At 67.5% G+C, this 54,634-nt stretch carries 54 protein-coding genes and 1 tRNA gene (1 of these 55 cut by a window edge); 23 read left to right on the forward strand and 32 right to left on the reverse strand.

Going from position 1 to position 54,634, the window contains the following annotated elements; translation table 11 throughout:
- Positions 1-20: 20 nt before the first annotated feature.
- The 3 genes from DBY63_RS21400 to DBY63_RS21410 are packed head-to-tail and all read right to left on the reverse strand — an operon-like array spanning position 21 to position 1,971.
- A complete protein-coding gene (locus DBY63_RS21400; protein WP_027597250.1) occupies positions 21-992 on the reverse strand; it encodes an aldo/keto reductase in 972 nt (323 codons plus the stop codon).
- A gap of 59 nt (positions 993-1,051) precedes the next feature.
- Positions 1,052-1,756: a pseudouridine synthase gene (locus tag DBY63_RS21405; RefSeq protein WP_108582808.1), complete on the reverse strand. Its 705-nt coding sequence runs from the start codon at positions 1,754-1,756 to the stop codon at positions 1,052-1,054.
- Positions 1,756-1,971, reverse strand: a complete 216-nt coding sequence (locus DBY63_RS21410; RefSeq protein ID WP_108582809.1) for a cysteine-rich CWC family protein — start codon at positions 1,969-1,971, stop codon at positions 1,756-1,758. Before DBY63_RS21410 ends, DBY63_RS21405 begins: the two co-directional genes overlap by 1 nt.
- Positions 1,972-2,114: 143 nt before the next feature.
- Here DBY63_RS21410 and DBY63_RS21415 point away from each other — a divergent pair, with 143 nt between their 5' ends.
- The 4 genes from DBY63_RS21415 to ung all read left to right on the forward strand — a co-directional run bounded on the left by DBY63_RS21415 (position 2,115) and on the right by ung (position 4,886).
- On the forward strand, positions 2,115-3,236 hold the full coding sequence (locus DBY63_RS21415; RefSeq protein WP_007163045.1) for a glycerophosphodiester phosphodiesterase: 1,122 nt from the start codon (positions 2,115-2,117) through the stop codon (positions 3,234-3,236).
- Between the two features lie 52 nt (positions 3,237-3,288).
- Positions 3,289-3,741 carry an NUDIX hydrolase gene (locus DBY63_RS21420; protein ID WP_077171771.1) on the forward strand — a complete coding sequence of 151 codons (453 nt, stop codon included), beginning with the start codon at positions 3,289-3,291 and terminating at the stop codon, positions 3,739-3,741.
- Between the two features lie 85 nt (positions 3,742-3,826).
- Positions 3,827-4,126: a hypothetical protein gene (locus DBY63_RS21425; RefSeq protein ID WP_007163043.1), complete on the forward strand. Its 300-nt coding sequence runs from the start codon at positions 3,827-3,829 to the stop codon at positions 4,124-4,126.
- Positions 4,127-4,190: 64 nt separating this feature from the next.
- Complete coding sequence (gene ung, locus DBY63_RS21430; RefSeq protein WP_085982659.1) at positions 4,191-4,886, forward strand: uracil-DNA glycosylase; 696 nt, start codon at positions 4,191-4,193, stop codon at positions 4,884-4,886.
- A gap of 29 nt (positions 4,887-4,915) precedes the next feature.
- On the opposite strand, the gene DBY63_RS21435 is transcribed toward ung, so the two are convergent.
- From DBY63_RS21435 to plsB, 4 genes are all read right to left on the reverse strand, one after another.
- Positions 4,916-5,860 (reverse strand): DMT family transporter, encoded by a 945-nt coding sequence (locus tag DBY63_RS21435; protein ID WP_108582810.1) that lies wholly within the window; start codon positions 5,858-5,860, stop codon positions 4,916-4,918.
- A gap of 103 nt (positions 5,861-5,963) precedes the next feature.
- Positions 5,964-6,689 (reverse strand): AraC family transcriptional regulator, encoded by a 726-nt coding sequence (locus DBY63_RS21440; RefSeq protein WP_108582811.1) that lies wholly within the window; start codon positions 6,687-6,689, stop codon positions 5,964-5,966.
- A 71-nt stretch (positions 6,690-6,760) separates the two neighbouring features.
- Entirely contained in the window at positions 6,761-7,243 is a 483-nt protein-coding gene (locus DBY63_RS21445) for a YbaY family lipoprotein (RefSeq protein ID WP_108582812.1), read from the reverse strand.
- A gap of 48 nt (positions 7,244-7,291) precedes the next feature.
- Positions 7,292-9,802 carry a glycerol-3-phosphate 1-O-acyltransferase PlsB gene (gene plsB, locus DBY63_RS21450; RefSeq protein WP_042138519.1) on the reverse strand — a complete coding sequence of 837 codons (2,511 nt, stop codon included), beginning with the start codon at positions 9,800-9,802 and terminating at the stop codon, positions 7,292-7,294.
- A gap of 371 nt (positions 9,803-10,173) precedes the next feature.
- On the opposite strand from plsB, the gene DBY63_RS21455 reads away from it, so the two are divergent.
- Positions 10,174-10,386: a cold-shock protein gene (locus DBY63_RS21455; protein ID WP_027597241.1), complete on the forward strand. Its 213-nt coding sequence runs from the start codon at positions 10,174-10,176 to the stop codon at positions 10,384-10,386.
- Positions 10,387-10,427: 41 nt separating this feature from the next.
- Here the strand turns inward: DBY63_RS21455 and DBY63_RS21460 are convergent, their stop codons facing one another.
- The 3 genes from DBY63_RS21460 to dapE are packed head-to-tail and all read right to left on the reverse strand — an operon-like array spanning position 10,428 to position 12,768.
- On the reverse strand, positions 10,428-10,811 hold the full coding sequence (locus tag DBY63_RS21460) for a hypothetical protein (RefSeq protein WP_007163036.1): 384 nt from the start codon (positions 10,809-10,811) through the stop codon (positions 10,428-10,430).
- Between the two features lie 5 nt (positions 10,812-10,816).
- Positions 10,817-11,629: a putative RNA methyltransferase gene (locus tag DBY63_RS21465; RefSeq protein WP_108582813.1), complete on the reverse strand. Its 813-nt coding sequence runs from the start codon at positions 11,627-11,629 to the stop codon at positions 10,817-10,819.
- Positions 11,626-12,768, reverse strand: a complete 1,143-nt coding sequence (gene dapE / locus DBY63_RS21470; protein ID WP_007163034.1) for a succinyl-diaminopimelate desuccinylase — start codon at positions 12,766-12,768, stop codon at positions 11,626-11,628. The genes DBY63_RS21465 and dapE overlap by 4 nt, the downstream gene beginning before the upstream one ends.
- Before the next feature lie 84 nt (positions 12,769-12,852).
- Between dapE and tcdA the strand changes: the two genes are divergently transcribed.
- Positions 12,853-13,638, forward strand: coding sequence for a tRNA cyclic N6-threonylcarbamoyladenosine(37) synthase TcdA (gene tcdA / locus DBY63_RS21475; RefSeq protein WP_007163033.1), 786 nt, complete (start codon positions 12,853-12,855; stop codon positions 13,636-13,638).
- 265 nt (positions 13,639-13,903) lie between these two features.
- Here tcdA and mltF read toward each other — a convergent pair whose 3' ends face one another.
- Positions 13,904-15,388: a membrane-bound lytic murein transglycosylase MltF gene (gene mltF, locus DBY63_RS21480; protein WP_074583883.1), complete on the reverse strand. Its 1,485-nt coding sequence runs from the start codon at positions 15,386-15,388 to the stop codon at positions 13,904-13,906.
- A 316-nt stretch (positions 15,389-15,704) separates the two neighbouring features.
- Here mltF and purL point away from each other — a divergent pair, with 316 nt between their 5' ends.
- Positions 15,705-19,604: a phosphoribosylformylglycinamidine synthase gene (purL, locus tag DBY63_RS21485; protein WP_108582814.1), complete on the forward strand. Its 3,900-nt coding sequence runs from the start codon at positions 15,705-15,707 to the stop codon at positions 19,602-19,604.
- Between the two features lie 169 nt (positions 19,605-19,773).
- Positions 19,774-20,088, forward strand: a complete 315-nt coding sequence (locus DBY63_RS21490) for an NGG1p interacting factor NIF3 (RefSeq protein WP_108582815.1) — start codon at positions 19,774-19,776, stop codon at positions 20,086-20,088.
- A 3-nt stretch (positions 20,089-20,091) separates the two neighbouring features.
- On the opposite strand, the gene DBY63_RS21495 is transcribed toward DBY63_RS21490, so the two are convergent.
- The 5 genes from DBY63_RS21495 to DBY63_RS21515 form a co-directional block, all read right to left on the reverse strand.
- Positions 20,092-20,388 carry a winged helix-turn-helix domain-containing protein gene (locus DBY63_RS21495; protein WP_042136335.1) on the reverse strand — a complete coding sequence of 99 codons (297 nt, stop codon included), beginning with the start codon at positions 20,386-20,388 and terminating at the stop codon, positions 20,092-20,094.
- 52 nt (positions 20,389-20,440) lie between these two features.
- Complete coding sequence (locus DBY63_RS21500; RefSeq protein WP_108582816.1) at positions 20,441-23,272, reverse strand: valine--tRNA ligase; 2,832 nt, start codon at positions 23,270-23,272, stop codon at positions 20,441-20,443.
- 87 nt (positions 23,273-23,359) lie between these two features.
- A complete protein-coding gene (locus DBY63_RS21505) occupies positions 23,360-23,722 on the reverse strand; it encodes a hypothetical protein (protein ID WP_027597233.1) in 363 nt (120 codons plus the stop codon).
- A 4-nt stretch (positions 23,723-23,726) separates the two neighbouring features.
- The gene (locus tag DBY63_RS21510) at positions 23,727-24,155 is read right to left on the reverse strand and encodes a DNA polymerase III subunit chi (protein WP_027597232.1); all 429 of its coding nucleotides are present in this window, start codon (positions 24,153-24,155) and stop codon (positions 23,727-23,729) included.
- A gap of 212 nt (positions 24,156-24,367) precedes the next feature.
- Entirely contained in the window at positions 24,368-25,867 is a 1,500-nt protein-coding gene (locus DBY63_RS21515) for a leucyl aminopeptidase (RefSeq protein ID WP_027602456.1), read from the reverse strand.
- 171 nt (positions 25,868-26,038) lie between these two features.
- On the opposite strand from DBY63_RS21515, the gene lptF reads away from it, so the two are divergent.
- Positions 26,039-27,151 (forward strand): LPS export ABC transporter permease LptF, encoded by a 1,113-nt coding sequence (gene lptF, locus DBY63_RS21520; RefSeq protein WP_027602457.1) that lies wholly within the window; start codon positions 26,039-26,041, stop codon positions 27,149-27,151.
- A complete protein-coding gene (gene lptG, locus DBY63_RS21525; protein WP_007162971.1) occupies positions 27,148-28,209 on the forward strand; it encodes an LPS export ABC transporter permease LptG in 1,062 nt (353 codons plus the stop codon). The genes lptF and lptG overlap by 4 nt, the downstream gene beginning before the upstream one ends.
- Before the next feature lie 19 nt (positions 28,210-28,228).
- Here the strand turns inward: lptG and DBY63_RS21530 are convergent, their stop codons facing one another.
- Genes DBY63_RS21530 through DBY63_RS24915 form a run of 3 tightly spaced genes read right to left on the reverse strand, consistent with a single transcriptional unit; the run spans position 28,229 to position 29,328 of the window.
- The gene (locus tag DBY63_RS21530) at positions 28,229-28,549 is read right to left on the reverse strand and encodes a hypothetical protein (RefSeq protein WP_007162970.1); all 321 of its coding nucleotides are present in this window, start codon (positions 28,547-28,549) and stop codon (positions 28,229-28,231) included.
- A 57-nt stretch (positions 28,550-28,606) separates the two neighbouring features.
- Positions 28,607-29,116: a hypothetical protein gene (locus tag DBY63_RS21535; RefSeq protein WP_108582817.1), complete on the reverse strand. Its 510-nt coding sequence runs from the start codon at positions 29,114-29,116 to the stop codon at positions 28,607-28,609.
- 35 nt (positions 29,117-29,151) lie between these two features.
- Positions 29,152-29,328 (reverse strand): hypothetical protein, encoded by a 177-nt coding sequence (locus tag DBY63_RS24915; protein ID WP_158541740.1) that lies wholly within the window; start codon positions 29,326-29,328, stop codon positions 29,152-29,154.
- 204 nt (positions 29,329-29,532) lie between these two features.
- Between DBY63_RS24915 and DBY63_RS21540 the strand changes: the two genes are divergently transcribed.
- Positions 29,533-29,862, forward strand: a complete 330-nt coding sequence (locus DBY63_RS21540) for a DHCW motif cupin fold protein (protein ID WP_027602459.1) — start codon at positions 29,533-29,535, stop codon at positions 29,860-29,862.
- A gap of 108 nt (positions 29,863-29,970) precedes the next feature.
- Here DBY63_RS21540 and DBY63_RS21545 read toward each other — a convergent pair.
- Positions 29,971-30,055 (reverse strand) — tRNA-Leu (locus DBY63_RS21545).
- A 106-nt stretch (positions 30,056-30,161) separates the two neighbouring features.
- On the opposite strand from DBY63_RS21545, the gene queA reads away from it, so the two are divergent.
- From queA to DBY63_RS21575, 6 genes are all read left to right on the forward strand, one after another.
- The gene (queA, locus tag DBY63_RS21550; RefSeq protein ID WP_108582818.1) at positions 30,162-31,205 is read left to right on the forward strand and encodes a tRNA preQ1(34) S-adenosylmethionine ribosyltransferase-isomerase QueA; all 1,044 of its coding nucleotides are present in this window, start codon (positions 30,162-30,164) and stop codon (positions 31,203-31,205) included.
- Positions 31,206-31,215: 10 nt separating this feature from the next.
- Positions 31,216-32,334, forward strand: coding sequence for a tRNA guanosine(34) transglycosylase Tgt (gene tgt / locus DBY63_RS21555; protein WP_007162952.1), 1,119 nt, complete (start codon positions 31,216-31,218; stop codon positions 32,332-32,334).
- Positions 32,335-32,481: 147 nt separating this feature from the next.
- Complete coding sequence (yajC, locus tag DBY63_RS21560; protein ID WP_007162951.1) at positions 32,482-32,826, forward strand: preprotein translocase subunit YajC; 345 nt, start codon at positions 32,482-32,484, stop codon at positions 32,824-32,826.
- 64 nt (positions 32,827-32,890) lie between these two features.
- A complete protein-coding gene (gene secD, locus DBY63_RS21565) occupies positions 32,891-34,759 on the forward strand; it encodes a protein translocase subunit SecD (protein WP_027597225.1) in 1,869 nt (622 codons plus the stop codon).
- 10 nt (positions 34,760-34,769) lie between these two features.
- Positions 34,770-35,675 (forward strand): protein translocase subunit SecF, encoded by a 906-nt coding sequence (gene secF / locus DBY63_RS21570; RefSeq protein WP_027597224.1) that lies wholly within the window; start codon positions 34,770-34,772, stop codon positions 35,673-35,675.
- Between the two features lie 59 nt (positions 35,676-35,734).
- Positions 35,735-36,262 carry a glycine zipper 2TM domain-containing protein gene (locus DBY63_RS21575; protein WP_007162948.1) on the forward strand — a complete coding sequence of 176 codons (528 nt, stop codon included), beginning with the start codon at positions 35,735-35,737 and terminating at the stop codon, positions 36,260-36,262.
- Between the two features lie 153 nt (positions 36,263-36,415).
- Here DBY63_RS21575 and DBY63_RS21580 read toward each other — a convergent pair whose 3' ends face one another.
- From DBY63_RS21580 to DBY63_RS21605, 7 genes are all read right to left on the reverse strand, one after another.
- The gene (locus tag DBY63_RS21580) at positions 36,416-37,456 is read right to left on the reverse strand and encodes an acyltransferase (protein ID WP_027602462.1); all 1,041 of its coding nucleotides are present in this window, start codon (positions 37,454-37,456) and stop codon (positions 36,416-36,418) included.
- A 286-nt stretch (positions 37,457-37,742) separates the two neighbouring features.
- Positions 37,743-38,288: a hypothetical protein gene (locus DBY63_RS21585; protein ID WP_044342753.1), complete on the reverse strand. Its 546-nt coding sequence runs from the start codon at positions 38,286-38,288 to the stop codon at positions 37,743-37,745.
- A gap of 120 nt (positions 38,289-38,408) precedes the next feature.
- Complete coding sequence (locus DBY63_RS25055; protein ID WP_007159685.1) at positions 38,409-38,546, reverse strand: hypothetical protein; 138 nt, start codon at positions 38,544-38,546, stop codon at positions 38,409-38,411.
- Between the two features lie 64 nt (positions 38,547-38,610).
- Positions 38,611-39,963 (reverse strand): MATE family efflux transporter, encoded by a 1,353-nt coding sequence (locus DBY63_RS21590; RefSeq protein WP_108582819.1) that lies wholly within the window; start codon positions 39,961-39,963, stop codon positions 38,611-38,613.
- A gap of 79 nt (positions 39,964-40,042) precedes the next feature.
- Positions 40,043-40,681: a pyroglutamyl-peptidase I gene (gene pcp / locus DBY63_RS21595; RefSeq protein WP_108582820.1), complete on the reverse strand. Its 639-nt coding sequence runs from the start codon at positions 40,679-40,681 to the stop codon at positions 40,043-40,045.
- An 8-nt stretch (positions 40,682-40,689) separates the two neighbouring features.
- Complete coding sequence (locus tag DBY63_RS21600) at positions 40,690-41,640, reverse strand: DUF979 domain-containing protein (protein WP_027597219.1); 951 nt, start codon at positions 41,638-41,640, stop codon at positions 40,690-40,692.
- Positions 41,637-42,344: a DUF969 family protein gene (locus tag DBY63_RS21605; protein WP_027597218.1), complete on the reverse strand. Its 708-nt coding sequence runs from the start codon at positions 42,342-42,344 to the stop codon at positions 41,637-41,639. The genes DBY63_RS21600 and DBY63_RS21605 overlap by 4 nt, the downstream gene beginning before the upstream one ends.
- A gap of 272 nt (positions 42,345-42,616) precedes the next feature.
- On the opposite strand from DBY63_RS21605, the gene DBY63_RS21610 reads away from it, so the two are divergent.
- The 6 genes from DBY63_RS21610 (at position 42,617) to bfr (ending at position 47,651) form a co-directional block, all read left to right on the forward strand.
- On the forward strand, positions 42,617-43,537 hold the full coding sequence (locus DBY63_RS21610; protein WP_112298122.1) for a LysR family transcriptional regulator: 921 nt from the start codon (positions 42,617-42,619) through the stop codon (positions 43,535-43,537).
- Between the two features lie 105 nt (positions 43,538-43,642).
- Positions 43,643-44,389, forward strand: coding sequence for a 5-oxoprolinase subunit PxpA (locus DBY63_RS21615; protein WP_027597216.1), 747 nt, complete (start codon positions 43,643-43,645; stop codon positions 44,387-44,389).
- Positions 44,386-45,063, forward strand: a complete 678-nt coding sequence (pxpB, locus tag DBY63_RS21620; protein WP_108582821.1) for a 5-oxoprolinase subunit PxpB — start codon at positions 44,386-44,388, stop codon at positions 45,061-45,063. The genes DBY63_RS21615 and pxpB overlap by 4 nt, the downstream gene beginning before the upstream one ends.
- Positions 45,060-45,992, forward strand: a complete 933-nt coding sequence (locus DBY63_RS21625) for a biotin-dependent carboxyltransferase family protein (RefSeq protein WP_074583873.1) — start codon at positions 45,060-45,062, stop codon at positions 45,990-45,992. Before pxpB ends, DBY63_RS21625 begins: the two co-directional genes overlap by 4 nt.
- A gap of 150 nt (positions 45,993-46,142) precedes the next feature.
- Positions 46,143-47,033 (forward strand): PA4780 family RIO1-like protein kinase, encoded by an 891-nt coding sequence (locus tag DBY63_RS21630; RefSeq protein WP_027597213.1) that lies wholly within the window; start codon positions 46,143-46,145, stop codon positions 47,031-47,033.
- Positions 47,034-47,153: 120 nt separating this feature from the next.
- Complete coding sequence (gene bfr / locus DBY63_RS21635; protein ID WP_007159675.1) at positions 47,154-47,651, forward strand: bacterioferritin; 498 nt, start codon at positions 47,154-47,156, stop codon at positions 47,649-47,651.
- A 30-nt stretch (positions 47,652-47,681) separates the two neighbouring features.
- Here the strand turns inward: bfr and DBY63_RS21640 are convergent, their stop codons facing one another.
- The 5 genes from DBY63_RS21640 to DBY63_RS21660 all read right to left on the reverse strand — a co-directional run.
- Entirely contained in the window at positions 47,682-50,246 is a 2,565-nt protein-coding gene (locus DBY63_RS21640; protein ID WP_108582822.1) for an ATP-binding protein, read from the reverse strand.
- 97 nt (positions 50,247-50,343) lie between these two features.
- The gene (locus DBY63_RS21645; protein ID WP_042136303.1) at positions 50,344-51,672 is read right to left on the reverse strand and encodes a bifunctional DedA family/phosphatase PAP2 family protein; all 1,329 of its coding nucleotides are present in this window, start codon (positions 51,670-51,672) and stop codon (positions 50,344-50,346) included.
- A 62-nt stretch (positions 51,673-51,734) separates the two neighbouring features.
- Complete coding sequence (locus DBY63_RS21650) at positions 51,735-52,880, reverse strand: cell division protein FtsQ (protein ID WP_108582823.1); 1,146 nt, start codon at positions 52,878-52,880, stop codon at positions 51,735-51,737.
- A 10-nt stretch (positions 52,881-52,890) separates the two neighbouring features.
- Positions 52,891-54,306 carry an MBOAT family O-acyltransferase gene (locus DBY63_RS21655; RefSeq protein ID WP_108582824.1) on the reverse strand — a complete coding sequence of 472 codons (1,416 nt, stop codon included), beginning with the start codon at positions 54,304-54,306 and terminating at the stop codon, positions 52,891-52,893.
- Between the two features lie 13 nt (positions 54,307-54,319).
- A protein-coding gene (locus DBY63_RS21660) for an alginate O-acetyltransferase AlgF (RefSeq protein WP_077171791.1) crosses the window boundary here: on the reverse strand, positions 54,320-54,634 show its final stretch. Its footprint extends 336 nt past the window's final position; 315 of the gene's 651 nt are visible here — the last part of the coding sequence; its start codon lies off the right edge, out of view; the stop codon is at positions 54,320-54,322.

The raw sequence follows: 54,634 nt of genomic DNA on the forward strand, positions 1-54,634 counted from the left end.
AGCACAGCCGCCCTTTTCACTCACGCGGGTGTCGGGGCGTCCTCCGGCAGCACGCCGATCTCGCGCAGGTTGCGCCAGAAGGCGGCGGGGATGGGCGCCCGCAGCAGCTCGGCGTTCTGTCGGGCCCGCTCCGGGGTGCTGCTGCCGGGAATGGTAGCGGCCACCGTGGGATGGGCCAGGCAGAACTGCAGGGCCGCGGCGCGGATGTCCACCCCATGATCCTGGCAGACGCCCTCGATCAACTCGACCTTGCGGCGCAGTGCCGGCTCGGCTTCGGCATAGTTGTAGTGCTTGCCGCCCGCCAGCAGACCGGAGTTGTAGGGCCCACCCACCACGATGCCCACGCCGCGGCGTTCGCATTCGGGAAAGAGGGTGTCCAGGGCTTCGCGGTGGTCCAGCAGGGAATAGCGACCGGCCAGCAGGAAGGCGTCGGGATCGCTCTGCTCCAGCGCCAGGCGGCAGGGCTCCACCAGGTTGACGCCCAGGCCCCAGCCCATGATCAGGCCCTCTTCGCGCATCTCGGTAAGGGCCTTGGCCGCACCCTGCATGGCCTGGGCGAAGTAGTCGCGCCAGGCCGGGCCGTGCTGGTCCTCGGACAGGTCGTGGATCCAGACCAGGTCGAGGCGGTCGGTCTTGAGGCGTTCCAGGCTGGCCTCGATGGAGCGGCGGGCGCCGTCGGCGGAATAGTCGAGCACCCGCTTGAAGGGCAGTTCGTTGACGAACGGCGGCGCGTTTTCCGGCTGATCGGCCGGTTCCAGCAGGCGGCCGACCTTGCTGCAGAGGACGAAATCGTCGCGCGGCTTGTCGGCCAGCACCTCGGCGAAACGTCGCTCCGACAGCCCGGCGCCATAGTGGGGCGAGGTGTCATAGAGGCGGATGCCCGCGTCCCAGGCGGCTTCGAGGGTCGCCCGGGCCTCGGCGTCGCCTACCTCGCGGAACATGTTGCCCAGCGGGGCACCGCCAAAGCCGAGGGAGGGGATATCGATACGCATGAGAGGTCTCCAGGGTGACGTGTCTGCATCCCGACCGGTGCCCCGCCGCTCCTGTTCCCCTAATCCGCCGGACGTAGCAGCGCCACCTCTGCGGGCGTGAGTGGACGACAGTCGCCCTCGGCCAGTGCCGGATCCAGTACCAGGCTGCCGATGCGATCGCGGTGCAGGGCGATGACCTCGATGCCGAAGCGACCGAACATGCGCTTGACCTGGTGATAGCGACCTTCGACCAGGGTCAGGTAGGCGGTGTGCTCGTCCAGCAGCTCCAGCCGCGCCGGTTGGGTGGTGAGGTCTTCGTAGGCGAAGTAGAGGCCCTCGGCAAAGGCCGCGACCAGGTGCTGGGGGATGACCTCGGCGGTGGTGACCCGGTAGCGCTTGGTCTGCTTGTGGCGCGGATGACTCAGGCCGCGCGACCACTGGCCGTCGTTGGTGAGCAGCAGCAGGCCGGTGGTGTTGAAGTCCAGCCGTCCGGCCAGGTGCAGATCGGCACGCTGGTCCGGCGCGAGACAGTCCAGCACCGTGGCATGGCGGGCGTCGACGGTGGCGCTCACGCAGCCGCGCGGCTTGTGCAGCATCAGGTAGCGGCCGCCGGGACCGTCCTGCAGCAGGCGCTCGTCGGCCTCGATGCGATCGAAGGCGAACACCTCCTGGGCGGCCTGCAGGGTGGTGGCGCCGTTGACCCTTACCCGACCTTCCGCGAGCAGGCGTCGGGCGAGTTGGCGGCCCAGCTCGGGTCGGTTGCCCAGCCAGCGGTCCAGGCGCATCAGCGAGGCTCGCTCGCGACGCCGGCCGCGCAGGCCGGGCAGAGGCAGCGTCGATCACGCTCTTCCGCGGGCAGGCGTTCCAGGGCGGCGGGATCCATCGGCGTCTGCAGGCACCAGCAGTCGCGGAGCTCGCCACCGGCCGCCAGGGCGCAGCTGTTGGCCTGGCCGCACAGCGGGCAGCGGGTGGGATCGAAGGGTGTGGGCGATGCAGCCATGGTGATCTCGTCGGGCGAAGCGGGCGGCAGAGTACCGGAAATTGCGACCTGGATAACGTCCGCTACGCTGGGGGTCTGCGTACTGTCGCATCCGGGGTGCAAGCTGCATCCTAGCTCCGATCGTCGGACCACCCGAGGAACCCATGACAATAACTGCTCTGCGCACCCTGATCCGTACCCTCATTCCCGGCACCCTGCTGGTCAGCCAGCTGGCGCTGGCCACCGAAGCCGATGTCGGCCAGACCCTGGCCCGGCAGGCCGGCATTCCCTGGCCGGCGGTGATCGCCCATCGCGGCGCCTCCTTCGACGCCCCCGAATCCACCGCCCCGGCCTACCTGGTGGCGCGGGAGCTGGGCGCCGACTACCTGGAACTCGACCTGCAGCGCACCAAGGACGGCCAGCTCATCGCCCTGCACGACGACACCCTGGAGCGCACCACCGACGTCGCCAAGCGTTTCCCCGAGCGCGCCAAGGCGCCGGTCAGCCAGTTCACCCTGGCCGAACTCAAGTCGCTGGACGCCGGCAGCTGGTTCAACCAGGCCCATCCCGACCGTGCCCGGCCAAAGTTCGCCGGACTCAGGATCCTCACCCTCGACGAGGTCATCGACATCGCCGAGGGCGGTCGCAACAAGCCCGGGCTGTACATCGAGACCAAGCAGCCCAAGCTGTTTCCCGGCATCGAGCGCGATCTCAAGGCCAAGCTGACCCAGCGCGGTTGGCTCGGCAAGCCCAAGGCCGGCGCCACCGGCGTCGCCGCCATGCCCGGGCGGGTGATCCTGCAGACCTTCGAGAAAGGCAGCCTGGAGCTCCTTCAGAAGGAGATGCCCGACACGCCGAAGATCCTGCTGCTGTGGCTGGGTGACGACTACATCCCGGCCAAGCCCGGGCCCACCTACGCCGAATCGGGCGAGGCCAGCAAGGCGGCCTACTATGCCAAGCAGCAGGTGCGCTCCGAGGGCGATTTCACCGCCTGGATCGAGTGGGCCAAGGCCCATGGCGCCATCGGCATCGGCCCCTCGGCGGCCCTTGAGGAGGGCGGCGACCAGAGCTATGCGGACCTGGTGAAGCCCTGGATGAACGACGTCGCCCACGAGCGGGGTCTGCTGGTGCATGCCTATACGGTGGACTCGGCGGTGGACTACGCCCGTCTCGCGCCGCGTGGGGTGGATGGCTTCTTCAGCAATCGCGCCGCCGAATTGCTGAAGTTCTATGAGCGTCCGGCCAAGCAGGCACCCGCGGCCCTGCTCAAGCAGCTGGGTTACTGAGTCCAGACGGGGAGGCCTGGCGGTCTCCCCCATCGCCACCGGAGGCCTCCGCATGTCCCGCCATGCCTTCAACGGCGCCAAGCTGGCGCTGCTCTGCGCCGAGCAGATCCTGGTCTATCAGCGCGATGACAAGCCCGACATCCCCTGGCCGGCTCTCTGGGACCTGCCGGGCGGCGGGCGCGAAGACGACGAAACGCCCGAGCGCTGCGCCCTGCGCGAGCTGGAAGAGGAATTCGGCCTGGTGCTGGACGAGGCGCGGTTGACCTGGGGACGTTGCTATCCACCGCGTCAGCCCGGTTATCTGCCCAGCTGGCTGTTCGCCGGGCAGTTGCATCCCGCCGAGATCGCCGCCATCCGCTTCGGTGACGAAGGCCAGCACTGGCAACTGATGAGCATCGTCGACTTTCTCGCCCATCCCCAGGCCGTGCCCCATCTGCAGGCGCGGCTGCGGGACTACCTGGGCGAGCGGGAGGAGAGCGGACCAACGTCTCTTAATCCCGGCTGAATGAACGCGCGATAATCGAGCGCGAGCGGCGGGCGCAGCTTAAGCTTCCTCCAGGCCCATCCGGGCCGTTCTGGAGATCTCCCCCATGCGCCATTTCCTCTTGGCGTCGCTCTGTGCCCTGACCTTCACCGGCTGCACCGTCTACGACACGTCCCCGCGCTATTACAGCCGTCCGGCACCCCCTGCGGCGGTCTTCTACGGCACGCCAGCCTATCCGCCGCCCGCGGTCATCGTGCGGCCCTATGGCTACGGCTACTACTATCGACCGGCCCCGCCACCACCGCCCCACTGGGGGCCGGGTCCCGGTTGGGGACCGCCGGGCTGGGGGCCGCGCCCAGGTTATGGTCCGCCCGGCTGGGGCCCGCGCTACGGTCCGCGCTGGTAGCGGGTTTGACAGGGGCAGCCGGCTTTTCTAGGGTGCTGCCCTTGTCTTGACCAGGAAGCCTCGAATCGTGGACGACGATCGCATCAAGCTCGACCCCCAATGGAAAGCCGCGCTGCGCGACGAATTCGAGCAGCCCTACATGCGTCAGCTGAGCGAGTTCTTGAGGCGCGAGAAGGCGGCGGGCAAGGTCATCTATCCGCCCGGTCCGCTGATCTTCAATGCTCTCAATACCACCCCTCTGGATCAGGTCAGGGTGGTCATTCTCGGTCAGGATCCCTACCACGGTCCGGGCCAGGCCCATGGCCTGAGCTTCTCGGTGCAACCCGGGGTGCCGGCGCCACCGTCGCTGCAGAACATCTTCAAGGAACTCAAGCGCGACCTGAACCTGCCCATTCCCAACCATGGCTATCTGCAGCACTGGGCGGAGCAGGGCGTGCTGCTGCTCAACACCTCGCTGACCGTGGAGCAGGCCAACGCCGGCTCCCATGCGAAGGCCGGCTGGCAGCGATTCACCGATCGCGTCATCGAGGTGGTCAGCGCCGAGCGCGAGAATCTGGTGTTCCTGCTCTGGGGCAGCCATGCCCAGAGCAAGCAGGCGCTCATCGATCCCCAGAAGCACCTGATCCTCAAGTCGGCGCATCCCTCGCCACTGTCGGCCCACCGCGGCTTCATCGGCAACGGCCACTTCGGTCGCACCAACGAATTCCTGCGCAACGCCGGGCTCACCCCCATCGACTGGGCCTTGCCGCCGCTGGCGTAGGAGAGGCGCAGCCGGCCGGATACTCAGGGTCAGGTCGCCGCCGCCGCTACCGTCCGGGCCGGGCGCCGGTGGCACTGCAGGCACCAGCTCGTCCCGAGCAGGAGCAGGAGGATCGCCAGGGCTTCCAGGCGAGTCGGCCAGCGCCCGTTCCAGAGAAAGCCATAGGTCAGCGCGGCCAGGGTCTCGATGACGATGGCCTGGCCACTCAGGGTCAGGGGTAGCCGGCGGCTGGCCTGGTTCCAGCAGGCGCCACCGATCACCGAGGCGAGCAATGCCACGCCGGCAGCCACCAGCAGTGGCTGCAGCCAGTCCGCCGGTGCTCGCAACGCCAGCTCCTCGCCGAGCAACCAGGGCGCGGCCAGCAGGGCCTGGGCGCCGGTCATCCCGCCCAGCAGCAGGCCCCAATCGTGGGCGCCGATCGGCGTCCTGGCCAGGAAGCGCGTGTTGACCACCGCGAACCAGCTCCAGGCCAGCAGGGCGCCACAGGCGCACAGCAGTCCCAGGGCGGGCTGCTCGCCGACGGCGGTGGTGGTCAGCGTCTCGTAGCTGATCAGGGCAACGCCGAGCAGCGCGCAGCAGAGCGACGGCCAGAGGCGCCCGAAGCTCACGGCGCCCGCGTCGCGCTGCCCGGCCAGGGCCACCAGCAGCGGGATCAGGCCGACGATCAGGGTGGTCGCCGCGATACCGGCCTGCTTCACGCCCACGCCGACCAGGGTGTAGTAGCCCAGGTTGCCGATCAGGCTGAGCCAGAACAGGCGCCTGCCATCGGCCCAGCTCAGTTGCGAGCGCAGTCGGCGCCAGCAGCGCAGCAGCAGCCCGAGAGACACCAGGCCGTAGCATAGAAAGCGCAGCACGGCGAACTGGGCGCCGCTCAGGTCGGGGACCAGCGCTGGCGCCAGAAAGATCACGCCCCAGCACAGGCCTGCCGCCAGCCCATAGCCGATACCCACCGCCGATAGTTCTCGTTCCTGCATCGCACCGTCTCCACCCATTCGCCACCAGTGTGGCGACGGCGAGGGGAACCGGTCTTGCGCGAGGCTGCGCGGCTTTTTACCTGGACTGCTTACCTGGACTGCGTTACCCGGGCAGTCGCTGGCCGCGCCGCCAGGCGGCCGGGCTGATGCCCTGGCGGCGGGTCATGGCGCGGGTCAGGGCGGCCTGATCGGAAAAGCCGACGCGCAGGGCGATGTCGGCAATCGGCAGGCGGCTGTCGCCCAGCCAGCGCTGCGCCTGGCGCAGCCGCAGATCGGTCAGCCAGGCCTGGGGCGTCTGGCTGAAACGCTGGTGGAACAGCAGGTGCAGCCGCGTCAGCCCCAGGCCCGCCAGACGGGCCATGGCCGCATTGTTCCAGTCACCCGCGGGCTGGGCCTCCACCTGGGCCAGCAAACGGTCGAAGGCCGAGCCGGCGGCAGTGGCGTCGAGCGAGGCGAGCAGCAGGCGGGTGAGTTCGGGCGCGTGTTGATCGAGGGCATCAGGCGAAGTCAGCTCGGCGAAGGCGATCAGCTGCCGCGTCGCAGGCGGAATCGCCAGCTCCGGCTGCCGTAGCGCGCGATCCAGAATGGGGGCAGGCAACCAGTCGGCGGCGCAATCGATCACCAGAAAGCGGCTGCCTGGCTCCGATTGCTGGGCATGACCGCAGTCGGGCGCCACCAGGGCCGCGAGCCCGGTATGCAGCCGCGTCCCGCTACGCCCGGCGAGCTCCAGCTCCATGCCGCCCTGGATGGGCAGCACCAGCTGCGCGAAGGCATGGGCATGGGGCTGGTGGTCGCCCTGATAGCGCTTGATGGCGAGGCGAGGAGTCAAGGCGCACCTCGGTGGAGAAGCGGGAGGTCGAGAGCCTTGATCCTAGCATGCCCCGCCGAGTCTCTTGGAGTTCAGCGCACCGGCTGCAGCGGCAATTCCACCTCGCCACCGCTGTTCAGTTCCACGGTCACCGGCTCCTGGGTCAGGTACAGCGGACGACCGCCGAGCAGGATGCGGCCGCTGAGCAGATAGCGCTCGCCGCTCTTGACCTTGGCCGGGGCGTAGTCGAGGCGGAAGGGCACCTGGCCGGGTTGCTTGACGAACAGGGTGCGCTGGGCCAGACGACCGGCAGGGGTATCGCCGGCGCTGGCGCTGTAGAGGCTGACGGTGAGCTTGGCGGTGGGCGGTACCGGCTCGTTGGCGGTAAAGGTGGCCTGGCCGCTGAGGCTGGTCATGCTCGGCTGGGCCGGCACGCCAGGGGTGGTGGTCTGCGGCTGCTGGGTGGGCGGCAGCGGCTGGCCGGCCGGCGGCGGTGGCGTCGCGGGGCCGGGGCGCAGCCCGCTACAGGCGCTGAGCAGCAGCGAGGTGGCGAGCAGGGTGGCGATTCTTTTCATGGGTAGATCCTGGACTGAAATCGACTGCTGTGACCCATGGATGCCGGCTTAGTTGCCGGCGGGCACAGGGGATTCGGCTTCCGGCAGGTCCGGGGCCTCGGGCCGATCCAGGGCCACCTGGCGGATCGACAAGCGAATCTCCGCCGGCAGCACCCGCTTGCCCGCACCCTCGGCCAGTTCACCAAGCAGTTCGTGATGGCCCAGGGTGCCGTCATCGGCCTTGCGCAGCACCCCTTCCGCCAGCAGCGTCTGGATGAAGTGGCGGAACAGCGACTTGTCGAAGAATTCCGGCGCATTGAGGCCATGCAGCACCGACAGCCGCTGGGCCATCACCGTGCAGAGTTCTTCCAGCTGCGGCGCGGTCAGGCTGTTCTGCCCGTGGTTGAGGATCAGCGCGGTGGTCATGTAGTAGCGCTGTAGGGTCTGCAGGATGGCCCGCGCCAGCAGGGTGAGGCGGACGAATTGCCGCGAGCTCGGCGCCGCGCGCACGAAGACGTCGTCCTCGATGCGCAGCAGACCGCGCTCCACCATAGCCTCCAGCCAGCCGTCCAGCACCAGCGGCAGCTCCTCGCGCTCCCAGTGGATGAACAGTTCGGCCTGCAGATAGGGATAGAGCGCCAGGGCGAATCTATGGATCAGCTCGCGGGTCATGCGCCCGGTGTTCTGGAAGAAACTGGCGATCAGCGCCGGGATGGCGAAGAGGTGCAGGACGTTGTTGCGGTAGTAGGTCATCAGGACCGCGTTCTGCTCGTCCAGGTAGAGGATGCGCCCCAGGGCGTCCTGCTGCTCGGAGAGGAAGCCGAGGGCGCGCACCTCTTCGATGATCGCCTGGCCGTCGCCCTCGGGCAGGGTGACGCTGGTGGAGTAGGGGACCCGTTTCAGCAGATCCAGATAGAGGTCTATGGCACGCACCAGGGCGCCTTCGTCGAGGGCCTGGCGATGGGTCGAGAGCAGCGCCAGGGCCACCAGGTTGACCGGGGTGACGGCCGCCGCGGCATTGATGCGGCGCACCACCCGCTCGCCCAGTTCGTGGGTGACCGAATTGAACCAGGCGGGCTTCAGGTCTTCGCCCAGGGGTTCGTCACGCCAGCCTGGACGGCGGGCATCGAGAAAGCTCTGCAGCGGGATGGGCTCGCCGAAGTTGACCCAGACCCGGCCGAAGCGCTGGCGCAGGGCGCCGAAGACCTTGACCAGGTCGAAGATGGATTCCTTCTTCTTGGCCGCGCCGCGCAGTTCGCCAAGGTAGGTGCGACCCTCGAAGACCTTTTCGTAGCCGATGTACACCGGCACGAAGACGATGGGCCGCCGGGAGTCGCGCAGAAAGCTGCGCAGGGTCATGGCCAGCATGCCGGTGCGTGGCTGCAGGGTGCGGCCGGTCCGCGAGCGACCGCCCTCGACGAAGTACTCGGTGGAGAAGCCGCGGCTGAACAGGCTGTGCAGATACTCGTTGAACACCGCGGCATAGAGGGCGTTGCCCTTGAAGCTGCGCCTCATGAAGAAGGCGCCGCCGCGTCTCAGGATGTTGCCTACCACCGGCATGTCCAGGTTGATGCCGGCGGCGATGTGCGGCGGGGTCAGGCCGTTCTGGAACAGCAGGTAGGAGAGCAGCAGGTAGTCGATGTGGCTGCGGTGGCAGGGGACGTAGACCACGGTATGACCGGGCGCCATCTCCTGGATCCGCTCGATGTGGCTGACCGTGACGCCATCGTAGATGCTGTTCCAGAACCAGCGCAGACCGACGTCCAGGCAGCGCACCACCGGATAGGAGAAGTCCGAGGCGATCTCCCGCGCATAGTGCGCCGCCTCGTCTTCGATGCGCCCGGGAGTGGCCTTGCGCTGGGCGATCTCGTGGGCGATGGTCGCCCGCACCTGGGGTGCCCGCAGCAGGCCGCGCAGCAGGGTGCGCCGGTGCGACAGGTCCGGACCGATCACCGCCTGGCGCACGTTGCGGAAGTGGATGCGCAGCCGGCGCATCACCAGACGCTCCAGGCGTTGCGGATCGGGGCGCTGGCTGGCCAATTCGCCCAGGGACAGTGGCTTGGAGAATTGCACCCGGGTCAGCCGGCCCAGCACCAGGATGCGCGCCAGCTTGCGCAGCCGGCCGGTCACCACCCAGTTGTCCGCCCAGAGCAGTTTCCAGGGACTGGTCTCGCGATCCGGCGACTGACCCCAGAAGACGCTGACCGGCACCAGCTGGACGTCCGCCAGCTGCTGCTCGGTTACCGCGGTGACCACCCGGCGCAGGGTAGGGGGCACCGAGCGCCGCGCCGGGCGCCCGCGCCAGTTGGCCTTGCCGGTGGCGTTGAAGTAGGCCAGTGGCTCGGTCTTGCTGCCCAGCACCAGCGGGCGCAGTGGTCGCGGCAGCCCGGCCTTGCGGCACTCCCGGTCGAGCACCGCCAGATCGCTCAGCGAGGCTTCGGGGAGGACATAGAGCACCGGCTTGGCGGGATCGATGCGGCTGAGCAGACTGGCCGCCTGGGTGGTCTCGGAGCGAACCCAGAGATAGAGCAGGCGCTTGAGCAGCGAGAAGGCCAGAAGGCGCAGCGGCGAACGGGTCATGGAGGGCTACCGGAATGACGGGGCGGCAGTGTGCCGGATGGCCTGGCGGGCGTAAAACCGCCCGTGTTGTTCTGACTTCGACCCGGCAGTCGGCGCCTTGTCCCCGCTGTCGAAAAAATGCCGCTTAAATCGTCGAAAACCCGGCGCTGGCGCGGCTTCCAGCCGTGATGGCACTTTGCGTAAAGAACGTTGCTTTTGCCGGGAAAGCCATGCTTCATAAGGTGTCGGCAAGTTGTTGCCAGTGGTCGGACCCGGGCTGCCAGCCTGGCGACCGATCCGATGCGCGATCCGTACCGATACCAAAAGGCAACCCGGTCGCCCAGGCTGTGGCGAGCGGGGATAGGAAATCCAGAAAGCTTCGGAGAGATGTGATGGGTGAGCAACGCGAAACCGGGACCGTCAAGTGGTTCAATGACGCCAAGGGATATGGATTCATTCAACGCGAGGGCGGTGCCGACGTGTTCGTTCACTACCGCGCCATCCGTGGTGAGGGCCACCGCTCCCTGACCGAAGGCCAGCAGGTGGAGTTCTCGGTGGTCGAGGGCCAGAAGGGCCTGCAAGCCGAAGACGTGGCCCGGGTCTAGGCCCGCTGTGCGAGGAGCGCAAGGCTCCTCGCACCTTCAGTTCACTCGGTGCGCCAGACGATCTCTTCGACGCCCGCCTCCGTCACCTTCAGCCAGCGATCGGCGGCTTCTTCCTCTTCTTCCTCGCTCCAGCCACTTGGCGCGCAGCGCACCTGCACCTGCAGGGCCGCATGGGCATCGCGGGCACAGGCCAGATCGTCCACCCAGGGCGATACATCGCTTTCCAGCAGCAGGCTGTGCCATTTGCCCACCGCCTTCGGCAGCCAGGTGACCGGAATGGACTCGCCGCCATAGCGCAGGGTGCACTTGAAGGTCTGCCCGCGCGCCTGCCAGGCGCAGGGCATGGCGAACACCTGTTCGAGCCAGGCCGAGACGGCGTCCTGGTCGACGTCCTTGAGATAGATTTCGATATCGGGCTGGCGCATGGGGCTTAGGCTCCGGATTTGACGATCCAATCGTAACGTACTGCCACCCGCACCTCGAAGGGCTCGGCGAGGACCCGCTCCCGGCGTTCGGCGTTGACGCGCCAACCGTGGGGGGTCATGGCCAGCAGGTCTTCACGGGTCTGGCGTTCGGCCAGCGGCAGCACGAATTCGAGCCCCTCGCTGTGGGCCAGTTCCAGGCCCTCCGGCAGATCCTGCAGATGCTTGTCTTCGGCATAGTCGCGCACCTCGTCATAGAGCCGCTGGCGCAGCTCCAGCAGGTGGGCACTGGCCGGGCCCAGGCGCAGGATGCCGCCGCCGGGTGCCAGCACGCGCTGGGCTTCGGCCCAGTCGATGGGGCTGAAGACACTGGCCAGCAGCTGGCAGCTGGCGTCCGGCAGCGGCAGGCGCGCCATGCTCGCCACCAGCCAGCTCAGGGCCGGGGTACGCCGGCAGGCGCGGCGCACCGCCTCGCGGGAGATGTCCAGGGCATAGCCGTCGGCCGCGGGCAGCGCCTGGGCCAGGCGCGCGGTATAGAAGCCTTCGCCGCAGCCCACGTCGATCCAGCGCTGGGGCGCGCGTTCGGCGGCCAGGTGCGCCAGGCGCTCGGCCAGGGGCGCATAGTGACCGGCATCGAGAAAGCGTCGGCGGGCCTCGACCATGGCGGCGTTGTCGCCCGGGTCCAGACTCTTCTTGTGCTGCACCGGCAGGAGGTTCAGATAGCCCTGGCGGGCACGGTCGAATCTATGACCGGCGGCGCACCCGACGCCACCCTCGAGTTCGGCCAGCGGGGCCTGGCAGAGCGGACAGATCAGCTTCATGCCAGCAACCGCACCAGGGTGCCGTAGTACACCTCGGTCAGCAGATCCAGGTCGCTGGCCAGCACGTGCTCGTCCACCTGGTGGATGGTGGCGTTGACCGGACCCAGTTCCACCACCTGGGCGCCCAGGGTGGCGATGAAGCGACCGTCCGAGGTGCCGCCGCTGGTGGAGGCTTCGGGGCGGTAGCCGGTGACGGCTTCCACGCTGGCCGAGACGGCGTCGAGCAGGTCGCCCGGCTCGGTGAGGAAGGGCAGGCCGGACAGCGACCAGTCGATGTGCCAGTCCAGGCCGTGGCGATCGAGGATGGCCTCGACCCGGGCCTGCAGGCCCTCCACGGTGGATTCGGTGGAGAAGCGGAAGTTGAACAGCGCCTGCAACTCGCCCGGCACCACGTTGCCGGCGCCGGTGCCGGAATTGACGTTGGAGATCTGGAAACTGGTGGGCGGGAAGAAGGCGTTGCCGGCGTCCCACTGTTCGGCGGCCAGATCCGCCAGCGCCTGGGCGGCCAGATGAATGGGGTTGCGCGCCAGGTGCGGATAGGCCACATGGCCCTGTTTGCCGCGCACGGTCAGGCGGCCGTTGAGCGAGCCGCGACGCCCGTTCTTGACCACGTCGCCTAGCAGCCGGGTGCTGGAGGGTTCGCCGACGATGCACCAGTCCAGTCGTTCGCCGCGCTCGCGGAGGCGCTCGACCACGGCACGGGTGCCGTGCAGGGCGGGGCCTTCCTCGTCACTGGTGATGAGGAAGGCGATGGCGCCGCGATGGTCCGGGTGGTCGGCGACGAAGCGCTCCACGGCGATGATCATGCTCGCCAGGCTGCCCTTCATGTCGGCGGCGCCGCGACCGCGAAGCATGCCGTCGGCATCCACGTGGGCATTGAAGGGGGCCTGCTGCCAGGCCTCCAGGGGGCCGGTGGGCACCACGTCGGTGTGCCCGGCGAAGCACAGCACCGGACCCGCGCCGCCACGCCGCGCCCAGAAGTTGTCCACCTCTTCGATGCGCAGGGGTTCGAGGGCGAAGCCCAGGCGCTCCAGGCGCTGCATCATCAGGGCCTGGCAGCCTTCGTCCAGCGGCGTGACCGAGGCCCGGCCGATGAGGTCGCAGGCGAGTTCCAGGGTGGGGGTGAGGGCGGTGGTCATGGCGGGTCCCGGGAGGCGGCTAGGGTTCAGGGGGAGCGGTATGGTAAAGGAAAACCTATACTGTGGCTTTTGTGGAAAGCCTTCATGACGTTCGATGAACAACGCTTCGGCGGGATCGCCCGGCTCTATGGGCAGGAGGCCGTCGAGCGCCTGGCCGCCAGTCATGTCGCCGTGGTCGGCATCGGCGGGGTGGGCTCCTGGGCCGCCGAGGCCCTGGCCCGCAGCGGCGTCGGCCGCATAAGCCTGTTCGATCTGGACGACGTCTGCGTCAGCAACACCAATCGCCAGGTGCATGCGCTGGAAGGCCAGGTGGGGCGGCCCAAGGTCACGGTGATGGCCGAACGCATCCAGGCCATCAATCCGGCCTGCCAGGTTAAGGCGGTGGCAGACTTCGTCACCCGCGAGACCATGGCCGACTACATCACTGAAGAGCTCGACCTGGTGCTGGACTGCATCGACAGCGTGGCCTCCAAGGCGGCGCTGATCGCCTGGTGCAAGAGGCGCAAGATCGCCATCGTCACCACCGGCGGCGCCGGCGGCCAGATCGACCCCACCCAGATCCAGGTGGTCGACCTCAATCGCACCTACAACGACCCCCTGGCCTCGCGGGTCCGCTCGCTGCTGCGCCGCGACTACGGCTTCTCGCGCAATCCCAGTCGCCACTACAGCGTGCCCTGCGTCTTTTCCACCGAGCAACTGCGCTATCCCAAGCCGGACGGCAGCGTCTGCCAGCAGAAGAGTTTCGTCGGCGAAGGCGTCCGCCTGGACTGCGCCGGCGGCTTCGGCGCGGTGATGATGGTGACCGCCACCTTCGGCATGGTCGCCGCCGCCCGCGCCGTGGACAAGCTGATCCAGAAGCCGAAGAAATAGCGCTTTTCGTCGGTTGGGTTGAGCGCAGCGAAGCCCAACGGTGCCCCGATCGAGCCGGCCATGTCGGGCGTGAAGGCGCCCGCGGGCGCGTAGGGTGGACAACGGCGCAGCCTTGTCCACGCGGGAGGTGCCGGGGTGCCAGTGGAAAACGCTGAGCGGTTTTCCACGCTACGAGGTTTCGAGCGAGTCAGCCCTCACCCCAGCCCTCTCCCCGAGGGAGAGGGGGCGGTAATGGCGCATCGGACGGACGACGGTACGTCTCTCTTTACATATCCTGCGGCGTTTCCCGGGCGGGGCGGTCGTCGGCGATGGCGGGGACGTGGAGGCCGGTCTTGGCCAGTTGCTGGCCTTCCATCTGCGGCTGGGTGGTCCAGGTGAGGATGTCGTAGTAACGGCGCACGTTCTGCACGAATTCCACCGTTTCGCCGCCGCGGGCGTAGCCGTAGCGGGTCTTGCTGTACCACTGCTTCTGCGCCAGGCGCGGCAGCATCTTCTTCACGTCCAGCCAGCGATCCGGATCCAGGCCCTGGGATTCGGCCAGGCGGCGGGCGTCGAGGATGTGGGCGATGCCGATGTTGTAGGTGGCCAGGGCGAACCAGGTGCGATCCGGTTCGTTGATGCTGTCGGGCAACTCGTCGCGGATCTGGTCGAAGTACTTGGCACCGCCGGTGATGCTCTGCTCGGGATCCAGGCGATTGGACACGCCCATGGCCTGGGCGGTGTTGTTGGTCAGCATCATCAGGCCGCGCACCCCGGTCTTGGAGGTGGCGTCCGGCGTCCACAGCGATTCCTGGTAGCCCATGGCGGCGAGCAGGCGCCAGTCCAGCTGATGCTTCTGCGCCACCTTGCGAAAGTGCTTCTCGTACTTGGGCAGGCGTTCCTGCAGGTGCTGGGCGAAGGTGTAGGCGCCCACGTAGCCGAGCACGTCGACGTGGCCGTAGTAGCGTTCCTTGAGCTGCTGCAGGGTGCCGTCGCGGCGGACCTTGTCGAGGTAGGCGTTGACCGCGTCGAGCAGGCTGTTGTCCTCGCCGGGTTGCAGCGCCCAGGCCTGGCCCTGGTTGTCGCCGAGGTCGAAGGCCACCCGCACGTTGGGGAAATAGACCTGGTTCATGGCCAGTTCGTTGGAGTCCACCAGGGTCAGGTCGATCTGGCCTTCGTCGACCATGCGCAAGAGGTCGCTGACCTCCACCTGATCGGACTCGTCGAAGGTGAGCTCCGGCACCTGGGCCTGCAGCGCCCTGAGTTGCTGGGCCTGGCTGCTGCCCTTGAGCACCAGGATGCGCTTGCCGACCATGTCCTTGGGGGTGCTGGGGCGGACGGTGCCGTTGCGGTAGATGACCTGGGGCACCACGTCCAGATAGCTGCGGGAGAATTTCAGATTCTGGCGATTGACCGAGGGCGTGAGGCCGGCGGCGGCGATCACCGGGCCGTCCGGCGCGGTCAGGCGATTGAAGAGGTCGTCGAGGTTGTCGGCGGTGCTGATTTCCAAGCGCACCTTGAGCGATTCGGCGAAGCCCTTGACCAGTTCGTATTCGAAGCCGGTCTCGCCGTTACGGTCCTGGAAATAGGTCGCCGGACTGTTGCGCGTCACCACGCGCAGGACGCCGGCCTGCTGCACCTGCTCCAGCGTGGTCGGCTTGGGCGGCGCAGGCACGTCCGCTTCCCCGCAGCTCATGAGCAAGGCGAGAAAGGGCAGGGTAAGCCAGGCGAATCGCTTGAAGGCTTTATTCAAATGGGCTAGCTCGGCCATACGGCATCAAAACGGCACTGGCGCCTTGCTGACGCGCCTCATCGGTCGGCCCCTCCGGGCACTCGTTATAGTCGGGACGCTCCGCGCCACCGGTCCGGCCAAAGGCTCTATCCTGAGCCCAATGTGGAGCCGCGTCCATGGGGCGCGGCAGGCCGTATCGGCGGGCAGTATACGCGAGAAGTGGCAAAGCGCCCATTTTATACATACAAGGGTGGTGGTAAGGCTGGATGAACCCTCGTCGCCGGAAGGTGTCCCCGGCGCGCCTTTAGGCTAGAATGCACGGCCCCAAAGTGACTTGGCCCCGAGGCTGTCCCCGATGCTGATCCTGCGCGGCGCTCCCGCTCTTTCTTCGTTCCGTCACGGCAAACTTCTCGACCAGCTGACTCGCCTGGTTCCCGGTGTCTCCGGGCTCTATGCCGAGTTCGTTCATTTCGCCGAAGTCGCCGGCACCCTGAGCGCGGAGGAAGAGGGCATCCTCGGCCGACTGCTGCAATACGGCCCCAGCGTCCCCCAGCAGGAACCCAGCGGCGCGCTGTTCCTCATCGTGCCCCGCCTGGGCACCATCTCGCCCTGGTCGAGCAAGGCCACCGACATCGCCCACAACTGTGGCCTGGCGCAGATCGAGCGCCTGGAGCGCGGCGTGGCCTACTACGTTGCCGGCGAGCTGGACGCCGCCGCCCATGCGCAACTGGCCGCGGCCCTGCATGACCGCATGACCCAGCGCGTGCTGCCGACCCTGGACGCCGCCGCCGACATCTTCAGCCATGCCACGCCCAAGCCGCTCACCGCGGTGGACGTGCTCGGCGGCGGTCGCGCGGCCCTGGAGCAGGCCAACCTGGAGCTGGGCCTGGCCCTGGCCGAAGACGAGATCGACTACCTGGTCAAGAGTTTCACCGCCCTGGGGCGCAATCCCCACGACGTCGAACTCATGATGTTCGCCCAGGCCAACTCCGAGCACTGCCGGCACAAGATCTTCAACGCCAGTTGGGACATCGACGGCGAGAGCCAGGAGAAGTCCCTGTTCGGCATGATCAAGAACACCTACGAGATGAACCGCACCGGCGTGCTGTCCGCCTACAAGGACAACGCCGCGGTCATGGAAGGCTTCACCGCCGGGCGCTTCTACCCCGACGCCGAGTCCCGCGAGTACGGCGCGCACAGCCAACCCGTGCACATCCTGATGAAGGTGGAGACCCACAACCACCCGACCGCCATCGCTCCCTTCCCCGGCGCCTCGACCGGCTCCGGCGGCGAGATCCGCGACGAAGGCGCCACCGGTCGCGGCTCCAAGCCCAAGGCGGGCCTGACCGGCTTCACCGTCTCCAACCTGAACATCCCCGGTTTCGAGCAGCCCTGGGAACAGCCCTACGGCAAGCCCGAGCGCATCGTCACCCCGCTGGACATCATGATCGAAGGCCCGCTCGGCGGCGCCGCCTTCAACAACGAATTCGGGCGTCCGGCCCTGGCCGGCTACTTCCGTACTTTCGAACAGCAGGTCGAGACCCCCCGCGGTCCCGAGGTGCGTGGCTATCACAAGCCGATCATGCTCGCCGGCGGCCTGGGCAACATCCGCGCCGACCACGTGCAGAAGGGCGACATCTCGGTGGGCGGCAAGCTCATCGTGCTGGGCGGCCCGGCCATGCTGATCGGCCTGGGCGGTGGCGCGGCCTCGTCCATGTCCACCGGCGCCAGCTCCGCCGACCTGGATTTCGCCTCGGTGCAGCGCGAGAACCCGGAAATGGAGCGCCGCTGCCAGGAGGTCATCGACCGCTGCTGGCAGCTGGGTGAAAACAACCCCATCACCTTCATCCACGACGTGGGTGCGGGCGGTCTGTCCAACGCCTTCCCCGAGCTGGTCAACGATGCCGGTCGCGGCGGTCGTTTCGAGCTACGCAACGTGCCCAACGACGAGCCGGGCATGAGCCCGCTGGAGATCTGGTGCAACGAGTCCCAGGAGCGCTATGTGCTATCCGTGGACGCCGAGAACTTCGAGACCTTCAAGGCCATCTGCGAACGCGAGCGCTGCCCCTTCGCCGTGGTCGGCGAGGCCACCGAGGAGCGCCAGCTGACCGTGGCCGACAGCCACTTCGGCAACAACGCCGTGGACATGCCGCTGGACGTCCTGCTCGGCAAGCCGCCGCGCATGCACCGCAGCGCGACCCGTGAAGCCGAACTGGGCGACGCCTTCGACGGCGCCGGCTTGGACCTGACCGAGTCGGTGGAGCGCGTCCTGCGTCACCCGGCCGTGGCCAGCAAGAGCTTCCTGATCACCATCGGCGACCGCACCATCACCGGCCTGGTCGCCCGCGACCAGATGGTCGGCCCCTGGCAGGTGCCGGTGGCCGACTGCGCCGTGACCGCCACCAGCTTCGACGTCCACACCGGCGAAGCCATGGCCATGGGCGAGCGCACCCCGCTGGCGCTGCTCGACGCCCCTGCCTCGGGCCGCATGGCCATCGGCGAGACGGTCACCAACCTGGCCGCCGCGCGGATCGAGAAGCTCGGCGACATCAAGCTCTCCGCCAACTGGATGGCCGCTGCCGGCCACCCGGGCGAAGACGCGCGCCTCTATGAAACCGTCAAGGCGGTGGGCATGGAGCTGTGCCCGCAGCTGGGCATCACCATCCCGGTCGGCAAGGACTCCATGTCCATGAAGACCCGCTGGCAGGACGGCGGCGAAGACAAGAGCGTCACCGCGCCGCTGTCGCTGGTGATCACCGGCTTCGCCCCGGTGCAGGACATCCGCCGCACCCTGACCCCGCAGCTGCGCCTGGACAAGGGCCAGACCGACCTGATCCTGATCGACCTGGGTCGCGGCCAGAATCGCCTGGGCGGCTCCATCCTCGCCCAGACCCACGGCAAGCTCGGCCAGCAGGCTCCCGACGTCGACGAAGCCGAAGACCTCAAGGCCTTCTTCGCCGTGATCCAGGGCCTCAACCAGGACGGCCTGCTGCTGGCCTACCACGACCGTTCCGACGGCGGCCTCATCACCACCCTGGTGGAAATGGCCTTCGCCGGTCACTGCGGCCTGGCCCTGCGCCTGGATGCCCTGGCCGCCGACCGTGACGAGCTGACCCGTGCGCTGTTCGCCGAAGAACTGGGCGCCGTCATCCAGGTGCCCCAGGACTTCACCCATGAAGTGCTGGCCCAGTTCAGCGCGGCCGGTCTGGAAGACTGCGTGGCGGTCATCGGCAACCCGGTCAACGGCTACGAGATCAACATCCACTACCACGACGAGCACCTCTACCGGGCCGAGCGGCGCATGCTGCAGCGCGTCTGGAGCGAGACCAGCTTCCAGATCCAGCGCCTGCGCGACAACGCCGAGTGCGCCCAGCAGGAATTCGATGCCCTGCTGGAAGAGGATCATCCGGGGCTGTCGGCCAAGCTGGCCTATGACCCCAACGAAGACATCTGCGCCCCCTACATCAAGAAGGGCGTGCGGCCGCAGGTCGCCATCCTGCGCGAGCAGGGCGTCAACGGTCAGGTGGAGATGGGTGCGGCCTTCGATCGCGCCGGTTTCGCCGCCATCGACGTGCACATGAGCGACATCCTCTCCGGGCGCATCGACCTGGCGGACTTCAAGGGTGTGGTGGCCTGTGGCGGCTTCTCCTATGGCGACGTCCTCGGCGCCGGCGGTGGCTGGGCCAAGTCCATCCTGTTCAACGCCCGCGCCCGTGACGGCTTCCAGCAGTTCTTCGAGCGCACCGATACCTTCACCCTGGGCGTGTGCAACGGCTGCCAGATGGTCGCCAACCTGCGCGAGCTGGTGCCCGGCAGCGAATTCTGGCCGCGCTTCGTGCGCAACCGCTCCGAGCAGTTCGAGGCGCGGGTGGCCATGGTCCAGGTGCAGGATTCGCCGTCGCTGTTCCTCGCCGGCATGGCCGGGTCGCGGCTGCCCATCGCCATCGCCCACGGCGAAGGCTTCGCCGAGTACCCCAATCAGCAGGCGCTGGTCGCCGCCGACGTCTCCGGTACCGTGGCGCTGCGCTATGTCGATGGTCACAGCAAGGTCACCGAGACCTATCCGGCCAATCCCAACGGCTCGCCGCTGGGTATCACCGGTCTGTCCAGCCAGGACGGTCGCGTGCTCTTGATGATGCCGCACCCCGAGCGCTGCTTCCGGGCCGTGCAGAACTCCTGGATCCCGGCCGACTGGCAGGGCGAGGACGGCGGCTGGATGCGCCTGTTCCGCAATGCGCGGGTCTGGGTGGACTGAGGGTTCGGCGCCTGGCCAGGCTTGCTCGACCTGCGGTCGGGTGAGCCTGGCTCATACGCTCTTCTTCCAAACCGACGGCGAGCCACCAGGCGTCCGCCGCTGCGCTCTTACCCCCTCTCCCTCAGGGAGAGGGTTGGGGTGAGGGCCGCCCAGCCCGAGAGCGACTTCCATGCTCAAACTCTGCTTCTACGTCCCCGACTCCCACCTGGAAACCGTCAAGCAGGCGATCTTCGCCGTGGGCGGCGGTCGCATCGGCCGCTATGACAGCTGCTGCTGGCAGGTCCGGGGCCTCGGCCAATTCCGTCCGCTAGCGGGCAGCCAGCCGCATCTGGGCGAGCAGGGCAGTCTCGAACGGGTGGAGGAATGGCGGGTGGAGCTGGTGCTGGCCGACGAACAGCTCGCCCGTCAGGCCGTGGCGGCGCTCAAGACGGCGCATCCCTATGAGACGCCGGCCTATGACGTGATGCAGGTGCTGGATGTCTAGGGTTCAGGGATAGCCCAGGACCGTCTTGATCCGCGCCAGCTCACGCTCGATCCAGCGCGGATCCACCGCGCCCCAGTCGCGAATCTCATAGCCGCCGGCATTGTTGCGGGCGCCTTCGCCCTGCACGAACTGGCAGTCGATATCCAGATCGGCCAGCGCCACCAGGGTGTCCTGGGCGGTGCGCCGCGGCATGCCGGTGGCGGCCATCAGGGCCGGCACGCTGGTGGCGGTACCGCTGGCCACCAGCCAGGCTACATAGAGACGGCGATAGAAGCTGGTCTTGGTCTTGCTCACGTCCATGAGAATCGTCCTGGCAATAAAAAGCCCACCGCGAGGGTGGGCTTCAGGGGCATCAGAGGGTGGCGATGCGCTGCCGCTGGTCCACCAGCTTGGCCAAGGCCTGTTCGGCCTCGGCCAGTTTGGCGCGTTCCTTTTCCAGGACCTCGGCGGGCGCCTTGGCGACGAAGCCTTCGTTGCCCAGCTTGCCGCCGACGCGCTTGACCTCGCCTTCCAGGCGGCCGATCTCCTTGTCCAGGCGCGTCAGTTCCGCGTCCTTGTCGATCAGGCCGGCCATGGGCACCAGCACTTCCATCTCGCCGACCAGGGTGGTGGCGGACATCGGCGCTTCTTCACCGGCGGCCAGCACGCGGACCGATTCCAGCTTGGCCAGCTTGTTCAGCAGCGGCTCGAAATCGGCCAGGCGGCGCTGGTCCTCGGCACTGGCGTTGGCGACGATGATGTCGATGCGCTTGGCCATGGAGATCTTCATCTCGCCACGGATCTGCCGCACGCCCAGCATCAGCGCCTTGACCCACTCGATGTCGCCTTCGGCGGCGACGTCGATGCGCGCCTCGTTTGCCACCGGCCAGGGTTGCAGCATCAGGGTCTCGCCCTGGACGCCGGCCGGCGCCTTGAGGCGCTGCCAGATTTCCTCGGTGATGAAGGGCATGAAGGGGTGCGCCAGGCGCAGCACCACTTCCAGCACCCGCGCCAGGGTGCGGCGGGTGCCGCGCTGGCGTTCGAGGGAGGCGTTCTCGTCCCACAGCACCGGCTTGACCAGCTCTAGGTACCAGGCGCAGTACTCGTCCCAGACGAATTCGTAGAGCGCCTGGGTGGCCAGGTCGAAGCGGAAGGCGTCGAGCTGACGGGTCACCTCCGCCTCAGTGCGCTGCAGCTGGGAGATGATCCAGCGATCCACCGAGGACAGTTCGACGGGTTCGTCGTTGACGCCGGTGTCCTGGCCCTCGACGTTCTCCATGACGAAGTTCGCCGCGTTCCACAGCTTGTTGCAGAAGTTGCGATAGCCCTCGACGCGACCCATGTCGAACTTGATGTCGCGGCCGGTGGTGGCTAGGGAGCAGAAGGTGAATCTCAGGGCGTCGGTGCCGTAGCTGGCGATGCCGTCCGGGAATTCGGCGCGGGTCTGCTTGGCGATCTTCTCGGCCAGCTTGGGCTGCATCAGGCCGCTGGTGCGCTTCTGCAGCAGGGTGTCCAGGTCGATGCCGTCGACGATGTCCAGCGGATCGAGCACGTTGCCCTTGGACTTGGACATCTTCTGGCCCTGGCCGTCGCGCACCAGGCCGTGGACGTAGACGGTCTTGAACGGGATCTGCCCGGTCAGGTGGGTGGACAGCATGATCATCCGGGCGACCCAGAAGAAGATGATGTCGAAGCCGGTGACCAGCACGTCGGTGGGGTGGAAGGTCTTCAGCGCCTCGGTCTGCTCGGGCCAGCCGAGGGTGGAGAAGGTCCACAGGCCGGAACTGAACCAGGTGTCCAGGACGTCGTCGTCCTGGCGCAGGGCGATGTCACCCAGGTCGTGCTTGGCACGCACCTCGGCCTCGTCGCGACCGACGTAGACGTTGCCGGCCTGGTCGTACCAGGCGGGAATGCGGTGGCCCCACCAGAGCTGGCGGCTGATGCACCAGTCCTGGATGTCGCGCATCCAGCTGAAGTACATGTTCTCGTACTGCTTGGGCACGAATTGCACCTCGCCGCTCTCGACCACGGCGATGGCCTTGTCGGCCAGGGGCTTGGTGGAGACGTACCACTGGTCGGTCAGCCAGGGCTCGATCACGGTGCCGGAGCGGTCGCCCTTGGGCACCTTGAGCGCGTGGTCCTCGATCTTTTCCAGGCGCCCGGCGGCGTCCAGGTCGGCGACGATGCGCTTGCGCGCCTCGAAGCGGTCCAAACCGGCGTAGGCGGCGGGGAGGGTGGCGTCGAACATACCGTTGACGCTGCCGTCCAGATTGAACACCTGGGCGCCGGGCAGCACTGCCGCATCGGCGTCGAAGACGTTGATCAGCGGCAGGTTGTGTCGCTTGCCGACTTCATAGTCGTTGAAGTCGTGGGCCGGGGTGATCTTGACGCAACCGGTGCCGAATTCGGGGTCGCAGTAGTCGTCGCCGACGATGGGGATGCGACGGCCCACCAGGGGCAGCTCGACGTACTGGCCGATCAGGTCCTTGTAGCGCGGATCTTCCGGGTGCACGGCCACGGCGGCGTCACCCAGCAGGGTCTCGGGACGGGTGGTGGCGACCACCAGATGGTCCATGCCCTCGGCGGTACGGGCGCCATCGGCCAGCGGATAGCGCAGGTGCCAGAGGTGGCCCTTCTCGTCATGGCTTTCCACTTCCAGGTCGGAAATGGCGGTGTGCAGCTTGGTGTCCCAGTTGACCAGGCGCTTGCCGCGGTAGATCAGGCCGTCCTCGTGCAGGCGTACGAAGGCTTCCTTGACCGCCTCGGAGAGGCCGTCGTCCATGGTGAAGCGCTCGCGCGACCAGTCCACCGAGGAACCCAGGCGGCGGATCTGCCGGCTGATGTTGCCGCCGGATTCGTTCTTCCATTCCCAGACCTTCTCCAGGAATTTCTCCCGGCCCAGGTCATGGCGCGACAGGCCCTCGGCGCCGATGCGGCGCTCCACCAGCATCTGGGTGGCGATGCCGGCGTGGTCGGTGCCCGGCTGCCAGAGGGTGTTGCGACCCTGCATGCGGCGGAAGCGGATCAGGGCGTCCATGATGGCGTTGTTGAAGCCATGGCCCATGTGCAGGCTGCCGGTCACGTTCGGCGGCGGGATCATGATGGTGTAGGGCTCGCCCGACCCCTGGGGCGCGAAATAGCCCTGGCGTTCCCAGGTCTGGTACCAGGAGGTTTCGATGGCGTGCGGCTGGTAGGTCTTGTCCATGGAGGGGGCTTTTGTCGCTGGAAGAGGAAAGCCTCCGAGTATAGCGACTCCGGCCCGCCGACGGCAGGGCGCCTTGGCGCCCCGGGCTCAGGGACGCTGCAGCAATTCTTCCAGGCGCTGCTGCAGGCGGCGCTGCAGTTCGGCTTCCAGGCGCGGCAACTGTTCGTCGAGCAGTTCCTGGAGGATGGCCGGCGCCTCCTGGCGCAGACGCACCTGGGCCAGGTCTTCGTGGGGCGCGCTGGGCGTCACCTCTTCGATGACGTCCGGCACGATCTGGTCGAGCAGCGGTGGGATGGCCTTGAGCCGCTCGGCGCTGGGGGCGATGACGTCGGAGAGGATGGGGATGCCATCGACGCTGCTCGGATGGACCGCGCTACGGCTCTTGTCGAGCACCTGGCGGATGGCTTCGAGGTCTTGCAGGACGTGCGCGGGAGGCTTGGTGCTGGTCATGAAATCAGACACGTGACAGCTGATGGTCCTGTAGAGCATAGCCAAGCTTGCGGTAGAAGCGAAAACCTTCGCGCATCGCCTGGCGCACTTCGGGGGCTTCGACGACCACTTCGGCGATGCGGGCGAAACCCGCATGGCAGGGCGGCGGGGCCAGGCTGAGGTTGATCAGCAGCTCGCCTTGTTGCTCGGCGGGCGTGGTCAGACCCAGCACCACGGGGCTGTCGCTGGCGTTCTCCGCCAGATCGTGGGGAACGAAGCTGTCGGGACGGAACGCCCACAGCTGCTCGTCCAGGCGCTGGCGCTGCTCGGCGTCGGCGCAATGTACATAGACCGGCATGCCCTGCTTCCAGGCCTTGTCCACCAGCCGGCAGGCGAAGGCCAGCCGCGCCGCGGGATCGGTGGAAGGCAGAACGTAGAAGTCGACACGGGTCATGGCGGATCACGAAGAAGGGGAGGGAAGCGGCAAGGCCGCGACGCAGTGGCGTCGCGGCCTCTATAGGCGTTAGCACGTGTTCAAAGTCTCGCGAGCTAGAGCCAAACAAGGCGAAAAGACCTGAGGAAGCGGAGTTTACAAAACGTAAATGAGCATTCCGAAGGTCTTTTCAACGCCGTTTGGCCGACGCGCAGCAGACTTTGAACAGGTGCTTAGGCCTCGGCGGTGCGGTCGAGCAGATACTGCACCAGCAGCGGGACCGGGCGACCGGTGGCGGCCTTGTCCTTGCCGCCGCTGATCCAGGCGGTACCGGCCACGTCCAGGTGGACCCAGGGATAGGCCTTGGCATAGCGCGCCAGGAAGCAGCCGGCGGTGATGGTGCCGGCCTTGGGGCCGCCGATGTTGGCCATGTCGGCGAAGGGGCTGTCCAGCTGCTCCTGGTACTCGTCGTGCAACGGCAGTTGCCAGACGCGGTCGTCGGCGCGATCGCCGGCCTGCTTGACCTGGTCGATCAGGGCGTCGTCGTTGCCCATCAGGCCCGAGACCAGCGAACCCAGGGCGGTGATGCAGGCCCCGGTGAGGGTGGCGATGTCGATCACCGCCTTGGGCTGGAAGCGCTCGGCGTAGGTGAGGGTGTCGCACAGCACCAGGCGGCCTTCGGCGTCGGTGTTGAGGATCTCGATGGTCTGGCCGCTCATGCTGGTGACGATGTCACCCGGACGGGTGGCGGTGCCGCTGGGCATGTTCTCGGCCAGGGCCAGGAGGCCTACCACGTTGATCGCCGGCTTGAGTTCCATGAGGGCGCGGAAGGTGCCCAGGACGCTGGCGGCGCCGCACATGTCGTACTTCATCTCGTCCATGCCGGCGCTGGGCTTGATGCTGATGCCGCCGGTGTCGAAGGTGATGCCCTTGCCGACCAGGGTGTAGGGCTGGGCATTCTTGGCGCCGCCCTTGTACTGCAGCACCACCAGGCGCGGCGGCTGGGCGCTGCCCTGGGCCACGGCGAGGAAGGAGCCCATGCCCAGTTCGCGCATCTTCTTCTCGTCGAGCACCTCGACGGAGAGCCCGGCGTCCTTGAACTGCTTGCCCAGGGCCTTGGCCTGATCGGCCACATAGACCGGGTTGCAGACGTTCGGCGGCAGGTTGCCGAAGTCCTTGGCGTAGGCGGTGCCGTGGGTGATCGCCAGGGCATGGGCCAGGGCGCGCTCGGCTTCCGGCTGGGAGGCCTTGGTGGTGACCAGGGTCAGCTTCTTCAGCGGCCGCGGCTCGGCCTTCTTGCTCTTGAAGCGATCGAAGACGTAGTCGCCATCGGCCAGGGTCTCGGCCAGCAGGCGCAGACGGGCATAGCCGTCGCGATTCTTGACCGGCACATCGCCCAGGGCGATGGCGGCGTCGCTGCCGCCCAGGCTCTTGAGCACGCCCAGGGCGCCGCTGGCCAGCTTGCGGTACTGGCGGTCGGAAAGCCCTTCACTGGCGCCGCTACCCACCAGCAGCACGCGCTCGGCCTTGATGCCGGGCAGATTGGTCAGCAGCAGGGTCTGGCCGGCCTTGCCGGCGATGTCGCCGCGCTTGACCGCCGCGCTCAGGGCGCCGGAGGTGGCGGCGTCCACGGCGCTGGCCGCTGCGTCGAGCGCACCGCCTTCACCGACGGCCACGACCAGCGTGGCGGTTTTCAGGGTTTCCGGACGAGCGTTTTTGACGACGAATTCCATTAGGAGAAGCTCCCCAAGACAAACACATGAGTTCGCAGGATATAATGCGGGGCTTTCGCCAGGGCCTTTCCCGGCGATCGGCCTTCAACGGGTGGGCCTTGCAACGCAAGCCATGCAGCCGAGCTAGTGTGAGCGTTCGCGCCAGAGCCTGACAACCCTGGAGAATCCTGTTTGATCGTCTTCCGCTATCTGTCTCGAGAAGTTCTCACCACCCTCGGTGCGGTCAGTGCCGTGCTGCTGGTGATCATCATGAGCGGCCGCTTCATCAAGTACCTGGCCCAGGCGGCCCAGGGCCTGCTGGATCCGGGCGTGCTCCTGCTCATCATGGCCTATCGCATCCCCGGCTTCCTGCAGCTGATCCTGCCGCTGGGCCTGTTTCTCGGCTTCCTGCTGGCCTATGGTCGGCTGTACCTGGACAGCGAGATGACCGTGCTGACCGCCACCGGCATGAGTCCGCGCCGCCTGCTGGCCTACAGCATGGCCCCGGCCGCGGTGGTCGCCCTGATCGTCGCCTGGCTGAGTCTGTCGCTGGCGCCCCTGGGCGTGCAGAAGGTCACCACCATCCTCAACCAGCAGGATGCCATGACCGAGTTCGATACCCTCGAACCGGGTCGCTTCCAGTCCCTGAGGGACAACTCTCGCGTCACCTACACCGAGCGCCTGTCGGCGGATCGCAGCCAGCTGGGCGGGGTCTTCATTTCCGAGCGCAACACCTCCACCGCCGGCGGCAAGGACCGTGGCGTGGGCGTGCTGGTGGCCGACACCGGCCGGCAGGAAATCCACCCGGACGGCAGTCGCTACCTGATCCTGCAGAACGGCTTCCGCTACGACGGCGTGCCGGGCCAGGCCGACTACCGCGCGGTGCAGTACGACACCTACGGTGTGCTCCTGCCCAAGCCCGCGGTCAGCGAGGACATCAGCGAGCGTGATGCCGTGACCACCGGCGAGCTGATGCGCAGCAACGACCTGCAGTACCGCGGCGAGCTGCAGTGGCGGCTGTCGCTGCCGATCCTGGTCTTCATCGTCACCCTCATCGCCGTGCCCCTGGCCAAGGTCAATCCGCGCCAGGGCCGCTTCCTCAAGCTGCTGCCAGCGATCCTGCTGTACATGGCCTATCTGTCGCTGCTGATCGCCGCCCGTGGCGCCCTGGACAAGGGCCGCCTGCCGCCGGCCATCGGGCTGTGGGGCGTGCACCTGCTGTTCCTGGTACTCGGCCTGCTGTTGGCCTTCTGGGAACCGCTCAAGGCGCGTCTGCGCGGTCACAAGCCGGAGGTAGCGGCATGAACAAGCTCGATTGGTACATAGGTCGCACCGTCTTCGTCAGCATCCTCGCGGTACTGGGGGTGATCGTCGGTCTGGCCCTGCTGTTCGCCTTCATCGACCAGCTCGGCGACTTCGACGACAACTACGGCGTCGCCGAGGCGCTCAAGTTCGTCCTGCTCACCACGCCGCGCCGGGCCTACGAGATGCTGCCCATGGCCGCGCTGATCGGCTGCCTGATCGGCCTGGGCACCCTGGCCAGCAGCAGCGAGCTGATCGTGATGCGCGCCGCTGGCGTCTCCCTGGGGCGCATCGTCTGGGCGGTGATGAAGCCGATGTTCGTGCTGCTCATCGCCGGCATCCTGATCGGCGAGTACGTGGCGCCCTGGTCGGAGAACCTGGCGCAGAGCGGTCGGGCCCTGGCCCAGAGCGCCGGCAAGGCACAGAGTTCGCGCCACGGTCTCTGGCATCGTCAGGGGCACGAATACACCCACGTCAACGCGGTGCAGCCCAATGGCCTGCTCCTGGGCGTGACGCGCTACGAATTCGACGATAATCGCCACCTGCTGCAATCCAGCTTCGCCCAGCGCGGCATCTATCGTGGCGATCACTGGGAGCTGGAAAACGTCAGCATCACCGACTTCGGCAATCGCCAGACCAGTGTGCGCCAGGAACCCAAGGTCACCTGGAACGTCGAGCTGACCCCGCAGGTGCTCGACACCGTGATCATGGAGCCGGATGCGCTGTCGATCTCCGGGCTGTGGTGGTACATCCACTACCTGGCCGATCAGGGCCTGAGCAACAAGAGCTACTGGCTGGCGTTCTGGTCGAAGATCTTCCAGCCGCTGGTGACCGCCGCCCTGGTGCTGATGGCGATCTCCTTCATCTTCGGCCCGCTGCGCTCGGTGACCCTGGGACAGCGGATCTTCACCGGGGTGATCATCGGCTTCGCCCTGCGGATCTTCCAGGATCTGCTGGGGCCGTCCAGCCTGGTGTTCGGCTTCTCGCCGCTGCTGGCCGTGCTGGCACCGGCGCTGCTCTGCGCCGTGGCCGGGGTGCTCTTGCTGCGCCGGGCCGGCTAGGGCCCGGCGGCGCCGTCCGCTAGGCGGCGCCCTTGCTCACGACCGGTTGCGGCTGCAGCCAGCCGGCGTGGGCTTCGCAGAAGCTCAGGATTCGCTGCACGCGGCGGATCTGATCCCGATGGCGGCATTCGCCCACCACGGTACGCACCAGCAGATCGACGTTCTGCATGTGGATCAGGCGCAGATCCGCGCTCATGTCGGGGCAGGCTTCCATCTCGTCCATGCGCGTCTCGCAACGCGAGAGCAGGCGCTCGATGAAGGCGGTGGAGAAGCGAGCGGGGGTCTGGGCCGTTTCCAGGTCCTTGACCGCCACCTGGGAGAGAGGGGAGAGCGTTTCCATGCGCAAGATCTCGCGTCCGTATCGATGTCTTACTATTGCATGCTTTGCCCTCGGGTTTCAGCTGCCGGTTGTCAGCTGGCTATCCGGTCGTTTGCCGGGCTCAGCGCGGATGTCCCGGCGTTTTGACGCCACCTCGAGCAGCGCTGACCGCGCCTTAAGATAAGACTGCTTCTGCTGCAGATCGGCCGGATGATCGATGGTGAGTCCGGCCAGATAGCGCTGCCAGGCGATCAGGTAGGCCTTCTGCGCATTGCGCAGCAGGCGATCCTGGCCGGTGGGTAACTGGCCCGTAGCCTGCTTTTCTTCGGCAGCGGCCTGGGTCTGGCAGCTGTTCAGCCGCTGGCGAAAGTCCGCCAAGCGCCCCAGCTCGCCCGCCAGGCGGGCATTGTTGCCGTGCAGCACCAGCAATTCGCAGCCATAGAGCGCACTGTGCAACCGTGCCTGCAGGGTCCAGCTGGGCGAGCGATCCAGGTCGACAGCTGCACCGGCTGGCTGGGCCGGTTGCTGTACGGCGCAGCCTTGCAGTCCAAGCAACAGGACGATCAGCAGTGGTGCGGTTCGCCTCATACCTAGCCCTCGCTAAACAGATCGAGAATGCGAGCCTACTGGTAGCGTTCCCATTCGTGATACTTGTCCATCAGGTAATTCCCGACCGGCTGCCGCTTCTGGCAGTCCTCACCGCTCAGCGGACTCGGCTCGCAGATCGGGCCGGCATCGCTGTAGTGACTGCAGCCGGACAGTAGCAGTGCGAGGCCAAGCAATATCCATTTCAACTTCAACAGGCATCCTTCCTCATGATGAAAGCGGGAGTGGGGTGATCAAGAGCGTGCCTGATCAACGGGGCGGCGCATTCGTAAAGGTACAGAAGGCGCAGCGAGTGGAGACCCTCCAAGGCTGCGTATCTCGCAAATTCGGCCAATCTGTATGAATTGACCGTCTTGCTGCCCGGGTACCATACCCCTCCTGTCCTGATAGAGGCCGTCATGCAACTGAGCGACATTCCATTCGGAATCACTGATTGGTCGACAATCGAACCTGTAGTCCATGCGGGAACGACCGGCTCGGCTGTTTGGCGTACCTGCCAGTTTGGGGCAATACGAGTCCGCATGGTCGAGTACAGTGAGAGTTACCTTGCCGATCACTGGTGCAGCAAGGGGCACATCCTGCTGTGCCTGGACGGTCGATTGGATACCGAGCTGGTCGATGGTCGCGTCTTCACCTTGACCGCTGGCATGAGCTACCAAGTGGCCGACAATGCCGAGGCCCACAGATCCTCTACCGCGATTGGCGCCAGATTGTTCATCGTGGACTGAGGCTCGTCTCGAGGCCGCAACCCGGGCGCCCCAGGCACAAAAAAACCGCCTCAAGGGGCGGTTTCTTCGGCCTCCAGCCAACACGGAGAAGGCCTGGAAGGTACAGCTTGGTGCCCCGGGGGAGACTCGAACTCCCACTCCTTTCGGAAACGGATTTTGAATCCGCCGCGTCTACCGGTTCCGCCACCGGGGCAATGGCGGCGGAGTATAGGGACGCGGGCAGGCCCGGTCAATCCAAAGTGCGTTGGTGAAAAAGGCCGCTTCCGGTAAGCTGTGCGGCCTTTCGAGATCTACCTGCCATGCACGTCGCCGACTTCCATTTCGACCTCCCCGAATCCCTCATCGCCCGTCATCCGCTGGCCGAGCGCCGCGGCAGTCGATTACTGGTGCTCGACGGCCCCAGCGGTGAGCTCAGCCATCGTCACTTCGCCGATCTGCTGGGCTATCTGCGGCCCGGCGACCTGATGGTGTTCAACGACACCCGGGTGATACCCGCGCGGCTGTTCGGCCAGAAGGCCAGTGGCGGCAAGCTGGAGATCCTGGTGGAGCGGGTGCTGGACGAGGAGCGGGTGCTGGCCCATGTGCGGTCCAGCAAGTCGCCCAAACCGGGCGGCCGCATCCTCATCGACGGCGGCGCCGAGGCCGAGATGGTGGCGCGCCACGAGGCGCTGTTCGAGCTGAAATTCGCCGAGCCGGTGCTGCCGCTGCTGGAGCGGGTCGGCCACATGCCGCTGCCGCCCTATATCGACCGGCCTGACGAAGCCGAGGATCGCGAGCGCTACCAGACCGTCTATGCGCGCAATGCCGGCGCCGTGGCCGCGCCCACTGCCGGACTGCACTTCGACGAGCCGCTGCTGGAGGCCATCCGCGCCAAGGGCGTGGCGACCGCCTTCGTCACCCTGCACGTCGGTGCCGGCACCTTCCAGCCGGTGCGGGTGGAACGGATCGAAGACCACCACATGCACCGCGAGTGGCTGCAGGTCGACCAGGCCGTGGTGGATGCCGTGGCCGCCTGCCGCGCCCGGGGTGGCCGGGTGATCGCCGTTGGCACCACCAGCGTGCGTTCGCTGGAAAGCGCCGCCCGTGACGGCGAGCTCAAGGCCTTCGCCGGCGAGACGGACATCTTTCTCTATCCCGGTCGGCCCTTCCACGTGGTCGATGCGCTGGTGACCAACTTCCACCTGCCCGAGTCGACCCTGCTGATGCTGGTGTCGGCCTTTGCCGGTTACCGCGAGACCATGGCCGCCTATGCCACGGCCGTGGCCGAGGGCTATCGCTTCTTCAGTTATGGCGACGCCATGTTCATCACCCGCAATCCCGGGGCCCAGGGCCCGGAGAGCTGATATGAGTTTCATGAATTTCGAATTGCTGGCCACCGAGGGCAAGGCCCGTCGCGGTCGCCTGACCTTTCCCCGCGGCGTGGTCGAGACCCCGGCCTTCATGCCGGTCGGTACCTACGGCACGGTCAAGGGCATGCTGCCCGACAGCGTCGCCGACATCGGCGCCCAGATCATCCTCGGCAACACCTTCCACCTCTGGCTGCGCCCAGGGACCGAGGTGATCCAGCGCCATGGCGACCTGCACGACTTCATGCAGTGGCAGGGGCCGATCCTCACCGATTCGGGCGGCTTCCAGGTGTTCAGCCTGGGCGCGCTGCGCAAGATCAAGGAGGAGGGCGTCTACTTCGCCTCGCCGGTGGACGGTGCCAAGGTCTTCATGGGGCCCGAGGAGTCCATGGCGGTGCAACGCGCCCTGGGCTCGGACATCGTGATGATCTTCGACGAGTGCACCCCTTATCCTGCCGACTTCGACACCGCGCGCCGCTCCATGGAGCTGTCGCTGCGCTGGGCCAAGCGCTCCCGCGAAGCCCATGGCGACAACCCCTCGGCGCTGTTCGGCATCGTCCAGGGTGGCATGCACGAAGAGCTGCGCCTGAGGTCCCTGGAGGGCCTGGAAGGCATCGGCTTCGACGGTTACGCCATCGGCGGCCTGTCGGTGGGCGAGCCCAAGGAAGAGATGATCCGGGTGCTGGACTTCCTGCCGCCGCACCTGCCGGCGGACAAGCCGCGCTACCTGATGGGCGTGGGCAAGCCGGAAGACCTGGTGGAAGGCGTGCGCCGTGGCGTCGACATGTTCGATTGCGTGATGCCCACCCGCAACGCGCGCAACGGCCATCTGTTCATCGACACCGGTGTCCTCAAGCTGCGCAATGCCGTGCACCGTCACGACGAGACGCCACTGGATCCTACCTGCGACTGTTACACCTGCAAACATTTCTCCCGGGCCTATCTGCACCATCTGGATAAATGCGGGGAAATGCTGGGGAGTATGCTGAATACGATCCACAACCTGCGGTATTACCAGCGCGTGATGGCCGGTTTGCGCCAGGCTATCCAAGAGGGTAAATTGGCCGACTTTGTGGACGCCTTCTATGCTCGGCGCGGCCTGCCTACGCCGCCGCTCGACAGCTGAAAGCCCCTGTCCGATCGCCCTGGCGAAACGGCGCTCGCGCGTCCTTCGTCAGGGGCGTGAGCAGGGTCTCGAGGCGGTCGGAACGGCGGCGAGCGACCCCCGGCATCTCTTCTTTTTCCGTCATCCAACTCTGCAAGGAGTAGTGCAATGAGTTTTCTGATTTCCACGGCCCAGGCCCAGGAAGCTGCCGCGCCGGCCGCCAACGCTGCACCGGGAGGTGAATACATTCAGTTCATCTTCCTGATCGGCTTCGTGGTGATCTTCTATTTCCTGATCTGGCGTCCCCAGGCCAAGCGCACCAAGGATCACAAGAACCTGATCGGCGGCCTGCAGAAGGGTGACGAAGTGGTGACCACCGGTGGCATCGCCGGTCGCATCAACAAGGTCACCGACGAGTTCGTGGTGCTGGAAGTGTCCGACAACGTCGAGCTCAAGTTCCAGAAGGGCGCCATTGCCGCGACCCTGCCGAAGGGCACCCTGAAGGCCCTCTGAGTCTTCCTCAATCTAGCTAATATCGGGGCGCGCAAGGCGCCCCGCCTTTATCTCGGGCGGTGTCATGCTCAACAAATATCCCCTCTGGAAGTACCTGCTGATCCTGGCCGTACTGGTCGTGGGCGTCATCTATTCGGTTCCTAATCTGTACCCCGACGATCCGGCCCTGCAGATCAGCGCTTCCAGCACCGAACGCACGGTGACCCCTGCCGATGTGCAGCGGGTGAACGCGGCTCTGGCGCAGGCGCAACTCGCCGTGAAATCCAGCGACGTCAACGAGAGCGGCAGCCGGGTGCTGATCCGCCTGATGCGCGCCGACGATCAGCTGCCGGCCCAGGAAGTGGTCCGCCGCACCCTTGGCGACGACTTCGTGGTCGCCCTGAACCTGGCGCCCACCACCCCGCAGTGGCTGCGCAAGCTCGGTGCCAGCCCCATGAAGCTGGGCCTGGACCTGTCCGGTGGTGTGCACTTCCTGCTGGCTGTGGACATGGACAAGGCCGTGGACGCGCGCCTGAAGGTCTATGACAACGAGGTCAAGACCCTGCTGCGTCGCGAGAAGGTGCGCTATCGCAGCATGCCCGACCAGAACGGCGCCCTGCAGCTGGGCTTCACCGATGCCGCCGATCTGCAGCAGGCGCAGAGCCTGATCCGCAAGAACTACACCGATTTCGAGCTGACCACCGACACCCGTGGTGACCTGCAGGTGCTGCGTCTGCAGCTGACCGAGGCCAAGCTGCGCGAGATCCGCAACTATGCCGTCACCCAGAACCTGACCACGGTGCGCAACCGGGTCAACGAACTGGGCGTGGCCGAGCCGCTGGTGCAGCGCCAGGGCGCCGACCGCATCGTGGTCGAGCTGCCGGGCGTGCAGGACACCGCCGAAGCCAAACGCATCCTCGGCAAGACCGCCAACCTGGAATTCCGCCTGGCCGCCACCGCGGACACCCCGCGCGCCTCCACCGAGAGCTTCGAATTCCGCGAGCCTGGTCGTCCGGCGGTACCGCTGGAGCGTAACGTCATCATCACCGGTGACCAGGTCACCGACGCCTCGGCCAGCTTCGACGAGAACGGCCGGCCCCAGGTCAACATCCGCCTGGATGGCCATGGCGGCGACCTGATCAACCGCGCCACCCGCAGCAACGTCGGCCGCAGCATGGCCGTGGTGTTCATCGAGCAGCGTCCGGTCACCCGCTACACCACCCAGACCGTCGACGGCGTACAGAAGGAAGTGGCGGTGCCCGGCTTCGAGGAGGAGCGGCGCATCATCAGCCTGGCGACCATTCAGTCGGCCCTGGGCAACAGCTTCCGCATCACCGGCCTGAACGGCTCGGGCGAGGCTTCGGAACTGGCGCTGCTGCTGCGTGCCGGTGGCCTGGCCGCACCCATGTACTTCGCCGAGGAGCGCACCCTCGGCCCAAGCCTGGGTGCCGACAACATCGAGAAGGGTATCGATGCCTCGCTGTGGGGCATGGTCTTCGTCTCGCTGTTCCTGATCGCCATCTACCGCTTCTTCGGCCTGCTGGCGACCATCGCCCTGGGCTTCAACATGGTGCTGCTGATGGCTCTGATGTCCATCCTGCATGCCACCCTGACCCTGCCGGGCATCGCCGGTATCGTCCTGACCATGGGTCAGGCGGTGGACGCCAACGTGCTGATCTTCTCGCGGATCCGCGAAGAGATCGCCAACGGCATGCCGATCCAGCGCGCCATCCATGAGGGCTTCAGTCGCGCCTTCACGGCGATCCTGGACTCCAACCTGACGACCCTGCTGGTGGGCGCCATCCTGTTCGCCATGGGCACCGGGCCGGTCAAGGGCTTCGCCGTGACCATGTCGCTGGGTATCTTCACCTCCCTGTTCACCGCCATCTTCGTGACCCGTGCCATGGTCAACCTGATTTATGGCGGCCGGAACGTCAAGAAGCTGTGGATTTGAGGACGCGGCGATGAAAAAGACCATCAACTTCATGGGCGTACGCAACATCGCGTTCGCCATCACCGCGCTCCTGACCGTTCTGGCGCTGTTCAGCTGGTTCTACAAGGGGCTGAACTTCGGCCTGGACTTCACCGGCGGTACCCTGATCGAGCTGCGCTACGAGCAACCCGCCGACCTCGGCAAGATCCGTCAGGAGCTGCAGGGCGCCGGCTTCGAGGAGGCGGTGGTGCAGAGCTTCGGCGCCACCACCGATGTCCTGGTCCGGATGCCGGGTGACAACCCGCAGCTGGGCCAGCAGGTGACCAGCGCGTTGCAGAAGGCGAGCACCGAGCGCTTCTCCCTGACCCGTACCGAGTTCGTCGGTCCGCAGGTGGGCGAGGAACTGCGTGACCAGGGCGGCCTGGGCATGCTGCTGGCCCTGGGTAGCGTGCTGGTCTACGTGGCCTTCCGCTTCCAGTGGAAGTTCGCCGTGGGCGCGATCATTTCGCTGGTGCACGACGTGGTGGTGACCCTGGGCCTGCTGTCGTTCTTCCAGATCACCTTCGACCTGACGGTGCTGGCGGCGGTCCTGGCCATCATCGGCTACTCGCTCAACGACACCATCGTGGTGTTCGACCGGGTGCGGGAGAACTTCCGGGTACTGCGCAAGGCCAGTCTGATCGAGAACATCAACGTCTCGACCACCCAGACCCTGCTGCGCACCCTGGCCACCTCGATCTCGACCCTGCTGGCCGTGGCGGCGCTGCTGTTCTTTGGCGGCGACAACCTGTTCGGCTTCTCCCTGGCGCTGTTCATCGGCGTGCTGGCCGGTACCTACTCGTCGATCTATATCGCCAACGTGGTGCTGATCTGGCTGGACCTGAAGAGCGAGGACCTGATTCCCCCGCAAGCCAAGGAACTCGACGACCGTCCCTGATGTCCCAGGCATGGCAAAGGGCCAGGTGCCCGCTATGACAGAGTAGTCAGGAGGTTGTAGTGAACAAGTCGATGCTCGTAGGTACGGTTCTGGGAGCCATCGTCGCCACCGCTGGTGGCGCCGTGGCGTACAGTTTCGTCGACCGCGGGCCTCAGTACGCCGAGGTCGTCGCCGTCCAGCCGGTCAAGGAAACGGTCAAGACCCCGCGCGAGGTCTGCAAGGAGGTCGCGGTGACGCATCGGCGGCCTGTTCAGGACCAACACCAGATCGCCGGGACCGCCGTAGGCGCGGTCGTCGGCGGTCTGCTGGGCAACCAGGTCGGCAACGGCAGCGGCAAGACCCTGGCGACTATCGCCGGTGCCGTGGGCGGTGGTTACGCCGGCAACAAGGGTCAGGAATACATGCAGAACCGCGACACCTACACCACCACCCAGACCCGCTGCAGCACGGTCAACGACAGCAGCGACAAGGTGGTCGGCTATGACGTCAAGTACCTGCTGGATGGCAAGATCGGCCAGGTCCGCATGGACCACGAGCCGGGCAAGCAACTGGAAGTCAAGAACGGCCAGGTGCTGGCCAGCCAGTGATCCGCGTAGCCGGCTGAAGCCACTGGGCTTCAGCCAACAAAAAACCCGCTGCCAGGTGACTGGCAGCGGGTTTTTTATTGGCTCTTGCGCGGTGATCCGAAAGCTCTGCCGCGCCGGCCAGGGCGCGCAGGGCGCCCTGGCCGGTGTCGTCATTTAGACGGCGGGGCGGGGGGTTTCTGCTTTGGGCCGAAGCCACCGCCGGGCGGAGATCCACGCCGGCGCCTCGAACAGACCGTTGATGCCGCGGGCTTCCAGCAGCTTGGCGATGGCCACCGGCACCAGGATGCCGAAGGCGCAACCGGCGACGATGTGCAGCAGGCCGTCGTTGATGTGCAGGCCCTTGCTCAGGACGATGCGGGCGCCACTGCCGCTGAGCACGTGCATCACGTAGATGGGCATCGACAGCGCGCCCAGGGTCAGCACCCATTGCAGCGGCCGCTGTGCCAGCACCATGCAGGTGGCGCTGACGAAGACGATGCCGTTCAGCGCCAGCACCAGGGTGGCCAGGCCACGATCGGTGTAGACCAGGCCCAGCAGGCCGTGGAACCAGTATTCGAGCACCACGAACAGCAGACCCGAACCCAGCATCACGCGACCGGCCTGTTCCTCGATGGCCTGCTTGAAGTTGTTGAACCAGACGCCGAAGGCGAAGAACACGAAGTTCTGCGCGGTAAAGGTGAAGAAGAAGTCTTCCGGGCCGGCGTTCTGGAACAGATAGACCAGGGCGCCAAAGGCGAACACGGCGAAGAAGGCCAGCGGCTTAGCCCAGCGATAGGCGAGCATGGCCAGGCAGAACACCAGGAACAGCGCATAGAGGAACCAGAACTGCTGGCGTGGCTCCCAGACCGTCAGGACTTCGCTGAAGCTGACGCCGCCATTGGTGTAGCGCGACATCAGCGCCTCCACCGAGCCCTGCAGCAGCGACCAGACCAGGAAGGGATAGACGATGGTGTCGATCTTGTTCACCAGCAGGCCGCCGGTGCCGCGCTTGATGAAGGAGCTGTAGAAGAACAGGCCGGACAGGAAGAAGAACAGCGGCATGTGGAAGCTGTAGATGACGCTGTCCACCAGGCCGTGGAATTCGGCGTCCTGCAGGATGCCGGCGTTGAGCAGGCCGCGGACGACATGGCCGTAGACGACCAGCACGATGCCTATGGCTTTGGCATAGTCGACCCAGAGATTGCGAGTGTTCATTGAATGATCCTTTTCAAAAGAGAACCTGTGCAGCTGAAGCCAAAGCACTGGGGCAAACGAAAGCGGGAACGCTGCGGCGCCAGGGCGCGCGTTGCGACAGGTTCGGTCATGGTAGGACTCCCGAAGGAACGACGTCCGTAAGTAGCCGGTTACAGGAAGGGGCTCCTTGCCCGCGTTCTGACCGTGGCTATCTGCCATTGTTCATGGCTTGTTTCCGGCCATACGTGAACGGGGCAACACTTTGATGGCCAAAGGCCCAATTGTCCGACGAGCTGTAACCGGATGTTTAGAGAGAATCTTTGACGAACTGCAGCTGCTTCTCCTTGAGCAGGGGCTCGTAGCGCGGCGAGGTATAGATCAGCAGGACCTGCTTCTTGCGTGCCGCCTGGGCGCTGAACTTGTAGACGACGGTGTCGTGATCGAAGGCCAGATAGGCCTGGGCGTCGTCGTCCTGGGTCAGGCGCTCGAAGGCGGCGGCTGACGACTGAGAAGAGGGCTTGCCGTATTTCTGGGTGAGGCCTTCGGCGATCAGGAAGGACTGCGCCAGGGGCGTGACGATGGACAGGCGCAGGAAGCGGCCATCGATAAAGAAGGCGCCGGCCTCGACCTTTTCACCGGCGAAGGTCAGGTCAGTGCACTCGAAATACTCGACGCCGACGACGTCGATCTTGCGCGGCTGGAAGGTGCAGAGCTTTTTCGCCAGAAAGGCTTTCTGCTCGGTGCCGAAGGCGATCCCGGCGTAGCCGTCGACGGCCTGGGCCAGCGCCGGGACAAGCGCCAGTAGCGCCAACAGGGGCGCGCGCAGAGGCGACAGGTAGGACCTGACGGTCATGGTGATCCGGATTCCCTTCACGAAGGCCCTTGGGCCTACTCAACCCGACGGATGCTAAGAGCTCCGCCGGGGCTTTGCCACCGCTGTCGACGGCTTTTGTCGAGAGGTTCAGGGTTGGCGTCAGGCGATGCCGGGCGGAATCTGGTCCTTGCCGTAATCCTTGAGCTTTTCCAGATTTTCCGGCTTCTGGTGCTCGGGGACGTCGTCGCCGTCGGCGGGGGTGTCCAGGGGTTCCTGATCGCGGGTGTCTTCGCTCATGGCAGCGCTCTCGGCAGGGGATGTCCGACTTTGAGGGGGGCGCCGACCCGGCGGTTCCGCAGCGTCAGGCGCTGCCGTCGTCGCTGAGCCAGCCTTCGCGGTGGGCCAGGCGCCAGGCGAGCAGGGCGGAGATCAGGCCGCGCAGCGCCATGAAGGCGAGAAAGGCCAGCCACAGGCCGTGGTTGCCGAGGCCGCGCAGCAGCCAGCCGAGCGGCAGCGCCAGCAACAGGGCCAGCAGCATCGAGTTGCGCATCTCCCGGGCGCGGGTGGCGCCGATGAAGAGGCCATCCAGCAGGTAGCTGACCATGGCGATCAGCGGCAGCACGGCCAGATAGGGCAGGTAGGCGTGAGCCGCCTCGCGTACCGCGGCGATGTCGCTCTGCAGGGCGACGAACAGATCGCCGCCCAGGGCGAAGGCCAGGGCGAAGCCGAGGCTGGCCAGCAGTGACCAGCCACCGGCGATCACCAGCACCCGGCGTAGGGTGGCGCCCTCGTGCGCGCCCAGGGCATGGCCGGCCAGGGCCTCCACCGCATGGGCGAGGCCGTCGAGGGCGAAGGCGGTGACCAGCAGGCCATTGAGCAGCAGGGCGTTGACCGCCACCGTGGTCTCGCCCAGCTGGGCGCCCTGGGCGGCGAACAGCAGGAACACCGCCTGCAGCGCCAGGGAGCGGATGAAGATGTCGCGATTGACCGCCAGCAGCGGTCGCCAGCTGGCGAGGCGACGCAGCGCCGGGCGGTCGATCCGGCCGGGCCACAGCCGCAGGCGGCGCAGCACCAGCCAGAGGCCGAGCAGCATGCCGCTCCATTCCGCCAGCACCGAGGCCAGGGCGATGCCCTGCACCCCGGCGCCGAGGCCGAGCACGAAGCCGGTCACCAGCAGCAGGTTCAGGGCATTGGTGGTGAGCAGCAGCACCAGCGGCGTGCGCGCATCCTGGGTACCGAGCAGCCAGCCGATCACCGCGTAGCTGAGCAGCGCCGCGGGCAGGCCGAGCAGGCGCAGGTGCAGGAAGCGCGCGGCCAGGTCGGCGAAGGCGGGATCCAGGCCGAGCCAGGCGAGCAACGGCTCCAGCGCCAGGCTGGCGGCCAGCAGCAGGAGCAGCGACAGACCCAGCCCGAGCAGGCCGGCCTGCAGGAGGATCTGGCGCAGGGCGGCGCCCTCGCGGCGGCCGCTGGCCTGGGCGGCGAAGCCGGTGGTGCCCATGCGCAGGAAGCCGAGGATGCCCAGCAGGGCGGTGTAGAAGGCGCCGCCCATGGCCACCGCGGCGAGTTGACGGGCTTCGGGCAGATGACCGGCGATGGCGCTGTCGACCAGGGTCACCAGCGGCACGCTGAGATTGGACAGGATCATCGGCGCGGCCAGGGCCCAGACGCGGCGGTGCAACAGGGGGTGACGCCAGTCGGCAAGCAGGGTGGACATGGGCTAATCGCAGCGGCGGCGGAGGGGGCATTGTAGGCCAGCCGGCCCGGGTGGTCCTCCGCCGCAGCGCCTGCGGGGGTCAGTCCAGTTGACCGCCGCCTTCGCGCAGGTCCGCCCGGGTGGTTGCCGCGCAGGTCAGCGCCAGGCGCAGACCTGCGATCAGGGTCTCCAGGGCCATGGACGGCGCGCCGGGCTGAGCGGCGGCCTGGGCCGACAGGTAGGGAATATGGATGAAGCCGCCGCGTACCCCGCTGCCCTGCAGGCGATGCTGCAGGCCGTAGAAGACGTGGTTGCAGACGAAGGTACCGGCGGTCTGGGACACCGCCGCGGGAATGCCGGCGTCGCGCAGGACCCGGGTCATGGCCTTGATCGGCAGGGTGCTGAAATAGGCCGCCGGGCCACCAGCCACCACCGGCTCGTCGATGGGCTGGCGTCCGGCGTTGTCGGGGATGCGGGCGTCGTCGACGTTGATGGCGATGCGCTCCAGCGACAGCTCGGCCCGCCCGCCGGCCTGGCCGACCGCCACCACCAGGGTCGGGCGATGGCGCTCGAGCAGCTCATCCAGCACCCGGAGCGCGGTGCCGAATTCGGTCGGCAGCTGCGCCGCGACCACCGGCAGATCGCCGAGGCACTCGCCATCCAGCCGGCGCACGGCTTCCCAGGAGGGGTTGAGGGTCTCGCCGCCAAAGGGCGCGAAACCGGTGAGCAACAGGGTCATGGGATACCTCACATCAGCAGATAGAGCAGCACCACGTTGCAGGCCAGCACCGCCAGGGCGGTGGGGACCTGGGCCTTGATCACGGCATTCTTGTCGTCCAGCTCCAGCAGGGCCGCCGGCACGATGTTGAAGTTGGCCGCCATGGGCGTCATCAGGGTGCCGCAGTAGCCGGAGAACATGCCGATGGCGGCCATCACCGCCGGATCGGCGTGGTAGACGCCCACCAGCACCGGCACGCCGATGCCGCCGGTCATCACCGGGAAGGCGGCGAAGCCGTTGCCCATGATGACGGTGAAGGCGGCCATGCCCACCACATAGACCACCACCGCCACCAGGCGCAGGTCGAGGGCCACGTAGGCGGTGGCCAGGTGCGCCACCGCCTTGCCGACGCCGGCGTCGGTAAAGACCAGGCCGAGCATGGCCAGGGCCTGGGGCAGGACCAGCGACCAGCCCAGGGCATCGGTCAGGCGCCGCGATTCGCGCATCGCCTGGATCGGGGTGTCGCGGGTCAGCCAGCAGGCCAGCGCCAGGGCCACCAGGGCGCCCAGGCCGAGGGAGACGAAGGTGACGTTCTTCGGGTCGAGCAGCGGCAGACCGGCGATCTGCACATCCTTGAGCAAGACGCTGCCGATCACCGTCACCACGGGAATGGCCAGCGCCGGAATGAACAGGCGATTGCCCAGGCGGCCGGCGCTGGCACGGGTCTCGCGTTCGGGACGACTGGCGTGATGACCGCTGCCCACCGCACCGCAGCCGGCCAGCACCGCCATCAGCAGCACCCCGGCGCCCACCCAGGCGGGTGGCAGGCGATCGCCGATCAGGAAGACCAGGCTGAACAGGCCCCAGAACAGACCGCTGGTCCAGCGCTTGGGGTGCTGACGATCGGCCAGGGTCATGACCGCGGTCAGCGCCAGGATGGCGCCGGCCAGCCAGAACAGGTACTGAATCGACAGGATCATGGCCGCACCTCCCGGTTGGCGGTCAGCTCGCGATAGAGCTGGCGATCGAAGCGGTGCAGGCGCAGGGCGTGGATGAAGAAGGCGCAGAGCGCCGTGGGAATGCCCCAGAGGGCGATGTGCAGGGGTTCGACATCGAGTCCGGCGCCGAGCAGGAAGGTGTGCATCAGGGCGATGGCGCCAAAGGCGACGAAGATGTCCTCGCCAAAGAACAGGCCGACATTGTCGGTGGCGGCGCAAAAGGCCAGCAGCCGCTGGCGCAGGGCCTCGGGCAGACGGCCATGGAGTTTTTCGGCGGTGCCTTCGGCCATGGGCGCCAGTAGCGGACGGACCATCTGCGGATGGCCGCCGAGGCTGGTCAGCCCCAGGGCCGCGGTGGTCTCGCGGACGAAGAGGTAGAAGATCAGCAGGCGGCCGACGGTGGCGTTGCGAAAGCGGGCGATCCAGTTCTGCGCATGCAGGCGCAGGCCGTGGCGTTCGAGCAGGCCGATCACCGCCAGTGGCAGCAGGATGATCAGCGGCAGGGCGCGCGCCTTGATGAAGCCGGTGCCGATGGCGGCGAGCAGCGCCTCGGGACTGAACTGGGCGGCGATCCCGGTGGCCACGGCGGCCAGGGCGACGACCAGCAGCGGATTGAACCTCAGCACGAAGCCGACCACGATGACCAGCACGCCCAGCAGCGGCCAGAGGTTGACGGTGGTTTGCATAGGTGGATGTCTCCAGCGGGTCCACCGCGCTCCGGGCAGACGGTGCGGCGGACGGTAGGAAGCCGCGGGCGGCTTCGGCTGATCCAGGCAGTGCCCGCGGCACCGCTCGTTATTGTTGTCAGACGTCACTTGGCATAACGCCGGCTGGCATCTTTCGCCGCCGGCGGAGCTGGCGTCCAGCAAATAAAACTGTTCGCCGCCGATAGGGAAAAGCGGGGCAGACAAGACCGCCGGTGGGGGTAAAGTGGCGGGGTAGCCTTGTCGAGGTCCCCATGAATCTGCGCTTTCTCGATACCTTCGTCTGGGTCGCCCGCCTGGGCAGTTTCCGCCTGACGGCGGAAAAGCTGTCCACCACCCAGGCGGCCATTTCCAGTCGCATCGCCGTGCTGGAGAGCGAACTGGGCGTGCAACTGTTCCTGCGCGACTCCCGCGGCGTGAGCCTGACCGCCGAGGGCCATCGGGTACTGGGCTACGCCGAACGGATGCTGGCCACCCAGCGCGAGCTGCACGAGGCCCTTGGCCATGGCCAGACCCTGGAGGGCCGCCTGCGCATCGGGGTGATGGATACGGTGATCCACAGCTGGCTGGACCAACTGATCGCCGCGGTCACCCAGACCTATCCGGCCATCGAGCTGGAATTGACCGCGGACACGGCGCTGAATCTGGCCGAGCAGCTGGCGCGGGGGCAGCTCGACCTGATCTTCCAGACCGATCTCCTGCGCGCCGAGGGCATCCGCAATCTGCACCTGGCCAGCTACCCGGTGCGCTGGCTGGTGGCCAGCGACAGCCACCTGGCGCGGCCCTACGCAAATCTCGCCGAACTGGCGGGCGAACGGCTGATCCCCTTTCCCCGCCATTCCCGCCCGCACCAGGACATCCTCGGCCTGCTCCAGCGCGAAGGCATCGCCGAACCGCGGGTTTGCTGCATCAACTCGGTGGCGGCCATCATCAAGCTGATGGGCGAGGGCTTCGGCATCGGCGCCCTGCCGCCGGCCCTGGTGATCGAGGAATTGGCCCGCGGCAGTCTCATGCCCCTGCCGCTGGCCGGCCCGCCGCCCTTCGATGTCCAGGCCAGCTGGCATGGCGGCGCCGGCCTGGCGCTGAGCGAGGCGGTGGTGGCCCTGAGCCAGACGGTGGTAGCCGACTGGTGCACGCGCCTGGGCCCGGAGCGCGCCTTGCCGGTGCTGGTCTAGCCCCGAGGTTTCAACAGCTTCTTATCGCCAGCGCCCGGAATCTTTTGTTGGACAGCGGCGCTCCGGCTTTCCGACACTCGAGCTACCTTCTCAGAGGATCCTGTCATGCCCGCTCGCCTGCTGCTCAATTGCGATTCCGGTGAAAGCTACGGTGCCTGGTCCATGGGTGACGACGCCCATGCCATTCCCCTGGTCGACCAGGCCAACCTGGCCTGCGGCTTCCATGCCGCCGATCCCCTGACCATGCAGCGCGCCGTGACCCTGGCGGTGGCCAACGGCGTGCAGATCGGCGCCCATCCGGCCTATCCCGATCTGGTGGGCTTCGGTCGGCGGCCCATGGCCTGCACTCCGGCCGAGGTGGAAGCCATGATCCTCTACCAGATCGGCGCCCTCGACGCCTTCTGCCGCGCCGCAGGCGTACGCGTCGAGTACGTGAAGCCCCACGGCGCCCTCTACAACGCCCTGGTCAAGGACGATGCCCTGCTGAGCGCCGCGCTTTCCGCCTGCGCCCGCTATCGCCAGGGACTGCCGCTGATGGTGCTGGCCAAGGCCGACAATGATCGCGAGCGCCGGCTGGCCGAAGCCGCCGGGGTGCCGCTGCTGCTGGAAGCCTTCGCCGATCGCGCCTATCTGGCCGACGGCTCCCTGGCTCCGCGTGGCCAGGTCGGCGCCGTCCATCACGATCCCGAACGCATCCTCGCCCAGGCCGTCGCCATCGCCCGCGGCGAAGACTTTCCCGGTTTCGATGGCCAGCCCATGCGGCTGCAGGCCGACAGCCTCTGCGTGCATGGTGATAACGCCGAATCCCTGGCGGTACTACGGCGGCTGCGCGCCGCCCTGGACGCCCTATGATCGTCTGCAAGCCTTTTGGCGTTGCGGCGCTGCTGCTCGAACTGGCCGAGCATCCCGATGCCGAGCTGCCGCCGCGCATCGCCCGCCTGGGCGAGCGGATTCACCAGCGCTTCGGCCCGGCGGTGACCGATCTGGTGGCGGGCTGGACCAGCCTGCTGGTGCACTACGATCCCCTGCGCTTGACCCTGGCCGAGCTACAGGCCGGCCTCGACCCCCTGCTGGCCGACTGGCCGGGCGCCGCGCCAGCGGGCGAGGGCGGGCGCCTGCACCAGGTGCCGACGCTCTATGCCGGCCCCGATCTGGCCGAGGTGGCCGAGCGCTGTGGCCTGAGCGAGGGCGAGGTCATCACTCTGCACAGCGGTCGTGACTATCAGGTGGGCGCCATCGGCTTCATGCCGGGCTTCGCCTTTCTTGGCGAACTGGACGAACGCCTGGCGCTGCCCCGGCGCAGCACGCCGCGGACCCACGTACCCGCCGGCAGCCTGGCCATCGCCGAGCGCCAGACCGCCGTCTATCCCCAGGCGTCGCCGGGCGGCTGGAATCTCATCGGTCGCTGCCTGTGGACGGTCTTCGATGCCCGGGCCGAGCCGCCGTGCCTGCTGGCACCCGGTGATCGGGTGCGCTTCGTACCCGTCGACGAAGCGGCCTTTCGCGCCCAGGGAGGTCAGCCATGAGCGGACTGCAGGTCATCAAACCCGGTCCCCTGACCCTGCTGCAGGATCTGGGGCGCCAGGGCTGGCAACACCTGGGGGTAGCGCCCTCGGGGCCCATGGACGGCCATGCCGCGCGCTGGGCCAATCGCCTGGTGGGCAATCCGGTCGCGGCGCCGCTGCTGGAGATCGCCCTGGGCGGCGCCGAATTCGAGATCGAGACCGATACCTGGCTGGCGCTGACCGGTGCGCCGCTGGATGCCCGCCTGGATGGCGAGCCCCTGCCGGCCTGGTCGTGTTTTCCGGTAAGGGCTGGCGCGCGCTTGCGCCTGGGCTTCGCCCAGTCCGGGCAGCGCGCCTACCTGGCCGCCGCCGGTGGCGGCTTCCAGGCGCCGGCGACCCTGGGGAGCGTGGCCAGCAACCGGCGCGAAGGCCTGGGCGGGCTGGAGGGCCAGGGCGCGCCGCTGGCGGCCGGCCAGCGGCTGGGCTGCGCGGCGGTGAGCGCGCTGCATGCCCACGGCTGCGGCCCGGCCGCGCGTTTCGTGCCGGACTACCGCGAGGTGCCGACCCTGCGGGTGATCCTCGGTGGCGACGCCGAGGCCTTCGGCCCGGCGCAGCAGCAGGCGCTCTGCACGCAGTCCTGGCGCATCAGCCCGCAGTCCGATCGCATGGGCATCCGCCTGGCCGGCGAGGTGCCCCTGGCGCCCCCGCGTCGCCAGTGGTCGCTGGGCGTGGTGACCGGTGCCATCCAGGTGCCGCCCGATGGCCAGCCCATCGTGCTCATGGCCGATCGCCAGACCATGGGCGGCTATCCGCTGCTGGGCTTCATCCACCCGCTGGACCTGGCGCGCCTGGCCCAGTGCCCGGCCCATCACGAGGTGCGCTTCGCCCCGGTGGAGCTGGCCGAGGCCCAGGCCGAGTGGCGGCGGTTCCTGGCCTTCTTCGGCGGCTGACGATGCAACCGGTCACGGCTGAGGAATCTTGTCCGCTTCGATGAGTCGCACGCTCAGGGGCGACGCCGACTTCCCTTTCTCGGCGTCTGGCTTGAAACTTGCCTCACACGTCCCCCCGAGACGACCGACAAGAAGGAGCTGGAACCGGCGATGAAAACTCCCAAACGCATCGAGCCGCTGATCGAGGACGGCTTGGTCGATGAGGTGATACGGCCCCTGATGAGTGGCAAGGAAGCGGCGGTCTACGTGGTGCGCTGCGGCAGCCAGGTACGTTGCGCCAAGGTCTACAAGGAGGCCGACAAGCGCAGCTTCCGCCAGGCCGCCGAGTATCAGGAAGGGCGCAAGGTGCGTGGCAGTCGGGAAAACCGCGCCATGGCCAAGGGCTCCAAGTTCGGTCGCCGCGAGCGCGAGGACAACTGGCAGAACGCCGAGGTGACGGCGCTCTATCGCCTGGCCGATGCCGGGGTGCGGGTGCCCAAGCCCCACGACTTCCTCGACGGCGTGCTGCTGATGGACCTGGTCACCGACGGCAATGGCGAGGCCGCGCCGCGGCTCAACGACGTGACCCTCACCGCCGAGGAAGCGCTGCGCTACCACGAGCTGATGATCGGCCAGATCGTGCGCATGCTCTGCGCTGGCCTGGTCCACGGCGACCTCTCCGAATTCAACGTGCTGCTGGCCGAGGACGGCCCGGTGATCATCGACCTGCCCCAGGCGGTGGACGCCGCCGGCAACAACCACGCCTTCCGCCTGCTGGCGCGGGACGTGGAGAACATGGCGCTGTATTTCGGTCGCTTCGCCCCGGAATTGCGCAAGACCCGCTATGCGCCGGAGATGTGGGCGCTGTTCGAGAAGGGCGAGCTGTTCGCCAATACCCGCCTGACCGGCGAATTCGTCGAACGCGAAGGCCAGGCCGACGTCCATGCGGTGATGCGCGAGATCGAGGCCGCCCGGCGCGACGAGGAGCGTCGCCAGGCCGCGCGGCGCGAGCAGGACGAGCCCAGCGTGCGCGAAGAACCGCCGCCGCCCTGGCTAAGCTGATCGTTAAGTAGAACGATTAGCGCTGCGATGAGACGAACGGCCCCAGTGGTCGGGCGATGAACGGCGTCCTCCGGGCGCCAGCGCGCTAAACTGGGCACTGAACAGCACAGGACTCTTTTCATGCAAGGCCATCCGGACGTCATCAACTACCTCAACCAGCTGCTGCGCGGCGAGCTGGCGGCGCGCGACCAGTACTTCATCCACTCGCGGATGTACGAGGACTGGGGCCTGATGCGCCTGTACGAGCGGATCGGCCACGAGATGGAAGAGGAAACCCAGCACGCCGATGCCCTGCTGCGCCGCATCCTCTTCCTCGAGGGCACGCCGGACATGCGTCCCAATGCCATCACCGTCGGCCAGACCGTACCGGAGATGCTGCGCGCGGACCTGGCGCTGGAGTACGAGGTACGCGAAGCCCTGGCCCAGGGCGTGGCCCTGTGCAACCAGCACAAGGATTTCGTGACCCGCGAGATCCTGGTGGTGCAGCTGGAAGACACCGAGGAGGACCACGCCTACTGGCTGGAGCAGCAGCTGGGCCTGATCGACAAGATCGGTCTGCAGAACTACCTGCAATCGCAGATGAAGGGCGGCACCACGCCCCATGGCGCCGGCCTCTGAGGTTGATCGAGCGGCGCCGCCGGGCGTCGCTCAGGACATGCGGGCGTCGTCCTCCGGCGCCCGTGGCAGATAGAGCGAGATGCAGGTCCCCACGCCCGGCGTGGTGTCGACCTGGATCTGGCCACCCGACTGGTGCACGAAGCCGTGCACCATCGACAGGCCCAGTCCGGTGCCCTGACCCGGCGGCTTGGTGGTAAAGAAGGGATCGAAGATCCGCTCCAGGATCTCCGGCGCGATGCCGGTCCCGGTGTCGCTCACCTTGACCCTCACGTAATCGCCTGCCGGCAGGTCCTCCGGTCGTTCCGGCGCATCCTCCGGCAGATTGGCCGTGGACAGCCGCAGCTGGCCGCCCTGGGGCATGGCGTCCCGGGCGTTGATCGCCAGGTTGAGCAGGGCGCTTTCCAGTTGCACGGCATCGATCACCGTCGACCAGAGCGGCTCTGCCGGCTCGGCCTGCACCTCGATCGCCGGGCCGACGCTGCGGCGGATCAGCTCTTCCATGGCCAGCATCAGCTCGTTCACATCAGTGGGTTTGGGTTCCAGGGTCTGCCGCCGGGAAAAGGCCAGCAGCCGCTGGGTCAGGGAGGCCGCGCGTGCGGCGTAGGCCTGGGCGCCACCGAGCAGCCGGTCGAGCTGGTCGGTCCGGTGCTGCTGCAGGCGGCGCTCGATCAGCTCCAGGCTGCCGATGATGCCGGCCAGCAGGTTGTTGAAGTCGTGGGCGATGCCGCCGGTCAACTGGCCGATGGCCTCCATCTTCTGCGCCTGGTGCAGCGCCTGCTGCGCCTGGGTCAGTTCGACGGTGCGCTCGATGACACGCTGTTCGAGGGTCTCGTTGGCGGTCCGCACCGCCTGGAACAGCTGGGCCTGCTCGATGGCGATGGCCGCGCGAGCGGCCAGGGCGACCATCAGGCGTTCGTGGCGGGCGTTGAAGCGCCCCGGCTCCGGATGGCCGAAGCCCAGCCCGCCCAGCACCGCGCCACTGCGGGCCACCACCGCGACGGCCAGATAGCTGCGCACCGGCAGCCGACTCGCGCGGCCTTGCGGCGCCAGGACGTGGCCGAGCTGTGGGTCGCTCGCCAGGTCGTCACTGCGGACCACGCCCGCGCTGCCCAGGGTGGTGACGAACAGGGTGGTGGCAGCGGATTCTCCGATCTGCTCGAAAAGGTCCCGCTCGACGCCGGACAGGGTGAAGCGCTGCAGACGTCCGCCACCTTCTTCATGGCGTTGATGAAAGTAGGCGCCGAATTCCGCGCCCGTCAACTCCACCCCGGCATCGGTCACGGTCTGCACCAGGTGCGCCAGATCCAGCTGGCTGGCCAACTCCGTGTCGATGCGCTTGAGGGCTTCGAGGGTGCGGGTTTCCTCGCGCAACTCGGCCTCGGCCTGCTTGCGGTCGCTGATGTCGACCAGGAATTCGAAGGCGCTGCCATCGGGCAGGCGCTTGGCGGCCACCAGCGCCCAGCCGGTCGAGCCGTCGCGGCGCCGATAGCTGCGCTCCTCGGGCGGCACCTGAGGGTCGGCATGGGGCAGTAGCGGTGCGGGCCAGGCGATGCGCCCGGCGGCCAGGTCCTCGCGGTCATGGCCGCTCATGCGCAGGAAGGCGTCATTGGCATCGATCAGCCGCCCCTCGGCATCGAAGCAGAGGGCGCCCACCGTCTCGATTTCCAGGGCGGTGCGGAAGCGTCGTTCGCTGGCCTCCAGCGCGGCGCGCGCCAGATGGGCTTCGGTGACGTCCTGCCCCTGGCAGAAGATGCCGATCACCTGGCCGGTTTCGTCGGTCAGGGGTTCGTAGATGAAATCCAGGTACAGAGTGCGGACCGGTTCGCCCGCGGTTTCCAGGCGCAGGGGCTGGTGCTCGGCGACGAAGCGGCGACCGCTGCGATAGACCTGTTCGAGCCACTCGAAGTAGCCCTGATTGTGCAATTCGGGAAAGACCTCGCGCACCGTCAGGCCTTCGCGGGGCCGGCCATCGAACAGGCGGCTGTAGGCGACGTTGACGAAGTCGAAGACGTGATCCGGGCCGCGCACGATGGCGACGAAGCCGGGCGCCTGCTCGAACATCCGCCGCTGGCGGGCGGCATCCGCGGCCCGACGGCGCTCGTCGAGGATGCGCTGGGTGGTCTCGTGGCCCTGGTTGAAGATCCCGGCGATCTCGCCGCCTTCGCCACGGATCGGGGTGAAGCTGTAGTTCCAGTAGGTCTCGGTGACCACCCCCTGGCGCAGCATCGGCAGCAGCTGGTCGAATACCGAAAAGCCCTGGCCGCTGCTCAGGACCTGCCCGAACTGCGGCCCCACCACCGGCCAGATGTCCTGCCAGACCTCCTGCGCCGGGCGACCCAGGGCCCAGGGATGCCGCTCGGCGGGAATCGGCGCCCAGGCATCGTTATAGAGCAGCAGCAGGTCGGGGCCCCAGTAGATGGCGGTGGGAAAGCTGGAATTCAGGCAGATGCTCAGTGCGGACCTGAGAGATTGCGGCCACTGAGAGGGCGGGCCCAGAGGGGATTCCGACCAGTCGTGACTGCGCAGCCGGGCGCCCATCTCGCCACCGCCGGCGAGAAAGTCCAGTTCGTTCCAGTCGGCAAGCTGCGCTGCCATCTATCGTGTCTCCCCACCCACCGCCGTAGTTCCAGCCGTTCAGACCACAATCGAACCGGAACTGCAGGACCGGGCGCGGATTTTTTCGGCCGCGGCCTTACAACCGGGGCGCATAGCGCTCGATGGCTTCGGGCAGGGCCCAGCCGGCGGCGAAGGCCAGCACCAGTACGACCAGGGGCAGCAGCACCCACCAGGTCCGCGGCGGGATCGGCTCCAGGCGATTGCCGCCGGTCTTCTGCAACAGCGCCAGGCTCAGGCCGCAGAAACCGCCGGCGAGCAGGGCGCCGGCCAGGATGTCGGTGGGCCAGTGCACGCCCAGGTAGACGCGGCTGAGGGCGATGAGCACCGCCGGCAGGGCAGCGATCACCAGCCAGGCGAGGCGCCCGCGCGGACCATAGCGGCGGCCGACGAGGATGCCCAGGGTCAGGAAGAAGGCGAAGGAGGCCGAGCTGTGGCCGCTGGGCAGGCTGTAGGTGGTCAGGGGTTCGGCGAGCACATCGGGGCGCGCGCGGGCCAGCAGATTCTTCAACTGGCCATTGGCCAGAGCGGTCCCCAGGGTGGTGCCCAGGGCGAACAGCAGCGGGCGCCACTGGCGGAAGGCGGCCAGCACCAGGATCAGCACGGCGGCCAGGATCAGCTGGGTACGGAAATCGCCCATGCGGGTGATGACCACGGCGACCAGGTTGAGCCAGCCCTCGCGATGCTCCTGCACCAGCGCCATCAGGCCTTCGTCGAAGGCGCGCAGGTGGTGCCAGCCGAACAGCAGGGCCAGCAGCCCGGCCAGGCAGAGGGCGCCGCTGATCAGCGTGGTGCCGGCGCGCTCGCGCCAGGCGCCATGGGCGATGACCGCCACCAGCGCCGCGATGCCGCCGAGGATGATGCCGGCCTGCTGCCAGAAGCCTTCCGGCAAGGGTAGGCGGAAGGCCGCGCCAGTCACCCAGCCCGGGCCGAGGTAGGCGATGGACCAGCCGGCGGCGGCCACCAGGCTGACGCTGACGAATTTGACCAGGGGCATGTCCAGCATGCCGGCGATCAGCGGCAGCAGCGGGCGCAGCGGACCGATGAAGCGACCCACCAGCAGACTGGCCACGCCGTATCTGTGGATGAAGCCCTCGGCCGAGCCGATCCATTCCGGATGGGTGCGCAAGCCGGGCAGGCGGCGGATGCCCTCGTGGAAGCGGCGGCCGATGAAGTAGGACACCGCATCGCCAAGGATGCCGCCGAGGAAGCCCAGCAGCAGGGTATCGAAGAGATTGAGCGCGCCATTGCCGGCGGCGACGGCCACGGCGAACAGGATCACCGTGCCCGGTACCACCAGCCCGGCCAGGGCCAGGCACTCGAGAAAGGAGATGATGAAGATGGCCACGCCCAGCCACTGGTGGTGCTGGTTGATCCACTGGGTCAGGCCGTCTAGCAGTTCCGTCATCGAAAGGCTTCCTGGGGGCTGGGGGTTGCGTCCTCAGACCCATGGGGAAAGCCTTGGTTGCCTCAAGGACGCGGATCGAGACGCAACGCCTCGGGGCCGGGGGATTGTAAATCGCGCTCGGGAATTTCCCAGACCAATAACTGTGGCGGGGTTTGTCGGAAGGCGGGACTGGCGAAATAGTCCCGTGCCGCACCGGCGAAATGCCCGCCGTCCTTGGCGAAACGCCCGACGCTGGCGCCCAGGGCCTGTTCCAGGAAGGGCAGGAAATTGGAATTGCGCGAGAAGGAGGTGCCGATGAGCGCGACGTTGGGCAGGTCCCCATCGCCGAACAGGTCATCGCTGGCGCCGGCTGCGGCGCGGCTGTCGACCTGGGTCAGGCGCAGCACCTCGGGGGTCGGCTGCAGGCGCGGCGGCAGCCAGTCCAGGCCGGCCAGGCGCACCAGGTCACCGGGTCGCGGTGCCGGCGCCAGCAGCGTGCGAGTGAAGGCCCGTGCCGGGCTGGCCTGGAAGGGCAGCGCCTGGATGCGCAGCGCCAGGGCGCGGGCCGCGGCCTCGGCACCGGCCTCGTTCCAGTGGGTATCGGTGCGCAGGAAGGCGGCGCTGCCCAGGGGCGTGAGCGCCGTAGTCAGGTCGAGCACCGGTACGCGCGCGGCACTCAGCATCCGCGTCCAGTCGGCGACCCGATTGGCGAAGGCGGCCGGGCGTCGCAGTCCGCACAGCTGGTCGGCGGCGATGCGACTCTTGTCCGGCACCACGGCGACCAGCAACTGGATGTGCCGGGCGGCCAGTTGCTGGCGCAGTTCGATCACCGTCTGGGCGCGGGCCCGGGCATTGGCGGCGGCCTGGCGCGAGACCTCGAGTTCTTCGGCGAGAAACAGCCAGCCGGGGCAGCCCTGGCGCACCCGGGGTCCGCTGTCGCCCAGCAGCAGCCAGCTGGCGCCGCGTTCCAGGCGGGCGGCCGCTTCCGGCAATGGCGCCTTGGCCAGTTCCTTGGCGATGTGGTGGGTGATCTCGCCTTCGAGCAGGGCATGGCGATCCACCCTTTCCGGCCAGAGCGAAAGGCGATCGGTGAGCAGCGCCCAGGCGCAGGACAGCAGGCCGATCGCCAGGAACAGGGCGAAGACCACTCCGGCGAGCGGGGCCAGCCGCACGCTGCTGGCGCTGGGCGGTTGCGGTGCGGGTGAGGGCGGCAGGGCGGGAGCGCTCATGACGGCGGCCTCAGAACTGGAAGTAGAGGAAGGGCACGGCTTCGCGACTGGCGATCAGCGCGAAGCAGAGCAGGAAGCCGGCCACCGGCCAGGCGGCGCCGAGGACGCGCAGCAGTGCGCTGCCGGGCAGGCGCGCCTCGATGCGCGCCTGCCACAACGGGGCCAGGATGCAGGCCACGCCCAGGGCGGCGGCCAGGCCGTGCACGGGTCTCAGGGTCACGGCCAGGGCATCGCCGAGGGCGAAGCCGTGCAGACCGAACTGGCCGGCGTACAGCGACAGCGCCGTGGCGAAGTCCGGCGCGCGGAACAGCGTCCAGGCCAGGGCCACGAACAGCAGCGTCAGGCCATGGGCCAGGGGCCGCGGCAGCGGCCGGCCGCCGAGTTCGTCCCAGAGCCGGTCCAGGCACAGCGCCAGGCCGTGCAGCATGCCCCAGAGCAGGTAGTTCCAGCTGTCGCCACCGTGCCAGAGACCGGCGATGGCCATGGTCAGGAAGAGGTTGCGATAGGTGCGCCAGCGACCGCCGCGATTGCCGCCCAGGGAGATGTAGAGGTAGTCGCGCAGCCAGCTGGACAGCGACAGGTGCCAGCGCCGCCAGAAATCCTGGATGCTGCGGGCGAGATAGGGCCGGTTGAAGTTTTCCGGAAAGTGGAAGCCCAGCATCAGGCCCAGGCCGATGGCCATGGCGCTGTAGCCGGCGAAGTCGAAGAACAGTTGCAGCGAATAGGCCAGGCAACCGATCCAGGCGTCGACTAAGGAGGGCTGGTCGAGGTGGAAGGCGACGTCCACCAGCGGCGACAGGGTGTCGGCCACCAGCACCTTCATGCACAGGCCGATCATGAAGCGGCGCGCGCCGAGGGCGAAGTTCTCGCGATTGAACCAGCGCTGGTTGAGTTCGCGGCGCACCCAGTCGTAGCGGATGATCGGGCCGGCGATGGAATGGCCGAACATGGAGATGTAGGTGGCGTAGTTGACGAAGCTGCGCTCCACCGGCACCACGTGGCGATGGACGTCCACCAGGTAGGAGATGGCCTGCAGCACGATAAAGGACAGCCCGGCCGGCAAGGCCACCTTCTGCCAGTCCAGCGGCAGGGCGCCGGCGGTCACCAGCACCTGGCTCCAGGTGGCGGCGACGATGTTGGCGTACTTGTACCAGCAGAGCACCGCCAGGTTGATCACGATCAGCCCGGCGAGCAGCTGCAGTCGGGTCCTCGAGCCTTCGCGCGCGCGATCCACCAGCAGCCCGCCGACCCAGGCCAGCAGCGCCAGGGCCATGTGCAACAGCAGGAACAGCGGACTCAGCCAGCCATAGAACAGCCAGCTGCCCACCAGCAGCACCCCGTTGCGCCCGCCGGGCCGCGCCAGGGCGTAGACCAGCAGGAACAGCGGCAGGAAGAGGGTGAGGAATTCCAGCGAGGCAAAGACCATCGAGCGGCTGTCCTTAGTGGGCGATAGCGTCCTGGGTGGCGAGCAGCCGCGGACCGCTGGCGCCAGGCAGCAGCAGCACGCTGTAGCGCTCGCCGGCCTTGAGTTCGCCCAGGTCCAGCGCTGCGCCTGTGGCCTGGCCGGCGCAGGTCAGCTGCACCTTGAGCGCCACGGCGTTGAGACTGCGGCGCTGCAGGGTGCCGTCGGCCACGTCCTTGAAGATCTCGGCATTGCGCCCGGCCGCCTGCAGGCCCGGGGTCGCGCACTGCGGATCCAGGCTGTAGAAGGCCAGCGAGGCCTTGAGCGCATTGAAGTCGTCGGGTTGCTCGCG

This window comes from Pseudomonas sp. RIT411 (assembly GCF_003057735.2).
GTDB classification, from domain to species: domain Bacteria; phylum Pseudomonadota; class Gammaproteobacteria; order Pseudomonadales; family Pseudomonadaceae; genus Chryseomonas; species Chryseomonas oryzihabitans.

Excerpts from the sequence above, each read along its gene's own strand:
- DBY63_RS21625 (WP_074583873.1), top strand. The coding sequence starts at position 45,060 with ATGAGCGGACTGCAGGTCATCAAACCCGGTCCCCTGACCCTGCTGCAG.
- DBY63_RS21585 (WP_044342753.1), bottom strand. The coding sequence starts at position 38,288 with ATGACCGTCAGGTCCTACCTGTCGCCTCTGCGCGCGCCCCTGTTGGCG.
- DBY63_RS21655 (WP_108582824.1), bottom strand. The coding sequence starts at position 54,306 with ATGGTCTTTGCCTCGCTGGAATTCCTCACCCTCTTCCTGCCGCTGTTC.
- purL (WP_108582814.1), top strand. The coding sequence starts at position 15,705 with ATGCTGATCCTGCGCGGCGCTCCCGCTCTTTCTTCGTTCCGTCACGGC.
- pxpB (WP_108582821.1), top strand. The coding sequence starts at position 44,386 with ATGATCGTCTGCAAGCCTTTTGGCGTTGCGGCGCTGCTGCTCGAACTG.
- DBY63_RS21605 (WP_027597218.1), bottom strand. The coding sequence starts at position 42,344 with ATGCAAACCACCGTCAACCTCTGGCCGCTGCTGGGCGTGCTGGTCATC.
- yajC (WP_007162951.1), top strand. The coding sequence starts at position 32,482 with ATGAGTTTTCTGATTTCCACGGCCCAGGCCCAGGAAGCTGCCGCGCCG.
- DBY63_RS21455 (WP_027597241.1), top strand. The coding sequence starts at position 10,174 with ATGGGTGAGCAACGCGAAACCGGGACCGTCAAGTGGTTCAATGACGCC.
- DBY63_RS21505 (WP_027597233.1), bottom strand. The coding sequence starts at position 23,722 with ATGACCAGCACCAAGCCTCCCGCGCACGTCCTGCAAGACCTCGAAGCC.
- DBY63_RS21610 (WP_112298122.1), top strand. The coding sequence starts at position 42,617 with ATGAATCTGCGCTTTCTCGATACCTTCGTCTGGGTCGCCCGCCTGGGC.
- DBY63_RS21410 (WP_108582809.1), bottom strand. The coding sequence starts at position 1,971 with ATGGCTGCATCGCCCACACCCTTCGATCCCACCCGCTGCCCGCTGTGC.
- DBY63_RS21640 (WP_108582822.1), bottom strand. The coding sequence starts at position 50,246 with ATGGCAGCGCAGCTTGCCGACTGGAACGAACTGGACTTTCTCGCCGGC.
- DBY63_RS21490 (WP_108582815.1), top strand. The coding sequence starts at position 19,774 with ATGCTCAAACTCTGCTTCTACGTCCCCGACTCCCACCTGGAAACCGTC.
- DBY63_RS21515 (WP_027602456.1), bottom strand. The coding sequence starts at position 25,867 with ATGGAATTCGTCGTCAAAAACGCTCGTCCGGAAACCCTGAAAACCGCC.
- DBY63_RS21615 (WP_027597216.1), top strand. The coding sequence starts at position 43,643 with ATGCCCGCTCGCCTGCTGCTCAATTGCGATTCCGGTGAAAGCTACGGT.
- DBY63_RS21650 (WP_108582823.1), bottom strand. The coding sequence starts at position 52,880 with ATGAGCGCTCCCGCCCTGCCGCCCTCACCCGCACCGCAACCGCCCAGC.
- DBY63_RS21510 (WP_027597232.1), bottom strand. The coding sequence starts at position 24,155 with ATGACCCGTGTCGACTTCTACGTTCTGCCTTCCACCGATCCCGCGGCG.
- DBY63_RS21415 (WP_007163045.1), top strand. The coding sequence starts at position 2,115 with ATGACAATAACTGCTCTGCGCACCCTGATCCGTACCCTCATTCCCGGC.
- DBY63_RS21435 (WP_108582810.1), bottom strand. The coding sequence starts at position 5,860 with ATGCAGGAACGAGAACTATCGGCGGTGGGTATCGGCTATGGGCTGGCG.
- DBY63_RS21445 (WP_108582812.1), bottom strand. The coding sequence starts at position 7,243 with ATGAAAAGAATCGCCACCCTGCTCGCCACCTCGCTGCTGCTCAGCGCC.
- pcp (WP_108582820.1), bottom strand. The coding sequence starts at position 40,681 with ATGACCCTGTTGCTCACCGGTTTCGCGCCCTTTGGCGGCGAGACCCTC.
- DBY63_RS21600 (WP_027597219.1), bottom strand. The coding sequence starts at position 41,640 with ATGATCCTGTCGATTCAGTACCTGTTCTGGCTGGCCGGCGCCATCCTG.
- tcdA (WP_007163033.1), top strand. The coding sequence starts at position 12,853 with ATGACGTTCGATGAACAACGCTTCGGCGGGATCGCCCGGCTCTATGGG.
- bfr (WP_007159675.1), top strand. The coding sequence starts at position 47,154 with ATGCAAGGCCATCCGGACGTCATCAACTACCTCAACCAGCTGCTGCGC.
- DBY63_RS25055 (WP_007159685.1), bottom strand. The coding sequence starts at position 38,546 with ATGAGCGAAGACACCCGCGATCAGGAACCCCTGGACACCCCCGCCGAC.
- DBY63_RS21420 (WP_077171771.1), top strand. The coding sequence starts at position 3,289 with ATGTCCCGCCATGCCTTCAACGGCGCCAAGCTGGCGCTGCTCTGCGCC.
- DBY63_RS21580 (WP_027602462.1), bottom strand. The coding sequence starts at position 37,456 with ATGAACACTCGCAATCTCTGGGTCGACTATGCCAAAGCCATAGGCATC.
- dapE (WP_007163034.1), bottom strand. The coding sequence starts at position 12,768 with ATGACCACCGCCCTCACCCCCACCCTGGAACTCGCCTGCGACCTCATC.
- DBY63_RS21500 (WP_108582816.1), bottom strand. The coding sequence starts at position 23,272 with ATGGACAAGACCTACCAGCCGCACGCCATCGAAACCTCCTGGTACCAG.
- DBY63_RS21405 (WP_108582808.1), bottom strand. The coding sequence starts at position 1,756 with ATGCGCCTGGACCGCTGGCTGGGCAACCGACCCGAGCTGGGCCGCCAA.
- DBY63_RS21460 (WP_007163036.1), bottom strand. The coding sequence starts at position 10,811 with ATGCGCCAGCCCGATATCGAAATCTATCTCAAGGACGTCGACCAGGAC.
- tgt (WP_007162952.1), top strand. The coding sequence starts at position 31,216 with ATGAATTTCGAATTGCTGGCCACCGAGGGCAAGGCCCGTCGCGGTCGC.
- plsB (WP_042138519.1), bottom strand. The coding sequence starts at position 9,802 with ATGACCCGTTCGCCGCTGCGCCTTCTGGCCTTCTCGCTGCTCAAGCGC.
- DBY63_RS21645 (WP_042136303.1), bottom strand. The coding sequence starts at position 51,672 with ATGACGGAACTGCTAGACGGCCTGACCCAGTGGATCAACCAGCACCAC.
- DBY63_RS21535 (WP_108582817.1), bottom strand. The coding sequence starts at position 29,116 with ATGAGGCGAACCGCACCACTGCTGATCGTCCTGTTGCTTGGACTGCAA.
- DBY63_RS21495 (WP_042136335.1), bottom strand. The coding sequence starts at position 20,388 with ATGGACGTGAGCAAGACCAAGACCAGCTTCTATCGCCGTCTCTATGTA.
- DBY63_RS21630 (WP_027597213.1), top strand. The coding sequence starts at position 46,143 with ATGAAAACTCCCAAACGCATCGAGCCGCTGATCGAGGACGGCTTGGTC.
- DBY63_RS21465 (WP_108582813.1), bottom strand. The coding sequence starts at position 11,629 with ATGAAGCTGATCTGTCCGCTCTGCCAGGCCCCGCTGGCCGAACTCGAG.
- DBY63_RS21540 (WP_027602459.1), top strand. The coding sequence starts at position 29,533 with ATGCAACTGAGCGACATTCCATTCGGAATCACTGATTGGTCGACAATC.
- secD (WP_027597225.1), top strand. The coding sequence starts at position 32,891 with ATGCTCAACAAATATCCCCTCTGGAAGTACCTGCTGATCCTGGCCGTA.
- mltF (WP_074583883.1), bottom strand. The coding sequence starts at position 15,388 with ATGGCCGAGCTAGCCCATTTGAATAAAGCCTTCAAGCGATTCGCCTGG.
- DBY63_RS21400 (WP_027597250.1), bottom strand. The coding sequence starts at position 992 with ATGCGTATCGATATCCCCTCCCTCGGCTTTGGCGGTGCCCCGCTGGGC.
- queA (WP_108582818.1), top strand. The coding sequence starts at position 30,162 with ATGCACGTCGCCGACTTCCATTTCGACCTCCCCGAATCCCTCATCGCC.
- DBY63_RS21425 (WP_007163043.1), top strand. The coding sequence starts at position 3,827 with ATGCGCCATTTCCTCTTGGCGTCGCTCTGTGCCCTGACCTTCACCGGC.
- secF (WP_027597224.1), top strand. The coding sequence starts at position 34,770 with ATGAAAAAGACCATCAACTTCATGGGCGTACGCAACATCGCGTTCGCC.
- DBY63_RS21590 (WP_108582819.1), bottom strand. The coding sequence starts at position 39,963 with ATGTCCACCCTGCTTGCCGACTGGCGTCACCCCCTGTTGCACCGCCGC.
- DBY63_RS21530 (WP_007162970.1), bottom strand. The coding sequence starts at position 28,549 with ATGGAAACGCTCTCCCCTCTCTCCCAGGTGGCGGTCAAGGACCTGGAA.
- lptG (WP_007162971.1), top strand. The coding sequence starts at position 27,148 with ATGAACAAGCTCGATTGGTACATAGGTCGCACCGTCTTCGTCAGCATC.